61 protein-coding genes are annotated in these 56,842 nt (G+C 49.5%); 52 read left to right on the top strand and 9 right to left on the bottom strand.

Going from position 1 to position 56,842, the window contains the following annotated elements:
- Positions 1 to 346 precede the first annotated feature (346 nt).
- The 8 genes from M988_RS21770 (at position 347) to M988_RS21735 (ending at position 6,739) form a co-directional block, all read left to right on the top strand.
- Complete coding sequence (locus tag M988_RS21770; protein WP_064575889.1) at positions 347 to 868, top strand: single-stranded DNA-binding protein; 522 nt, start codon at positions 347 to 349, stop codon at positions 866 to 868.
- Positions 869 to 933: 65 nt separating this feature from the next.
- Positions 934 to 1,152 carry a DUF905 family protein gene (locus M988_RS21765; protein ID WP_064575927.1) on the top strand — a complete coding sequence of 73 codons (219 nt, stop codon included), beginning with the start codon at positions 934 to 936 and terminating at the stop codon, positions 1,150 to 1,152.
- 64 nt (positions 1,153 to 1,216) lie between these two features.
- Entirely contained in the window at positions 1,217 to 3,238 is a 2,022-nt protein-coding gene (locus M988_RS21760) for a ParB/RepB/Spo0J family partition protein (protein ID WP_064575886.1), read from the top strand.
- Between the two features lie 36 nt (positions 3,239 to 3,274).
- Positions 3,275 to 3,676: a conjugation system SOS inhibitor PsiB family protein gene (locus tag M988_RS21755; protein ID WP_064575882.1), complete on the top strand. Its 402-nt coding sequence runs from the start codon at positions 3,275 to 3,277 to the stop codon at positions 3,674 to 3,676.
- Positions 3,673 to 4,398, top strand: coding sequence for a plasmid SOS inhibition protein A (locus M988_RS21750; protein ID WP_064575879.1), 726 nt, complete (start codon positions 3,673 to 3,675; stop codon positions 4,396 to 4,398). Before M988_RS21755 ends, M988_RS21750 begins: the two co-directional genes overlap by 4 nt.
- A gap of 776 nt (positions 4,399 to 5,174) precedes the next feature.
- Positions 5,175 to 5,537 (top strand): hypothetical protein, encoded by a 363-nt coding sequence (locus tag M988_RS21745; RefSeq protein WP_064575876.1) that lies wholly within the window; start codon positions 5,175 to 5,177, stop codon positions 5,535 to 5,537.
- Positions 5,538 to 5,624: 87 nt separating this feature from the next.
- A complete protein-coding gene (locus M988_RS21740; RefSeq protein ID WP_064575873.1) occupies positions 5,625 to 5,861 on the top strand; it encodes a hypothetical protein in 237 nt (78 codons plus the stop codon).
- A 50-nt stretch (positions 5,862 to 5,911) separates the two neighbouring features.
- Positions 5,912 to 6,739 (top strand): DUF932 domain-containing protein, encoded by an 828-nt coding sequence (locus M988_RS21735; RefSeq protein ID WP_064575872.1) that lies wholly within the window; start codon positions 5,912 to 5,914, stop codon positions 6,737 to 6,739.
- A 222-nt stretch (positions 6,740 to 6,961) separates the two neighbouring features.
- On the opposite strand, the gene M988_RS21730 is transcribed toward M988_RS21735, so the two are convergent.
- A complete protein-coding gene (locus M988_RS21730; protein WP_064575869.1) occupies positions 6,962 to 7,438 on the bottom strand; it encodes a transglycosylase SLT domain-containing protein in 477 nt (158 codons plus the stop codon).
- 436 nt (positions 7,439 to 7,874) lie between these two features.
- Between M988_RS21730 and traM the strand changes: the two genes are divergently transcribed.
- The 19 genes from traM (at position 7,875) to M988_RS21640 (ending at position 20,711) form a co-directional block, all read left to right on the top strand.
- Entirely contained in the window at positions 7,875 to 8,258 is a 384-nt protein-coding gene (traM, locus tag M988_RS21725) for a conjugal transfer relaxosome DNA-binding protein TraM (RefSeq protein ID WP_046360191.1), read from the top strand.
- 195 nt (positions 8,259 to 8,453) lie between these two features.
- Positions 8,454 to 9,182 carry a helix-turn-helix transcriptional regulator gene (locus M988_RS21720; protein WP_064575866.1) on the top strand — a complete coding sequence of 243 codons (729 nt, stop codon included), beginning with the start codon at positions 8,454 to 8,456 and terminating at the stop codon, positions 9,180 to 9,182.
- A gap of 371 nt (positions 9,183 to 9,553) precedes the next feature.
- Positions 9,554 to 9,721, top strand: a complete 168-nt coding sequence (locus M988_RS23205; protein ID WP_248846535.1) for a TraY domain-containing protein — start codon at positions 9,554 to 9,556, stop codon at positions 9,719 to 9,721.
- 67 nt (positions 9,722 to 9,788) lie between these two features.
- Positions 9,789 to 10,154: a type IV conjugative transfer system pilin TraA gene (gene traA / locus M988_RS21710; RefSeq protein ID WP_064575863.1), complete on the top strand. Its 366-nt coding sequence runs from the start codon at positions 9,789 to 9,791 to the stop codon at positions 10,152 to 10,154.
- 15 nt (positions 10,155 to 10,169) lie between these two features.
- Positions 10,170 to 10,475 carry a type IV conjugative transfer system protein TraL gene (gene traL / locus M988_RS21705; RefSeq protein ID WP_046360188.1) on the top strand — a complete coding sequence of 102 codons (306 nt, stop codon included), beginning with the start codon at positions 10,170 to 10,172 and terminating at the stop codon, positions 10,473 to 10,475.
- A gap of 15 nt (positions 10,476 to 10,490) precedes the next feature.
- On the top strand, positions 10,491 to 11,057 hold the full coding sequence (gene traE / locus M988_RS21700; protein ID WP_064575860.1) for a type IV conjugative transfer system protein TraE: 567 nt from the start codon (positions 10,491 to 10,493) through the stop codon (positions 11,055 to 11,057).
- Complete coding sequence (traK, locus tag M988_RS21695; RefSeq protein ID WP_046360186.1) at positions 11,044 to 11,778, top strand: type-F conjugative transfer system secretin TraK; 735 nt, start codon at positions 11,044 to 11,046, stop codon at positions 11,776 to 11,778. Before traE ends, traK begins: the two co-directional genes overlap by 14 nt.
- Positions 11,775 to 13,169: an F-type conjugal transfer pilus assembly protein TraB gene (gene traB, locus M988_RS21690; protein WP_064575857.1), complete on the top strand. Its 1,395-nt coding sequence runs from the start codon at positions 11,775 to 11,777 to the stop codon at positions 13,167 to 13,169. Before traK ends, traB begins: the two co-directional genes overlap by 4 nt.
- Positions 13,159 to 13,527 carry a hypothetical protein gene (locus M988_RS21685; protein ID WP_064575854.1) on the top strand — a complete coding sequence of 123 codons (369 nt, stop codon included), beginning with the start codon at positions 13,159 to 13,161 and terminating at the stop codon, positions 13,525 to 13,527. The genes traB and M988_RS21685 overlap by 11 nt, the downstream gene beginning before the upstream one ends.
- A gap of 4 nt (positions 13,528 to 13,531) precedes the next feature.
- Positions 13,532 to 13,798 carry a hypothetical protein gene (locus tag M988_RS21680; protein ID WP_064575851.1) on the top strand — a complete coding sequence of 89 codons (267 nt, stop codon included), beginning with the start codon at positions 13,532 to 13,534 and terminating at the stop codon, positions 13,796 to 13,798.
- 34 nt (positions 13,799 to 13,832) lie between these two features.
- Complete coding sequence (traV, locus tag M988_RS21675) at positions 13,833 to 14,369, top strand: type IV conjugative transfer system lipoprotein TraV (protein ID WP_064575848.1); 537 nt, start codon at positions 13,833 to 13,835, stop codon at positions 14,367 to 14,369.
- Positions 14,370 to 14,498: 129 nt separating this feature from the next.
- Positions 14,499 to 14,720 carry a TraR/DksA family transcriptional regulator gene (locus M988_RS22615; RefSeq protein WP_248846533.1) on the top strand — a complete coding sequence of 74 codons (222 nt, stop codon included), beginning with the start codon at positions 14,499 to 14,501 and terminating at the stop codon, positions 14,718 to 14,720.
- A 2-nt stretch (positions 14,721 to 14,722) separates the two neighbouring features.
- Complete coding sequence (locus tag M988_RS21670; RefSeq protein WP_074388471.1) at positions 14,723 to 15,184, top strand: hypothetical protein; 462 nt, start codon at positions 14,723 to 14,725, stop codon at positions 15,182 to 15,184.
- A 56-nt stretch (positions 15,185 to 15,240) separates the two neighbouring features.
- Positions 15,241 to 17,868, top strand: a complete 2,628-nt coding sequence (gene traC, locus M988_RS21665; RefSeq protein WP_082919497.1) for a type IV secretion system protein TraC — start codon at positions 15,241 to 15,243, stop codon at positions 17,866 to 17,868.
- Complete coding sequence (gene trbI / locus M988_RS21660) at positions 17,868 to 18,254, top strand: type-F conjugative transfer system protein TrbI (protein WP_064575839.1); 387 nt, start codon at positions 17,868 to 17,870, stop codon at positions 18,252 to 18,254. Before traC ends, trbI begins: the two co-directional genes overlap by 1 nt.
- 3 nt (positions 18,255 to 18,257) lie before the next feature.
- Complete coding sequence (gene traW / locus M988_RS21655; protein ID WP_064575836.1) at positions 18,258 to 18,890, top strand: type-F conjugative transfer system protein TraW; 633 nt, start codon at positions 18,258 to 18,260, stop codon at positions 18,888 to 18,890.
- Entirely contained in the window at positions 18,887 to 19,879 is a 993-nt protein-coding gene (gene traU, locus M988_RS21650) for a conjugal transfer pilus assembly protein TraU (protein ID WP_064575833.1), read from the top strand. The genes traW and traU overlap by 4 nt, the downstream gene beginning before the upstream one ends.
- A gap of 53 nt (positions 19,880 to 19,932) precedes the next feature.
- On the top strand, positions 19,933 to 20,124 hold the full coding sequence (locus M988_RS21645; RefSeq protein WP_064575828.1) for a hypothetical protein: 192 nt from the start codon (positions 19,933 to 19,935) through the stop codon (positions 20,122 to 20,124).
- 47 nt (positions 20,125 to 20,171) lie between these two features.
- Positions 20,172 to 20,711 (top strand): hypothetical protein, encoded by a 540-nt coding sequence (locus M988_RS21640; protein ID WP_064575823.1) that lies wholly within the window; start codon positions 20,172 to 20,174, stop codon positions 20,709 to 20,711.
- A gap of 6 nt (positions 20,712 to 20,717) precedes the next feature.
- Here the strand turns inward: M988_RS21640 and M988_RS21635 are convergent, their stop codons facing one another.
- On the bottom strand, positions 20,718 to 21,410 hold the full coding sequence (locus M988_RS21635) for a hypothetical protein (protein ID WP_082919496.1): 693 nt from the start codon (positions 21,408 to 21,410) through the stop codon (positions 20,718 to 20,720).
- 59 nt (positions 21,411 to 21,469) lie between these two features.
- Here M988_RS21635 and M988_RS21630 point away from each other — a divergent pair, with 59 nt between their 5' ends.
- The 22 genes from M988_RS21630 (at position 21,470) to M988_RS21530 (ending at position 46,509) form a co-directional block, all read left to right on the top strand.
- A complete protein-coding gene (locus M988_RS21630; protein ID WP_064575822.1) occupies positions 21,470 to 22,066 on the top strand; it encodes a hypothetical protein in 597 nt (198 codons plus the stop codon).
- Positions 22,067 to 22,104: 38 nt separating this feature from the next.
- Complete coding sequence (trbC, locus tag M988_RS21625) at positions 22,105 to 22,773, top strand: type-F conjugative transfer system pilin assembly protein TrbC (RefSeq protein WP_248846532.1); 669 nt, start codon at positions 22,105 to 22,107, stop codon at positions 22,771 to 22,773.
- On the top strand, positions 22,766 to 24,616 hold the full coding sequence (gene traN, locus M988_RS21620; protein ID WP_082919495.1) for a type-F conjugative transfer system mating-pair stabilization protein TraN: 1,851 nt from the start codon (positions 22,766 to 22,768) through the stop codon (positions 24,614 to 24,616). Before trbC ends, traN begins: the two co-directional genes overlap by 8 nt.
- A 144-nt stretch (positions 24,617 to 24,760) precedes the next feature.
- Complete coding sequence (traF, locus tag M988_RS21615; RefSeq protein ID WP_064575910.1) at positions 24,761 to 25,486, top strand: type-F conjugative transfer system pilin assembly protein TraF; 726 nt, start codon at positions 24,761 to 24,763, stop codon at positions 25,484 to 25,486.
- A 12-nt stretch (positions 25,487 to 25,498) separates the two neighbouring features.
- Positions 25,499 to 25,735, top strand: a complete 237-nt coding sequence (gene traQ, locus M988_RS21610; protein WP_064575821.1) for a type-F conjugative transfer system pilin chaperone TraQ — start codon at positions 25,499 to 25,501, stop codon at positions 25,733 to 25,735.
- Positions 25,713 to 26,282, top strand: coding sequence for a type-F conjugative transfer system pilin assembly thiol-disulfide isomerase TrbB (gene trbB / locus M988_RS21605; RefSeq protein ID WP_082919494.1), 570 nt, complete (start codon positions 25,713 to 25,715; stop codon positions 26,280 to 26,282). The genes traQ and trbB overlap by 23 nt, the downstream gene beginning before the upstream one ends.
- Before the next feature lie 11 nt (positions 26,283 to 26,293).
- Complete coding sequence (locus M988_RS21600; protein ID WP_064575908.1) at positions 26,294 to 26,884, top strand: DUF2726 domain-containing protein; 591 nt, start codon at positions 26,294 to 26,296, stop codon at positions 26,882 to 26,884.
- Positions 26,885 to 26,913: 29 nt separating this feature from the next.
- Entirely contained in the window at positions 26,914 to 28,284 is a 1,371-nt protein-coding gene (gene traH, locus M988_RS21595) for a conjugal transfer pilus assembly protein TraH (protein WP_064575813.1), read from the top strand.
- On the top strand, positions 28,284 to 31,136 hold the full coding sequence (traG, locus tag M988_RS21590) for a conjugal transfer mating-pair stabilization protein TraG (RefSeq protein WP_064575802.1): 2,853 nt from the start codon (positions 28,284 to 28,286) through the stop codon (positions 31,134 to 31,136). Before traH ends, traG begins: the two co-directional genes overlap by 1 nt.
- On the top strand, positions 31,133 to 31,678 hold the full coding sequence (locus M988_RS21585) for a hypothetical protein (protein ID WP_064575793.1): 546 nt from the start codon (positions 31,133 to 31,135) through the stop codon (positions 31,676 to 31,678). The genes traG and M988_RS21585 overlap by 4 nt, the downstream gene beginning before the upstream one ends.
- Positions 31,679 to 31,820: 142 nt before the next feature.
- The gene (traD, locus tag M988_RS21580) at positions 31,821 to 34,049 is read left to right on the top strand and encodes a type IV conjugative transfer system coupling protein TraD (RefSeq protein WP_064575791.1); all 2,229 of its coding nucleotides are present in this window, start codon (positions 31,821 to 31,823) and stop codon (positions 34,047 to 34,049) included.
- A complete protein-coding gene (gene traI, locus M988_RS21575) occupies positions 34,049 to 39,319 on the top strand; it encodes a conjugative transfer relaxase/helicase TraI (protein ID WP_064575788.1) in 5,271 nt (1,756 codons plus the stop codon). Before traD ends, traI begins: the two co-directional genes overlap by 1 nt.
- Before the next feature lie 84 nt (positions 39,320 to 39,403).
- On the top strand, positions 39,404 to 40,150 hold the full coding sequence (gene traX, locus M988_RS21570; RefSeq protein WP_064575787.1) for a type-F conjugative transfer system pilin acetylase TraX: 747 nt from the start codon (positions 39,404 to 39,406) through the stop codon (positions 40,148 to 40,150).
- 90 nt (positions 40,151 to 40,240) lie between these two features.
- Positions 40,241 to 40,846, top strand: coding sequence for a fertility inhibition protein FinO (gene finO, locus M988_RS21565; protein ID WP_064575784.1), 606 nt, complete (start codon positions 40,241 to 40,243; stop codon positions 40,844 to 40,846).
- A 186-nt stretch (positions 40,847 to 41,032) separates the two neighbouring features.
- The gene (locus M988_RS21560; RefSeq protein WP_064575782.1) at positions 41,033 to 41,311 is read left to right on the top strand and encodes a hypothetical protein; all 279 of its coding nucleotides are present in this window, start codon (positions 41,033 to 41,035) and stop codon (positions 41,309 to 41,311) included.
- Positions 41,312 to 41,476: 165 nt separating this feature from the next.
- The gene (locus tag M988_RS21555; protein WP_064575780.1) at positions 41,477 to 41,785 is read left to right on the top strand and encodes a hypothetical protein; all 309 of its coding nucleotides are present in this window, start codon (positions 41,477 to 41,479) and stop codon (positions 41,783 to 41,785) included.
- Between the two features lie 145 nt (positions 41,786 to 41,930).
- Complete coding sequence (locus tag M988_RS21550) at positions 41,931 to 42,191, top strand: replication regulatory protein RepA (protein WP_064575778.1); 261 nt, start codon at positions 41,931 to 41,933, stop codon at positions 42,189 to 42,191.
- Between the two features lie 227 nt (positions 42,192 to 42,418).
- The gene (tap, locus tag M988_RS22605; RefSeq protein ID WP_071988831.1) at positions 42,419 to 42,499 is read left to right on the top strand and encodes a RepA leader peptide Tap; all 81 of its coding nucleotides are present in this window, start codon (positions 42,419 to 42,421) and stop codon (positions 42,497 to 42,499) included.
- The gene (gene repA / locus M988_RS21545) at positions 42,492 to 43,355 is read left to right on the top strand and encodes an incFII family plasmid replication initiator RepA (protein ID WP_064575777.1); all 864 of its coding nucleotides are present in this window, start codon (positions 42,492 to 42,494) and stop codon (positions 43,353 to 43,355) included. The genes tap and repA overlap by 8 nt, the downstream gene beginning before the upstream one ends.
- Positions 43,356 to 44,320: 965 nt before the next feature.
- Positions 44,321 to 45,238: a hypothetical protein gene (locus tag M988_RS21540; protein ID WP_248846531.1), complete on the top strand. Its 918-nt coding sequence runs from the start codon at positions 44,321 to 44,323 to the stop codon at positions 45,236 to 45,238.
- A gap of 82 nt (positions 45,239 to 45,320) precedes the next feature.
- Entirely contained in the window at positions 45,321 to 45,842 is a 522-nt protein-coding gene (locus M988_RS21535; protein WP_064575905.1) for a hypothetical protein, read from the top strand.
- 403 nt (positions 45,843 to 46,245) lie between these two features.
- Positions 46,246 to 46,509 (top strand): hypothetical protein, encoded by a 264-nt coding sequence (locus tag M988_RS21530; RefSeq protein WP_064575773.1) that lies wholly within the window; start codon positions 46,246 to 46,248, stop codon positions 46,507 to 46,509.
- Between the two features lie 254 nt (positions 46,510 to 46,763).
- Here the strand turns inward: M988_RS21530 and M988_RS21525 are convergent, their stop codons facing one another.
- The 3 genes from M988_RS21525 to M988_RS21515 all read right to left on the bottom strand — a co-directional run bounded on the left by M988_RS21525 (position 46,764) and on the right by M988_RS21515 (position 48,862).
- A complete protein-coding gene (locus M988_RS21525) occupies positions 46,764 to 46,964 on the bottom strand; it encodes a hypothetical protein (RefSeq protein ID WP_064575771.1) in 201 nt (66 codons plus the stop codon).
- Positions 46,965 to 47,216: 252 nt separating this feature from the next.
- Entirely contained in the window at positions 47,217 to 48,158 is a 942-nt protein-coding gene (locus tag M988_RS21520; RefSeq protein ID WP_064575769.1) for an Rpn family recombination-promoting nuclease/putative transposase, read from the bottom strand.
- A gap of 83 nt (positions 48,159 to 48,241) precedes the next feature.
- Entirely contained in the window at positions 48,242 to 48,862 is a 621-nt protein-coding gene (locus M988_RS21515; protein ID WP_064575768.1) for a recombinase family protein, read from the bottom strand.
- Between the two features lie 363 nt (positions 48,863 to 49,225).
- On the opposite strand from M988_RS21515, the gene M988_RS21510 reads away from it, so the two are divergent.
- Positions 49,226 to 51,979 carry a TrlF family AAA-like ATPase gene (locus M988_RS21510; RefSeq protein ID WP_064575767.1) on the top strand — a complete coding sequence of 918 codons (2,754 nt, stop codon included), beginning with the start codon at positions 49,226 to 49,228 and terminating at the stop codon, positions 51,977 to 51,979.
- A 306-nt stretch (positions 51,980 to 52,285) separates the two neighbouring features.
- On the opposite strand, the gene M988_RS21505 is transcribed toward M988_RS21510, so the two are convergent.
- A complete protein-coding gene (locus tag M988_RS21505) occupies positions 52,286 to 52,567 on the bottom strand; it encodes a ribbon-helix-helix domain-containing protein (RefSeq protein ID WP_064575766.1) in 282 nt (93 codons plus the stop codon).
- Between the two features lie 2 nt (positions 52,568 to 52,569).
- Entirely contained in the window at positions 52,570 to 53,205 is a 636-nt protein-coding gene (locus tag M988_RS21500) for a division plane positioning ATPase MipZ (protein ID WP_082919500.1), read from the bottom strand.
- Between the two features lie 230 nt (positions 53,206 to 53,435).
- Between M988_RS21500 and parM the strand changes: the two genes are divergently transcribed.
- Positions 53,436 to 54,407, top strand: a complete 972-nt coding sequence (gene parM / locus M988_RS21495; protein ID WP_064575762.1) for a plasmid segregation protein ParM domain-containing protein — start codon at positions 53,436 to 53,438, stop codon at positions 54,405 to 54,407.
- 1 nt (position 54,408) lies between these two features.
- Complete coding sequence (locus M988_RS21490; RefSeq protein ID WP_064575760.1) at positions 54,409 to 54,792, top strand: plasmid partitioning/stability family protein; 384 nt, start codon at positions 54,409 to 54,411, stop codon at positions 54,790 to 54,792.
- Positions 54,793 to 54,796: 4 nt separating this feature from the next.
- On the opposite strand, the gene umuC is transcribed toward M988_RS21490, so the two are convergent.
- Positions 54,797 to 56,053: a translesion error-prone DNA polymerase V subunit UmuC gene (gene umuC, locus M988_RS21485; RefSeq protein ID WP_064575758.1), complete on the bottom strand. Its 1,257-nt coding sequence runs from the start codon at positions 56,051 to 56,053 to the stop codon at positions 54,797 to 54,799.
- 1 nt (position 56,054) lies between these two features.
- Entirely contained in the window at positions 56,055 to 56,480 is a 426-nt protein-coding gene (gene umuD, locus M988_RS21480; protein ID WP_064575756.1) for a translesion error-prone DNA polymerase V autoproteolytic subunit, read from the bottom strand.
- Positions 56,481 to 56,842: the final 362 nt, after the last annotated feature.

Here is a 56,842-nt window from a genome sequence, read left to right as displayed (position 1 = left end):
TGCTCATCAACGCTGGCTGATTTCCCCCCTTTGAGTCCGAACGCCGGGGCTGAGATAACCACAACGTGTTGGAGCGGTCCAGGGACGGCAAAGCCTTGCGCAATAAATTTATTTCGGCCATTTCGCAAGCTCCATTAGACCGAAATAAATTTCCCGCTCACCCCGGACAGCTCCCCCACGCAGTGCTGATTGACGCCCCTGCGGCGTACGGCTCTCAAACGGGTGAAGGTAACAACCAGCGGGAGCGTGCAGCAGGACCCCGCAAAACGTCAAAACCGCGGCCCCGGCAACTCAACGGGTGATGGTTTTAAAAGGCAAAAAATCAACGGATATCAGGAGAGACACTATGGCGAGCAAAGGCGTTAACAAAGTGATTTTAGTGGGAAATTTGGGTCAAGAACCCGAGGTGCGTTACATGCCGAACGGGGGCGCAGTCGCTAATTTATCACTGGCCACCTCAGAAACATGGCGCGATAAGCAAACGGGCGAACCAAAAGAAAAAACCGAATGGCATCGCGTTGTCGTGTTTGGCAAGTTGGCTGAAATCGCAGGGGAATACCTGCAAAAAGGTTCACAGGTTTATATCGAGGGGGCTTTGCAAACCCGTAAGTGGACTGATACGCAAGGGGTAGAGCGTTACACCACCGAAATTATCGTCAACGTGGGTGGCACAATGCAAATGTTGGGCAATCGACGCGAGGCCAGCCCATCCCCCGCACCGCAGATCAGCGGTCAACAACAGGCAGCGGCTCCCGCAGCGAAGAAAGACAGCAAAGGCAAAAAATCCAAGGCCGCCGCACAGCCGGAACCTCAGCCGCAGAGCGGGGAATTCCCGCCGATGGATTTTGACGACGATATCCCATTCTGAAGATGACCTGCCCTGCGAGAGCGGGGCTATAGACACTCAACTGGAGCCGCACAGTGAACAACGATATGCCTGTTTTACCCGATGGTGAGTGTACCCGTCAGCAAGCGGAGGCCATCGTCGCGTATTACCGCAATGTCACCATCGAGGACGACCAAGGGACGCATTTTCGTCTGGTTATCAGGAACAAGGAGGGGCGCTTGCTTTGGCGTGTTTGGAGTTTTGAACCCGAAGCAGGTTTTGACGATATGAATCGTTATTTAGCCAGCGATGGCATTAAGCAGTAGTAAAAGAGGTGCCGGATGCTAGGACATCCGGCAGACATTAATCAACACTATCGAGGTATCAATCATGTCAGAGATGAAGTCTAAAGCACCCCGCAGTGCGAGTAAAGCGAGCAAGAAAACTACCCCAGCGGCACAGGCCGATGCTGCCAACACCGCGCTGCGTGATATTCCCGTTTCTATGGTTAGCGTGAGTTCACTCGTCCATTCGACGCTGAATGTGCGCAAACAAGCCCCTGATGCGGCAAAACTGGCAGAGCTTGCCGAGAGTATTAAAGCGGTTGGCGTCTTGCAAAATCTGGTGGCATTTACGCAGACCGATGGCGTGTTAGCCGTCGCCGCAGGGGGACGCCGTTTAGCCGCGCTGCAACAGCTTTTGGCGGAAGAGGATATTGATAACGACTATCTTGTCCCTGTCAAAGTGGTGTCTGAAGATATGGCAGTGACGCTGTCACTCACTGAAAACAGCCATCGTGAGGATATGCACCCCGCCGACCAAATCCACGCGTTTATGGCTCTCAGTGAGTCCGGCAAAACCGCCGCGCAAATCGGCAGCGTTCTTGGCTATACCACGCGCCATGTACAGAAATGCCTACGGTTAGCGGGGATGGCTCCGGCATTACTTGAGGCACTGGCCACCGATACTATCAACCTCGATCAGCTGCAAGCCCTGTCCGCTAGCGAAGACCACCAACGCCAGTTGAATGTATGGCAGAACGCGCTTGCGGGATATTCCTATGAGCAACGACCGGATGCGCTACGCCGCGAGGTGCTGTGTGATGAGGTATCGGCTGAAAACAACCATCAATTGACGTTTGTTGGGCGTGAGGCTTACGAACTTGCGGGCGGGGATTTTCGCTATGACCTGTTTACTGATGAAGGCTTCATCACTGACCCCGCATTACTGGAACGATTGACGCGCGAAAAACTCCATGCGACCGCCAAAGAAATTGCCGATGTTGAGGGCTGGAAGTGGTCAGAAGGCCGTTTGTCGATGATCCGTCCCTACGGCGAAGATGCGCAGCAGTATCGTCTTGAACCCCAGCCGAAAGCAGAATTAACCGCAGAAGAACACACCCAAATTGTGGCATGGGAAGCAGAGCGAAACGCGCTTGAAGACACGGAGGAGAATATCGAGCGTGTCCTGCAACTCAATGAAAACATTGAGTTGCTCACGGAACAGGCAGAGAACCGTGCATGGCTTTATGTCGATCGTATTCGGGGCGGCGTGGTGGCCTCGCTGACGGAGGGTGTGCTCTATATCCAGCGCGGGGTCATGTTACGTGTTGAGGTTGAAAAAGTGCAGCAGGTGGCAGACCAAACGGCGCTATCCCCGCTTGAAACCAAACCCAAAAACGATGAAGAACATCAGCGCGACCCCGTCGAGGCTATCAGTCTCCCACTGCTCACCAAGGTGTCGTCAGAGCGTACATTGGCGGTACAAGCGGCGCTGATGCAGCAGCCAGAGAAATCAGTGGCACTGCTTGCTTGGACGCTTTGTCTGAATGTGTTCGGCAGCGGCGCGTATAACAAACCTGCGCAAATTTCGCTGACCTGTAAGCATTATTCTCTGACAAATGATGCTCCGTCCGGTAAAGAGGGGACAGCATTTCAAGCACTGATGCAGGAGGGGCAACGCCTTGAAGCCCTGCTTCCACAGGGTTGGACACAGGATTTCACGACCTTTTTCACACTGAATACCACTGACCTGACAGCGTTGCTCAGTTTCTGTACGGCTTGCAGCCTTGACGGTGTTCAGACCCGAGACATGGGGCATACCTCGCGCAGTCCGCTCGATGCGCTAGAAACCGCGCTTGATTTTCATATGCGCGACTGGTGGCAACCGACGAAAGCCAACTTCTTTGACCATCTTAAAAAGCCGCAAATCATTGATGCCTTGAACGAAGCAGGGCAAACAGGTGCAGCGCGTGACGCCGACAAGATGAAGAAGGGTGACGCCGCCGAGCTGGCTGAAAACAAAATGGAGAGTAACCGTTGGGTGCCCGTCTGGATGTGCGCGCCTGATGCACAAAAGACGGTATCTGATGCACAGAACGATGTTGATACTCATATTGCGAACGCTGCCTAACTTGGAGACGCTGCCCGAAAGGGCAGCGGTTAACACATGAAATTTATTGGAACGCTGTTAAGAACATCCGAGTTAGACGCGATGAGCGCCGACGAACTGGAACAGTTTGCCGAACGCGGGCAAGACTATCGCCATATTCTGTCGTGTTCGGTGCTCAATGCGCTGAAGGCACCAGAAGGGTGCATCGTCGAAGCTGAATATGGCAGTGAGTTTGGTGGACTATACCCTGTCACGCTACGGTTTGCGCCAGAAGGAGAGTCGCCAGCGGTGGAGTGGTATGTGTCGAGTGCGGGAACCGAATGTGATGGCTGGTCAGCTTGTCGAGTTGATAGCGCCGGTCAGGTCACTGACCTGTATTTTGATGTACATTTTCTGCCCGATAATCTTAACGCGCTGTTGTCAAACGAAGCCCAGCATTATCAGGAGGTGGCCGCATGATCCCCAATCATCTCGCATTAATTCCGCATAACGTTCATCAGTTTGCGGCAACGCAGGCCATTATCGATGTCGAGCGCAAGCAGCAGCGCGGCACGCAACTCGGACAACATCCTTATGCGCGAGCATTATTTCGTTACTTACGCGGCGGTGCTATGCGGATCACAGCGAAAGATATTCGCTTTGCGGCGGGAGACTACGCCCCCAAAGAGCGTGGCGGGGCGTCCAAGTCGGACTATATCGCCGCCCTAGACAAACTGATAGAGACACGGGGCATGGATTGCCCGTTGCCGCTGTCGGACAGCACGGTTAAGCAGTATTTTCCCGATGAACACTACCGACTGTCAGAACGCAAAAATCGCCAATGGGAACTGCGCTTCACTCGCGTTGACAAGATTGAGGCCAAACAGCGTCAACAAAAGCGCCGCCGCTATCAAACTCAGGTGGCACAGGCGCAAATCGAGCTGGCGTTTACGACGCCGAGCGAGTTGGCTGCGTGGTATAAACGTCAGGAGCGACATGGGATTTACGATGATGACCTGATTGAAGCTGTCTACACATGGAGCCAGCGTTTTTGCGACATGAACAGCAAAAAATTTCTATCTGGACAGCCTCTATGGGCGATATTGCAGGCTATGCATGACGAACTCTCTGTTCGAAGCGAACCTATGCAATGGATAGATTGGATGTTGCTCAACAATAAGCTTTGCCAGGGTGTCCGGTAGACAAACAACGACAAGCGCTGCTGTGGCTTCGCCACGGCGGCGCTCTTCACTTTACATCACACTGTCTTAAATTCCTTCATCAATAGTCTTCTTAATATCTAGATTTACTCTAGTTCTCCTGCTGTTCCTGCCAGCTTACATATTTCTCGTTTAGACCCAAAAACAAAGCAAACGCCCTTGGGGCACCGAAGGCGTGCGTCGTTCCGACCCACGACGACTGACACAACTAGTCGCGCCCAAAAAAAACGGGCACGCCAAGTTTTACGCAGCCACGCAACGTGTCTGCGCCCATCCGGGGTAGAGCCGCTGCTTGGCAGGTCAACAGCGTCGCTTGCTGTGACCTGAAGGTCACGCCGCTTTCACCGTGCCGACGATAGGACTGTCGGCATTCTGTTGTCGCCACGTCGTTCCGTCGTGTCGAGTGTGTTCATTCTCATGCCCACTCGGTGCGGTATCTCACGGCCAGCCCTCACGCGGAGGGCTGGGTTTAGCACCATCCCCGTTCTAAAAACAAAGGAAAATAAATGCCGCAAGCGGCCCTTTGTTTTTAGCTCAGGTCTGTCGCAACTTCGCCCATTGCCGCGAGAGAACTCACCGAGAGATGACATAACCACCTAAGGAGAAAATCAGCATGAACACACAAAACGTCAACGTCAAAACCACCGCTCCTGAATCTTCCGAAAGATGGGGGGTAAACCCTGAAAAACGTCTTGCTCGAAAATGAAAACCTACGGCGGCAGGTTATGCCGTCCTAACCCTAAGAAGGAGATAACACCATGTATCAATTAGTGAATAGCAATAGCGCCGATCGCTTTTCGTGGGATGCCGAAGCTGAACAGGCGTACTGGTTAGCACAAGAGCAAAAACACATTGTCGCCCCCGTGGAAATCAGCGTAGGGGCATTCCATGAGGCCGCAGGGCGCTACTTGTCGATTAATTGGATGTATTGCGTGGATGCGCAGACGGATAGCGAGTCGTTTATGAGTGCGGAAATGATATGCGGCAATGTGACGGATATTTATGTGCGTGTCGGGGCGCGGTATTTCCAGCTATGTGAACGTGAATCATGCACACACGAATACCTATTACAGCGGATAGCCAAGGAGGTACACGCGAAAAACACCGTCGTTCAGATGTGAAAAAAGCAGGCTTTCGCCTGCTCTCTCGTGCCGGTTTACCCCTGAGAAAGTTGAATCGGCATTCAATCAACACATGGAGATTTAACCATGAAAACTGATGTCTCGATTATTGCGCCTTGTGTGCCATATGTAAAGCAAAACCCACAAAAACGCCTCATGCGTGAATCACTTCCTCCGCAGTCCATTACGCCCGCGCTCAAATCTTTCGGACGGCACATTGCTAAACAGCAGCGCCGCCGCCAGTCCGTCAGAGTGCCCGCGATGCGTGGGAGTGAGTGGGGGCAGCTTTTGCGCGCCCTTGAACTAAAACGGGCTTTTGCCTAATTAATCCTGCCGCTCCGTAAGGAGCGGCCTTTATTTGATAGGAGATACATATGAAACTTGCATCCCGTTTTGGCAATATTAACTCTGTCCGTCGTGATCGCCCGTTAACTAACGATGAACTTGCACAATATGTTCCGAGTGTTTTTTCAGAAGAAAAACACGCCTCCCGCAGCGATCGTTATACCTATATTCCCACCATCACATTACTGGATAAATTGCGCGCTGAAGGATTCCAGCCGTTTTATGCGTGTCAAACCCGTGTGCGTGATCAAGATAAACGTGGGCATACCAAACATCTATTACGTTTACGCCGTGAAGAAGGGATCGCCATTACGGGAAAAGAAGTCCCCGAAATTATTTTGCTCAATAGCCATGATGGTTCAAGTAGTTATCAAATGCTGCCAGGTATGTTCCGCTTTGCCTGTGCGAACGGTTTAATTTGCGGTCATTCCTTTGGTGAAGTTCGCGTTCCACACAAAGGCGATGTCACGGAAAAAGTGATTGAAGGTGCCTATGAAGTATTAGGAATATTCGATGATGTGGCCGACGATATGGAGGCCATGAAATCTATTTCATTAACGCCGAATGAACAAAGTTTATTTGCCCGCGCTGCACTAACTTATAGGTATGAGGAACACGATAAGTTTCCCATTACTGAAAGTCAGTTGTTAACCCCGCGTCGTTGGGAAGATAAAAAAGATGACCTTTGGACGACATTCCAACGTGTACAAGAAAATATGATAAAAGGGGGGCTGAGCGGACGAAATGAGAAAGGAAAACGAACGAGAACCCGAGCGGTAAAAGGTATCGACGGCGATATTAAATTAAATCGTGCATTGTGGTTAATTGCTGAAAACTTCAAAGACCACAAAGCCTAATGAATAAACCCTAGACGGGACGCCCATCCGGTCTAGGGTTATTTTGACAATGATAACTCAAAGTTACCTTATTTATGGTAGTTAAAATTGAGGTCATACGCAAATCATAATCGATGTTGAAATATTTTAAATTTGGCAAGAAGTTTTCTATAGTCGTTGTTATCGTTAACATTCATAATGTTCGAAGTTTATATGGATCATTGATTATAGAAAAAATCATTTTTACTTCATGGCTGTTTTGATGTTTTTCGACTGACTCTCTTTGATCGCAAGATAGGTAGCATGAATTTTTGCTGCATAATGATACCGCTTTATTGCTTGCTTTTCTGTTTTCGCAAAACCCGCATTATAAGCCCCGACCGCATCCCAACTCACGCCCCATTTTTTAAATGCAATCGCTAAATAGTATGCGCCAGTGTAAATGTTCATGCATACATCATTGACGAGATGCTCTGGTTTTATTCCATACCTTTGTAACTCTGCAAAATGTTGGGAGTCTACCTGCATTAATCCTGAACCATACCCTGTTGTTGGATTCCTACCTATTGCCTTTGTATTGAATCTTGACTCGTTCCAAGAGATAGCACGTAAAAGATCGGGATCAATCTTGTAATCTTTACCCGCCATATCAAAACAGTCTGCTGCCTGAGTCATATGGGTAAAAGATAATAAACTCATTAGCAGTATTATCGATTTCATTCGGATTTCTCAAAAGAGCGTTTGTGTTTGGAATACATTAATCCATCCCACTAACCAGTTCAACAAATATGCACTCCTCACCACCAAAAAGACCACACACCACGCAAAACTAAAGTTTTGCTGATTTCTCTTTTAAAACATAACCTTGTTTTTTTTAAATTGTGTTTCGTTATATTTTACAATGTTAATTAGAGTCGCCAACGACTCTATAAAGACTCGTCAACGACTCTAGTTAGAGTCAGTAATGACTATTTTATTAAATTTCATTGAATTAATAACATCACGACTCTAGAGTAGAGTCGTCTTTTTAAGAGTGATGACTCTAGTCGCGACTCGTCATAATTTCCGATGGGAGTCGTGACGCGAGTCGCCATAAGTTTGTATTTATCTCTTGCTTAAATATAGCTAAGAGTGTGAATGAAATATGGAGTGGTATATGGCTAGAATCCAAGTTTATGTCAGTGATGAAGTGTCTGAGAAAATCAATGCAATCACACTCAAACGACGTGCTGAAGGTGCAAAAGAAAAAGATATTAGCAATTCGAGTATTGCTTCTATGCTCTTAGAGTTAGGTTTGAGAGTTTATGAAGCACAAATGGAACGCAAGGAGTCTGGTTTTAACCAAATGGAGTTCAACAAAGTTCTCCTTGAAAATGTTGTTAAAACACAGTTATCAATGGCTAAGGTTTTAGGTATTTCATCACTAAGTCCTCATGTCGCTTCCTTAGAAAAATTTAAATACAGTACGATGGTGGAAAATATAATGGATGATGCTAAAACCATCATCGATAATTTCTTTCAGGTAAACGAAGAGGAATAACGGAATTGTCCTAGAGTAATGATCTAATAATGCAGGAAAATTCAGAGCTATGATCTATTTAATAATGATGACTAATATGACTTTAATATAGTAATATTAATATTGTTTATACATTAAAATTTAAGAAGCACCGACGCAGGGGAGTTACAGCTCTCCTGCGTCGATTATCCACAGAAACCTTCACAGGAGGCTCCTATGTGTGCTCGCGATCCTAATCAAACTGTATCAAGCAGTCAATCCAAATATGATGTTACTATTCCAATCTCACTCATATTTTGCTGGGAGCAGCTTAATGAGCCTTGTGGTGTAAAAAACCTCAGGTCTCAGTTTGTTTATGCTAATCCTGCTTACCTAAAGTTATTGGGCCTTCCTCTTGATTTTGATATCTCAGGCAGGCTTGATAGTGAAATTCCTGCTCCAACGGCTGAATTTGCAAGCCAATTTCAAATTCATGACAGACTCGTAGAGAAAGAAAAACAAAGAAAGAGCTCTCTTGAAATTCATCCTTATGGAAAAGACAGGTTATTAGATGTCTTTTTTTTTGATAAATTTCCATTTTTTAATGACTGCGGGCATGTTATTGGTACTTTTTTTCATGCACGGCATGCCAAGCATTTATCTATTGAGTTTTATACCAATCCAGAAATTACTGGCGTTTCATTAGTTTTGTCTAAGCCTAGTGAACAATTCTCTGACGTAGAGTGGGATGTTATCTTTTTACTACTTCAGAATCACACGCAAAAAGAAATTGGCGGGCTGCTTTTTAAAAGTGTCGGGTATGTTAATAATATAGTAAATAATATATATACGAAATGTGGGGTGCATAATATTCATCAGTTTCGCGATCTATCAAAAGCTCACGGTTGGATTAATTATGTACCAGAGAAGTTCTTAATTAACAGGCATGCGATAATCAACACCTAGTTTTACAGGTATATGCTTTAAGAAATGTTTAAGTACTAGGATGGTAGTTAATAGCATTTATTTTCTACCATTTATCGTGTTAACGATTAAATTTCATTGTTTGTTTGGTTATCAATCCGTTTCATTTCTTATAGATAAATTCACTCTAAATCGCCATTAATAGTATTTTCTTTGTGGTTGGTAAAACCTTTTATTATGCACTGTTTTTAGTGCTTTGACTAGTGGTGACGCACCACTATTTTATAGAGATTTCTATGGTATTGTATTCATGGTTAGCGTTGTTAATCACAATTCTCTTTAATTTTTTGTATGAGATAGGAGGGGATTTGGCACAAAAAAATTCTCGGCCAGCACTAGGGCGTTTCGTCACGATTAAGTTAGATGACGCCACTAATAATCTTCTCATTAGTGCGAAGAATAGAAGTGGCAGAAGTAAAACTAACGAAATGACAATAAGAATGAGAGATCATCTGGAACGTTTTCCGGATTTTTATAGTTCTGAATATGCGGAGGGAGTACCAACCAGAAAGAAAAAATGATCACTATGTAGCAGAATAAATCGCAGTCTTAAGATTGCAACATCATCTATTTTACAAGGAAATTATTATGGATACTTCTCTAAGTGTTCAGGGCACTGCTGTACCTGAATCTCAACCTTCTCGTTTTGCGCAATTCTTTTCAAAGAAAGGATTCGTTAAATCATTAAAAGCTGTTTTACCTATTGCCGCCGTAGCTACCTTCTTCCCTGAAGTCGCAATGGCCGCAGGCGCGGGTAAGGATTTAATGTCCAGCGGTGATGCGTCAGTTAAAGCCACCTTTGGTAGCGGTTCTAGTGTTGTGAAATGGGTCGTACTGGCCGAGGTTCTGGTCGGCGGCATCATGTATATGACGACCAAGAACATTAAGTTTCTTGCGGGCTTTGCCATCCTGTCCGTATTTATCGCGATCGGTATGTCCGTCGCAGGTTATTAATAAGGTCAGATAGGTATGTCGGAAAGCGATTTGAAACGCTACCGCTTTCCGGAAACGTTAACAAATCAGAGCCGCTGGTTCGGGCTTTTTCTAGACGAACTCATTCCTGCCGCCATTTGTATTGGCTGGGGATTATGGACGAGCAAGCAGTTAATCGGTTTGGTCGCAGCGGTTCTGGTTTTTTGGGGCGTTAAAAAATTGAAAAAGGGGCGGGGCAGTACCTGGTTACGCGATTTAATTTACTGGTACATGCCCACCTCAGTTTTGAAAGGTATTTTTCATACCATCCCCGATTCCTGTTTCCGGCAGTGGATTAAATAGGTTTGAGGAGTTTATATGGAACATGGTGCCCGTCTTAGTACAAGCCGTGTACTCGCCATAGGGTTTATTTGTATGGGGGTGTTTATGCTCCTCAGCCTTGTCTCCAACATTATTCAAGGCGTGAATAACTACCGTTTGCAGAATGAACAAAAAGTTGCTGTGACGCCGATGTTATTTAATGCGCCGTTTGCGGTGTCACAAAACCAGTCTGATGCGTCATATATGCAGCAGCTGGCATTATCGTTTATCGCATTGCGCCTCAACGTCACGCCCGAAACGGTCGATGCCTCCCATGCGGTATTACTGGCCTTTATTAAACCCGCTGCGCAAAACGAATTAAAAGTGAAACTGGCTGAAGAAGCCAAACGTATTAAAGCCAATAACGTCAACTCTGCTTTTTATCAAACCAGCGTCAAAGTCTATCCGGCAAGCAACCGTGTAGATATTCGCGGTGAGCTTAAAACGTGGATTGGTGACTCCCAGCCGTATTCGGAAATTAAACATTATGTCTTGGAGCTGCAGCGTGAAGACGGTATTAGCTGGTTGGCACGTTTTGGGGAGGTTAAAGATGAAACTCGATAAACGTGTTTTGTTGATGAGTTCTGTTTTATTCGTCAGTCCGTGCACTGTAATAGCCGCGCCAATGAGTGTCGCGCCCGCCATTGTCCCGTTGAGCAACGGCGGACAGGCCAATATTGCGGTCAGCAATACCGATCCAAATTTATTTAGCGTCGCGGGTGATCGCGTGATCGCGATTAACAGCCTTGATGGCGAACTGACCCGCCAAGAGCAAACCGCCAATGGGGGCGTGGTGATTGCCACGCTCAATAAAAAACCGTTTACCTTTATTGTGGAAACGGAGCGTGGCCTTAACTTCTCTATACGTGCGGTCCCTCGTGCTGGTGTCGGACGTACTATCCAACTGGTCAGCGAGCTGACAGGAACGGGCGACGCCGCCAAATCATGGGAAGAATCTACGCCGTATCAATCTCTCCTCGTTGAACTTAACCGAGGGGTTCGCACTGGTACGCTGCCGGAGTCTTACCAATCACTTCCGGTGACGGACGAAAGACTGTCGGTGCCTTCAGGGCTGCAAGCGAACGCTGAACAAGTGTGGGTAGGGCATCATCTCAAAGTGGTGCGCTACAGCGTGGTGAATCTGTTGGCCAGCGCGCGCGGTATCAAAGAAACCGATTTTTGGCAGTCAGGGACGCGCGCCATTATGTTCGCTGAACCGACCAGCCAGCTGCTACCCGGCGGTCGCCTGCAGGTTTATGTCACCACCGCTGAGGAGTCTCGCTGATGAATATCAACAGTATCGTCAAGCGCAAACAGTTTCTGTGGATGGGGATTGTGGGCTTCGCCGTGGCGGCTTTCGTGGGGGCGGGCTGGTATCTGTCCGAGGTGGATTTAACGTCCAAAGCGGCGACTCAAACGGATGCCGAACCCGCGCCGGATATGACTGGCGTGGTGGAATCCACCTTTGATGACAAGGTGCAACAGCATGCGACCACCGAGATGCAGGTGGCACAGTCGGAAATGACAAAAGAGTTCAAACGTATCCAGCAGGAAATTGACCTATTGAGTAAGGGGCGTCTGGAAGACCAAAAACGGCTTGAACAGCTGACGCAAGAAAATGCCAACCTCAAAACACAGGTGAGTGGTTTGGGGCAAGCGCCTGCAGGAGAGCCTAAGCCGACACCACCAATGCCCGCACCCGGACCGGAAGGAGAACCTCAACCCACAAGCTTCCCACCTCAAGGTGGGAACGCCAGCGTACCGCCGCCAACGGCCTTTTATCCGGGGGCGGGGGCAACGATGCCGCCACAGGTGAGCTATCAGCCTATTCCTGTTCCGAATCAGATAACGCGTAAGACCTTCAACTATGGTGACGGTAAAGCTGTCAAAAAACTGCCTTATATCCCCTCGGGGAGCTTTGCGAAATCAATCCTCATTGAAGGGGCAGATGCCGATGCGTCGGTCACCGGTAATGAATCTACGGTGCCAATGCAAATTCGCCTTATCGGTAAAGTCGAGATGCCCAACAGCAAAACGTACGATTTAACAGGGTGTTTTGTGGGATTGGAGGCGTGGGGGGATGTCTCGAGTGAGCGTGCCATTGTGCGCACTCGCAATATCAGCTGCCTGAAAAATGGCAACACCATCGATCAGCCGATTAAAGGTCACGTCAGCTTTATGGGGAAAAACGGCGTGAAAGGCGAAGTGGTGATGCGTAACGGCAAAATTCTTGGTTGGGCCGGTGCGGCAGGCTTCCTTGATGGCATTGGGGAAGGGATGAAAAGTGTGGCCACGCCCTCCGTGGGTATCGGTGCCACCGCCAGCGTTGGTGCAGGCGATGTCTTTAAATCCGGTTTAGGCGGCGGCGGGAGTAAGGCGGCACAGACGCTGAGTGACTACTACATCAAACGCGCTGAGCAGTATCACCCTGTGATACCGATTGGTGCTGGTAATGAGGTCACGGTCGTGTTCCAAGATGGTTTTCAGCTCAAGACCATCGAAGAGTTAGAGGATGAGAAAAACCGCCGTCAACGTAATGACTCTGACGATGCACAGCCGACGATGCAGGCTAATCCAACGGGAAACATGAACGGGTTTAACACGGATCAAATGTTGCAGAAACTGGGCAAGTTAGATCCTCACCAGTTTATACCGGGAGGCGCCGATGGCCGTTAACCTTTCGCAGAAGCAGCAAGATATTGTGATAGCGCTAAAGCAGGAACTGTTTTTCTCACCCAAGTGCTTTCTGATGCATGTTGCGCGTCGTTTTATGGCGGGGTGGATGACCACGCAATTGATTTGTTGGTTTTGGCTGGGTCTATCGCTGCTCGCCCAACTGGTTTTTAACCCCGAACAGTTTGCGAGAGATTTTGCCTCGCTCGAAAAAATCCATCATGCCGCGTATTTAGCGGCGGAAACGATAAATAGCAGTTGTGGTATTTATGGCGTATTGGGCGGATTCATCTTCGTCGCGGTATTGACGTGGGCGCAAGCCGCCGAGCGGGCGGGTTATATTCAACGCAGAGGGAATTAATATCATGGGAAACACAACGCCTCCTTTTTATTTTAATGACGTTTTGAAAGATACAGGTCATACCTTTTTCTACGGTTCTCCGCGAGTAGGAATGTCCGTGGATATGGGCAACACCATGATTATTGGCCAGCCGGGGACTGGAAAAGCAATTCGTGTATTCACATGCAAGGCGGACACCGCCGATATAACGCGATTACCTTCACAATCTATTTCAGTATTAGCGAATGCTATTAAGGAAAATTGTCAGACCAAAATCAAATTTAAATCGTGATGTGATTTTTCATTGACTGATTGATAGAGGAAAAATAATGAAACTGTTTGTTTTCACCGCCATTGGCGGCGCATTACTGCTGTCTGGATGTGCCGGAACCAGCAGCGAATTTGAATGTAATGCGACGACGTCAGATACCTGTATGACGATGCATCAGGCGAATGATAACGCCAAATTAAAAGAGGAGGGCGATACGGTAAAGGCGGATGCGGGCGCATTGCCACGTCTGGCTGACGGGAACTTCTCTTCGGCGCAGAGCAGCGCACCCGCGACATCAATGCCTTTACCAACGCCGTCAGTACAACGTGTCGCGAACGTACCTTTTACCGCCAAGCCTGTCGCGCCAGCACCGCTTACCCCTGTTTCAGTAAAACCGGTATCACAACCGTATATCACGCCCGTGAGTACGCCTGTCGTCTCGACCGAGTACCCACGGCCACTGCGCGTGGGTGAACGGACGGCGCAGCTGTGGATTGCCCCGTATATCGATACGGCAGATGTGTATCACCAACCGAGCAACGTGGTGTTTGTGGTCACCTCATCACATTGGGGCAAACCCCGTATTCGTTAATCACTGAGGGCCGATGCCAGTACCACGGCGCCGGATGTTTTTTTTCAACAGTTTGATGTTTTTCACGAGTGCCCTGAGCGTGTAAAGGGATGGGCGGTAGCGTGTCTTGTTGAATAGGAGTCATTGATAGTGGATGAAATAGATGAAGCGCAGGCCGTTGTTGAATATTGCCTGAATATACAAATAGCAAATATTCGGCAAACACATCATGTCGCCGCGCCATCTTTATTTGAGTGTGAGCAATGCGGCAATGAAATTCCACCCAAACGGCGACAGGCCATCCCCGGTGTTTCTTTATGTGTGGAATGCCAGCGGGCAATGGAAATCATGACGCGACGATATCAAGGCTAATAATGAAAATAGACACGATGGATTACGAACAGGCTATTCGCGACAAAATCGCGGCACACGATACATTCAATCAATTGCTGGAAAAGAAACTCACGCGGGTGAAGGTCGGCGCGGTAATTATGGTGTTTTTACTTTTCGGTCTTTTACAGTTCGTTATTCATCCTCGCGGCATGGTGTTTATGACCGCCTTTATTCCGCTGCTGGGCATTGTGATTGCCGCGCGCTATTGGCGTCAGCGAGTTGTCATGTCAAGCGCTGAAATATGGCAATACCTCGATAATTGCAAAGACGATAAAGACTTTGCCCGCGTATTCATCCCGCTGCTGCTCAACTGTGATTATTTGACGCGGTCTGAAGAAGACCTCCTGACGCAATTTATCGTCAACCGTAGCCAGCAAGGGCGTGACGCTATGCAGCGAAATATTCTACACCACGCCATCGTGGACTCTCAGTCAGAAGATTAATCACCTGTCCGTGAACACCTTATTGCTTTGCCTGCCATACCAAGGAACCTATTACTATGAGCGCGTTGGACAAAATCACCGATACCGTGAACTCCATGCTGTCGGCATTAAAAATGCCGGATGAATCAACGGCGGCTAATCAGATTTTAGCCAATATGAAGTTCCCCCAATTTAGCCGCCTGTTGCCTTATCGGGATTATGATGAGGAAACGGGGCTATTTATGAATGCCACGACGATGGGCTTTGTATTGGAAGCCCAGCCGTTGGTCGGTGCCAATGTTCAGGTGGTTGAATCACTGGAGAACCTGCTACGCACCAAAATGCCGCGCGGTATCCCTCTGTCTATTCATCTGATGTCCAGTAAGCAGGTGGGCGAGGGGATTGAGTACGGCCTGCGGGAGTTTTCCTGGTCAGGCGAGCAGGCATCCAAGTTTAACGCCATCACCCGCGCCTATTATATGCGGGCGGCAGAGACGCGCTTTTCGTTGCCCGATGGGATGGATTTGCCGCTGACGCTGCGCAATTACCGCCTCATCATCTCCTGCTGCGTGCCGTCAAAGAAAAAGAGCCGCGCGGATATTTTGGAGTTGGAAAACCGTCTTAAAATTATTCGCGCCTCATTGCACGGCGCGAGTATCAATACCCAACCAGTCGATGCGCAGGGCTTTATTAATATCGTCGGTGAGATGGTTAACCATGACCCCGACCAGCTCTATCCTCAACGTCGTGAACTCGATACCTTCATGGATTTGAACTACCAATGTATCGATGACAGCTTTGACCTGAAGGTCAAAGCCGAATGCCTCACCATCGGATTACGGTCGGGAACCAAGCAAGAAACCAGTCGCGCTCGCGTATTGAACTTCCAACTGTCGCGCAACCCTGAAATTGCCTTCCTGTGGAACAGCGCTGACAACTACAGCAACCTGCTCACGCCTGAACTCTCTATTGCGTGCCCTTTTATTATCACGCTCACCTTAATGGTGGAAGATCAGGTGAAGTCGCACAGCGAAGCCAACCTGAAATACCTCGATTTGGAGAAGAAGTCCAAGACGTCTTACGGCAAGTTCTTCCCCGGCGTCGAGCAAGAGGCCAAAGAGTGGGGCGAACTGCGCCAACGTCTGGCCGGCAATCAGTCGTCAATCGTCTCCTATTTCATGAACATTACCGCGTTCTGTGAGGACGACAACGAGAAGGCGCTGGCCTATGAGCAGTACATCCTCAACAGCTACCGTAAAAACGGATTTGAACTGACGTCGCCGCGCTTTAATCATATGCGCAACTTCCTCTCCTCCTTACCGTTTATGGCCGGAGAAGGTCTGTTCAAAGAGCTGCAGGCAGCTGGGGTGATACGCCGTGCCGAAACCTTCAACGTGGCCAACCTGATGCCGGTGGTAGCGGACAGTCCGCTGGCGCCATCAGGACTGTTAGCGCCGACGTACCGCAACCAGCTGGCGTTTATTGACCTGTTCTATGAAGGGATGAATAACACCAACTTCAATATGGCGGTGTGCGGGACGTCCGGCGCGGGTAAAACCGGCCTTATCCAGCCGCTTATTCGCAGCGTGCTTGATACCGGGGGTTTTGCGTGGGTGTTTGATATGGGGGATGGGTATAAATCGCTGTGCGAAAACATGGGCGGTGTCTATCTCGATGGCGACACGCTGAAGTTCAACCCGTTTGCCAACATTCTCGATATCGACCTTTCTGCCGAACGTGTGCGTGACCAGTTGTCCGTCATGGCCAGCCCTAATGGCAATCTGGATGAGGTACATGAGGCGCTGTTAATGCGGGCGGTGAAAGCCGCGTGGCTCAGTAAGCAGAATAAGGCGCGCATTGATGACGTGGTGGATTATCTGGAGTTTTCTAAGAATAGCGACGAGTACAAAGACTCGCCGACCATCCGCAGCCGCCTCGACGAGATGATCGTGTTGTTAGACCAGTACACGGTCAAGGGGACCTACGGTGAGTACTTCAACTCTGATGAACCGTCATTAAGTGAAGATGCAAGGATGGTGGTGCTAGAACTGGGCGGCTTAGAGTCTCGCCCGTCACTGCTGGTCGCGGTGATGTTCTCACTCATTATTTACATTGAAAATCGAATGTATGGCACCGATCGCTCGGTGAAGAAACTTAACGTCATTGATGAAGGCTGGAAGCTGCTCGACTTCAAAAATCAGAAAGTTGGCACCTTCATTGAGAAGGGCTATCGAACGGCGCGTCGCCATAACGGCTCGTATATCACCATTACACAAAATATCGTCGATTTTGACTCACCAGAGGCCTCCAGTGCAGCCCGCGCCGCGTGGGGGAACTCGTCTTACAAGGCCATCCTCAAGCAGAGTGCCAAAGAGTTCGCCAAATATAACCAACTTTATCCCGACCAGTTTAAGCCCTTTGAACGCGACATGATCGCCAAATTCGGCTCCGCCAAAGACCAGTGGTTTAGCTCATTTATGCTGTCGGTGGAGGCGCATTCATCGTGGCATCGCCTGTTCGTCGACCCGCTCAGTCGTGCCATGTATTCCTCTAAAGGGGCGGATTTCGAGTTTATTCAGACACAACGGCAGGCAGGTATTGGTATCCACGATGCGGTCTACGCATTGGCATGCCGTAACTTCCCCCAAGAAATGGCCACGCTTGAGGCATGGGTGGATGAACATGACAACGGGAGTATCAAATAATGACTACGACGCCGACGATTATCACCCCTAAAAACCCCCGCTCGCGCAGACGCGCATTGCTTATTGCGGCTGGCGTGTTGGGCCTTTTGCTGGCCAATGGGCTAATAAGTTATGGCATAACACGCGTTACAGCCCCGCGCGCGGTGGCCTTTGATATGAAGCGTACGGTGGATGCGTTCTTTGACAGCGCCAGCCAGAAAAAGCTCAGCGAAGAACAGACCAAAGCCTTATCCAACCGCTTTAATACGGCGTTGGAGGGCAGTTTACTCACCTACCAACAGCGTCACCATGTGTTGATCCTGGTCTCGCCTGCGGTAGTACTTGGGGCACCGGATGTCACGCGCGATATTCAGCAAGATATTGCCCGTCGCATGCGGGAGGAATAAGTCATGAAAATACGCTGGGGAGGATTGGGACTGTGCTTTTTGACACAGGTGGCTATGGCGGCGGATTTAGGCACATGGGGCGACCTGTATCCTGTGGCGGAGAAAGATATGCTGAGTTTAATTACGTCGCGTCTTGAACAGCTGCAGCGCTCCGGTGAGTGGGATAAGCAGATGGCCGGATTTAAATCCCGCGTTATTGCGAACAGCCAACGCCCCGCACCAGTGGCCGGTATCACCCGTGTACAGCAATATACCTCGCGGTATTTTGACCCCAGCGTACAGGTGGCCCAAGACCTGAAAGACGACAAAGGGCGGGTGTTTGCGCGCAAGGGCGAGGTGATGAATCCCCTGAAGTTTGTTCCTTTTATGCAGACCTTGTATTTCATCAACGGCGATGATCCCGAGCAGATTGCGTGGATGAAACGTCAAAAGCCCGACACGCTGCAGGTCAAAATTATCCTGGTGAAGGGGGATATCCCCAAAACGTCTGCCGCGCTCGATAGCCGGATTTATTTCGACCAAAACGGCGTGCTGTGCGAACGCTTCGGGATTAGACAGGTACCGACGCGTATCACGCCGGCGCCCAGCGGTGAACGGCTGCATATCGAAACCCTGCCGGTGGAGAGGACGCCATGAAACGCCCTTTGCTGATAACGCTGCTGATGTTTTGTTTGATCCCGAGTGCGCCGGTCTTGGCTGACCCGTCGTGTCAGGGCCGCTTTGTTAATCCGATCACCGATATCTGCTGGAAGTGCATTTTCCCGTTGTCGATTGGCAGCATGCAGGTGAGCGGGGGCGACCAGCCGGATACGAGTAACCCCGGCATGCCTATCCAATTGTGTCCTGCGCCGCCGCCGATTTTTAAGCGTATTGGCATGGCTATCGGGTATTGGGAGCCGATGGCGCTCACCGATGTGACCCGCTCGCCGGGCTGTATGGTCAATTTGGGTGGCTTTAGTATAAACCTCGGTAAGACCGGTACTGGCACGGCAGGGCAGAGTGATAAAGAGGCGGCGGGCGCGTTCTATCATGTCCACTGGTACAAATACCCGCTGACATACTGGCTGAACATCATTACTTCATTGGGATGCTTAGAGGGCGGGGACATGGATATTGCCTATCTGTCCGAGATTGATCCCACCTGGGTCGACAGCAGTCTGACCACGATTTTAAACCCGGAAGCGGTGGTGTTTGCCAATCCGATAGCGCAGGCCGCCTGCGCCGCTGATGCGGTCGCCAGTGGCTTTCATCTGCCTATCGATGCGCTCTTCTGGTGTGCCGGTTCACAGGGATCGATGTATCCCTTTAATGGGTGGGTGAGTAACGAGTTTAGTCCCCTGCAGTCCTCGGTATTACTTAGCGAACGCATGGCCTATAAGCTCCATCGTCAAGGCCAAATCATGGAGACCATCGGCAAGGATAATGCCGTCTGCTACGAGTATCCGTCACCCATTATCCCCAAAGAGCGCTGGCGCTATCAGATGGTCAATATGTATCCCGACAGTTCGCGTTGCCACCCGATGGGGCGCAGCGTTATGCGATGGGAAGCGGGACATAACGCGCCCAATAGTCGTAAGAACTTTGGCTATCTGATGTGGCGTAAACGTAACTGCGTGTTCTTGTAACCCGAAGATATTAATGAGATGAAATAGCTGACTAAATAAAGGAGATATTGAAGATGAATGATATTAAGAGAAAGGTCGATATTAACGTTGATTTAGATACGGGAGAAATACCTCAATTGAATAGCAAGAATAAAGGTAAAACCGTACGAGATATTCACTGCTCAAAGAAAATAATATCAAACACTCATGAAATGAGTGACTGGCAGGATTTGGCTGCCAGTCTTGAACGTCGAGGTGGCGAATAGCACTGAGAAAATCTCTATGGGTGTTTCATTAAGGGGGAGTTAAAACGATGGGTAAGTCTTTATCATCTCTTGTGGTAATCATTGATCAGATCCGTTTAGCACTGAAAACGGCACCTTTAAGCCAACAAGCGGCAGTCAAAAGCCTATCCGAAAAGTTTGATGAGGTTTCAGTGAGACTGGCTAAGGGGAGATACAGCCCCACGCCTGCTGATATTCGACATCTCAGCGCGCTTCTGTGGTCGGTTCGGATGCGTGAAGCCAAGAACTACGGGCGACAATCCGCTGCCATGAGCGCCCTTGAGCAAGGCGTTGAGCGACTCGACCGTATTTACAACACGCTTAACGAACGTTGGATATATCGACAGTGGGCCGCTTCACGGTCACCCGTTATGCTGTCCGTATTATTCGTGCCTTATTTGTTATTTTCGTTGGCGTTGTGGCTAGGATGTCCATTGCTGGTTTGTTCCATTCTTATGGGCGGCTATTTGTTAGGGATGAGTGGATTGGCGCTATGGGCTAAAGATCCGGTCTGGCTTTTCTGGTCTGTATACAGTTATTTTCCTTTGTATATATTCTGGAATACGTGAAAAGAATCAAGATGATAGATAATCTGGTCGTCTGTTAATGAGAATAGTAAGCGTGCTTCCATTTTTGTGCACTTTAAAACCATTTGGATGTTTCTTGCATGAGAATAGTCTATAGCATGTTTTTCCTCCATATCTCAGGTTAAGAACCATAATATCGCATAGCGGCGTTTCTCTCTCTTCCATAATAAAAGGTATTTTTTTATTTAATAGACTTTTTTTAATTTCCTCTCGTAGCTTGGTCGTTAATAGGTGAGATTGCAACGTAATAGTCATGTAGGGCGGGTAATCTGAAAGAAGTTTAATATCTTCAGTTAGTTTTTCTGCAATATAATTGATATTTACTTTTGATGGGAATGAATGAATATACCTCGGGCTTATATCTACTTTTAGGTCTGAAATCCACGGTGTTATGAATAGGCCATTGATGGGGGTTTTTAGCTTGGAGGACGAGATAATAAGTGATGCAAACCAGATAACTGGAATTGGCATGACTAAATTTATAAAAACAAAACCGATATCTCTACAAAATAGTTCAGGGATATTCTGTGCTGTAAACCATGAGATTGATGAAAGTAAAAATAAAATAAATCCGGCGAAGAATGGACTCCGAAGTAAAATTAATGATTTTCGGTTGTCTCTAAAGCGAAATCTAAGCAGTCTTATTACAAGAAATAATAATAAAAACATAATGATAGCCATTTCGCACGCTCCCTGAACGAGCCTCAGCCATTGATGAATACCTTGGAAGGAGATGTTACATGCAGGACGATACGACAGTAAATGATTTCTTCTATGTGAAGGATACACTCAATAGTATTTTCAATACCCTCAGTTCTAAACCGTTGGCTCATCTTTGCGAGAGCGAAGTGGTGCAGTGTGAACTGGCTGATGTGCGATGGATGTTAAGCCATCAACACTACCCCACACCCGGGCAGATAGACGCTTTTATTGGCCTGCTGCGGAACGAGAAATTTAGAATCGTACGTGAAGAGGGGGCCGATTCCGTACTGGCAGAAGAAATACAGCCCTTAATAGAGAGTCTTAAAGATATCCATCGATTTTTAAAACTTGTCACGCAATACAAATATGAGGGCTGTATCATTACTCTGAATGATAATATTTGGCCTGACTGGAAAGAAAGTGCGCTTTTTCTTTGTGCGGGGATAGCGATAATTCTATGTATTGCCCAAGTATTTATATTCTTTCATTACTCTCCAATTATTGTGTATGGCGTAGGCTATTTTGTGTTTTTTTCAACTTCTTTATTTATGGAAGGAAAGGGGTTGTTTTTTTCCTTCTCAGGATTAGTCATTTTCACCTTGTTGAGTTTACGTGCTGGGCTGGTCCATTTATAGAGGCCAGTGCATCATTATTTATCGGTCGTGAGGTTACAATGAAATTAATCGCAATAATTATGATGGGGCTATGTTTGCCGGTATTCGCATCACCCAATGCTGACAGCCAGTTAAATACGCGCCAAATAAATACTCGCCTGCAGCAGCAAATAACAACGGACAGAGAATGGCTTAAGCAGCAGGAAAACATCAGCGAACAGCTGAGAAAGAAACCACAGCCGGAGATGGAAAACTGGCTGAAGCAACAGATGCAAAATAACTCGCTGAATGCCCAAGACCGCAGCTTTATTCATAAACTGGCCCAGCAACAACAGCAGGCTGGCCAGAATAAGCCTAATACGGGTGCCATTTACTTTGTCTCGTTCTCCATTCCCGAAGAGGGGCTACAGCGTATGTTGGCTGAAACCCGACGCTACGCAATACCGGCGACGCTGCGCGGATTGGTCAATAACGACATGAAGCAAACCGTAGACGCTGTGTCACAGCTGGTACAAAACGGTGCAACGGAGGGCGTTCAAATAGACCCCACGCTCTACAGCCAATACGGCATCAACAGTGTACCGGCGCTGGTTGTGCGTTGTGACAAAGGTTTTGATGTCATCAGAGGCAATCTGAAGCTGGAGCAGGCCCTACAGAAGATGGTCAGCCAAGGTGATTGCAGCGATGTGGCGCAGCAGCTGTTAGACCGAGGAGGCCAGCATGGCTAAAAGAATCCTCTTTCACTGGGCTATCTTTCATCTCGTTTTGCTGGCTGTCTTTTTAGCCTTTGCAAAATACGCCTTCGCCGATGCCAACAGTGACTACAAAGCCGGTTCGGACTTCGCTAAGCAAATCAAAGGCCAAGGCGAAAGTACCCTGAAAAACTTTAAGCCTGAGAGTGAATTGCCCAACTACAGTGCCAATCCTAACGAGTCGAAATATTACGGCGGTGTTTCGGCTGGCGGCGATAAGGGGCTGACCAGTGATGGTGTCAATAATTGGGCAAATAGCGAGGTCGGTAACGCGGTCAATGACTCGGTATTAAATAACCCGAAAGAGCCGATTTCGCCAGACGCCCCGTTTATTACCGCCGGTAAAGACACCGAGGCGAATGCCGACAAAATCGTTGGGAACACCGATGGCCAATGTCAGGCACAGGAAGTTAATCGTACTGAATATACCAATTATACCTGTGAACGAGATTTAAAAGTTGAGCAGTATTGCACGCGAACAGCAACGATAGTGGGGGATTGGACGGAGGATTGGGAGAATAAATACTATGAGATATCCCCCACCTATTCGCGCAACGGCAAGCAGATTGTATTTCGTTTTTCACTGCCTGATACCGGCAGTATTGTGCAGGCTAAATTAGGCGTATGGATACAGTCGGGTTTGTCCTTTATGAACTCTAAAGTCAATGTTCTGAATACCAGCTTTAATATTAACCGAAACGGTGATTATCCCTTGAATGCCGTAGGGGTAAAAGTTAGCAAAGGACAGGTTGTTCAGGGAACAAGTTGCTCGGGGAATGGTGGGTGTGTGGGTACCGTCGATAACTATATCTATGGGTATTTAACAGGGGGAAAGGCGAAGCTCGTCTTAAAAGTCACGCTTCGAGTCCAAACACGTAAATGGAACCCAAGCATAAAATGGGTAGAAAATTGCCCCTTCAGTAAAGCAGAAGGCGCAATCCAAAAAACAGAATGTATCGAAGCCGGTGGAAATAAAACCATCTATGTAGAAGGTAAGCCTTACACGATATACCAGCAGTGTTGGGCCTATAAAGATACCTATATGACGCAGTCTGCCGATGCAGGAACCTGTAAGGCTTATATGGAAAATCCCGCCTGTACGCTCGCTACGCGACAGTGTGCTTTTAAGTCTGAAGAAGGGACGTGCCTGCATGAAAATGCGACCTATTCCTGTGAAACCAAAACCTCGGGGAAAGTGATGATCTGCGGCGGGGATGTCTTTTGCCTCGACGGGGAATGTGACAAAGCCCAAAACGGGAAAAATAATGACTTTGCCCATGCCGTGTCGCAATTAGCTGCCGTCGCTGCTGCGGGTAAAGATGTCGCAGCACTCAATGGAATCGATGTCAGAGCATTCACCGGCAAGGCCAAGTACTGCAAGAAGTTCGCGGTCGGGTTTAGCAACTGCTGCAAAGACTCAGGTTGGGGTAACGATATTGGGTTGGCCAGCTGCAGCAGCGAGGAAAAAGCTTTAGGCAAAGCCAAAGAGAAGAAGCTCACGGTCAGTATTGGTGAGTTCTGTTCGAAAAAAGTGCTGGGTATTTGTTTGGAGAAGAAGCGCAGCTATTGTCAGTTTGATTCCAAACTGGCGCAAATTGTCCAGCAACAAGGCCGAGCGTGGCAATTAGGGATTGGATTTGGCAAAGCCAAAAGCCCTGACTGTCGGGGTATTACCGTGGAAGAATTGCAGCGCATTAATTTTGATAAGTTGGACTTCAGTAATTTCTTCGATGATTTAATGAATAACCAAAAAGTCCCCACCAATGATGCGTTGCTCAATAAAGTGAAAGAGCAAATAAACAACCAGCTCAAACCGTAATCAAACCGTCATTATTTCAAACTCGAATTGGCGTGGGATGAATCATTCATTATTCATCCTACGGCAATTGGACAAACGCAGTGCGTCAGTCTTTCTAATTTTATTGAGTGGAATATCGCCATGCCTATTCGTGCACCCTTATTCATGATGGTTATGCTGCTTTCTTCCTGCGTGGTATTTGCCAATGACGCAGGATGGCAGTGGTATAACGACCCGATTAAAGAATTACCCCCAGAAGAAAAAACGATATCCCCCGCGCCCTCACCGCCGATGGATATTATGGAGAAATTGGCCACGCTGCAGGAGCAAACAAAACGCGCAAGGGCCGAAGCCATTATGTATCCGAGCGTGCCGAATTTTGTGAAGTATTTTCAAATGCAAAATTATTGGACGCAGCAGGCAGGTTTATTTTCGATGAGTGCGAAAAAAGCCATGCTTGAACATCCAGAACTCGATTACAACCTGCAATACAGCCATTACAACGGCACCGTTAAAAATCAACTGTCTGCCGATTACGCCGAGCAACGTAAAGCGATTGAAACGCTCAGTCAGCATTACGGCGTGATGTTCTTTTATCGGGGGAAAGAGCCTATCGATGGCCAACTGGCACAGGTGATTAAAAACTTCCGCGATACCTACAAACTGAGCGTTATTCCCGTCACCGTCGACGGCGTGATTAGCCCGCTATTGGCCGACAGTCGTTATAACCAAGGGCAGGCGGAGCAGATGGGCATCAAATATTTCCCCGCCATGATGCTGGTTGACCCTAAACGCGGCAGCGTGAAGCCCTTGTCCTACGGGTTTATCAGTCAGGACGATTTGGCGAAGCAATTCTTGAATGTTTCCACCGATTTTAAACCGAATTTTTGACAGGAGCGCAGCATGCGTAAATTTCGCTTACCGGAATTTGATGTCACCGGCATGTGGGTTGTGGCGGTGGGTGTCTGGTTTCATATCTTTGCCCGACTTGTGCGTAAGCAGCCTGACATGGCGATACAGCTGGGTGAAGTGGTGGGTGTGGTGATGGTGATAGTCGGCGGATACAAAATCCTAAATAGGCTGCTGGTTGAAATAGACAAAGAGGAGTGTTCAAAAGATGAAACCCAATCGCATGATTAAGCTCGCGTATGTACTGATGATGGGGCTGGGCACGGCGCACGCCTCGGTACGAGATGAAGTGGCTGCGCTGTATAACCCACAGGGTATTGCGGCATTAGCGGCACCCGGTCCTGTGTTAAGCACACCGCCAAAGACCGTGCCTGCTGCCCGGTGGTTCACATTAAGTACAGGCCAGCGGGTAGATCTGTCTCAATGGAAAGTGGTGTTGTTTATGCAAGGCCACTGTCCGTATTGCCACCAGTTTGATCCATTGCTCAAGCAGTTGGGGGCGAATATCGGGCTGTCTGTGTTTCCTTACACGATTGACGGGCAGGGGGATCAGGCTTATCCCGATGCGTTGCCCGCGCCGGCTGAGGTGATGCAAACCTTTTTCCCAGCCCCCATGCCCATTGCGACCCCCACCACGTTTTTAGTCAATGTGAACACGTTGGATGCGTGGCCGATTATGCAGGGCGCCAGCGATGAGCGGGGATTTTTGAACCGTCTGGATACGGTACTCCAAGATGCATCGACAAAAGTTGGCAATGTGATTCAGGAGGCAAAGTGAGCGTGAGCCTAATGTTGTTCGTTTTCTCGCTGATTGTCCTCGTGATCCTCTTTTCCTGTGTTTTGAAGGCGAGACGTCCACCGCCCCCGCTCATCCGCAAGCTAACCGCCGCAGGCGTTAAATTGGGAGACGTTGAGCATCTCATGGCTCGCGGGGCGTTTTGGGTTCGCCAAGAACAACTGATGACTGACCGTGAAATTCACTTTATACGGGGGCTATTCCGGATGGTGGATATGAGGCGATGGTACTTGTGCCCACAGGTCAGGGTAGCCGACATCGTTGAAATATCACCCCGTGTGCGAAGTCGTGGCCGAACGTGGTGGAAGCTATTTCATATGGCAGCGCAGTGGCATTGCGATGTGGTGATTGTGGATAGACAGTCATTCAAGGTAGTCGCAGCGGTGGAACTGGATGATGCTTCACACCTAAAGATGCGCCGGCAACGCCGCGATATTTTGCTGGAAGAGGTATTGCGTCAGGCAGGTATCCCGCTGCTGAGAAGTCGTGACAGTCAGGAACTTCAAAGGATGATACGTGCGTTTTTATCCGCGCTGCATAAGGAACATAACCCTCCGCATTCATCAATAAGGGCCGAAGTATGAAGATAAAATACAGAAAACGTGGGGGAGTCATGAAAATCGTTAAACCACTTTCATTGTTACTCGGCGTTCTCATCGGACTGTCGAGTACCGCGTCAGCTGACGTTAACAGCGATATGAATAACTTCTTTAACAAGCTGGGATTTGCCTCCAATACCAGTCAGCCGCAGGTGTGGCAGGGACAGGCGGCGGGCTATGCGTCGGGCGGCTCTATCTATGCGCGCACGCAGGTTAAGCAAATCCAGCTGGTCTCCATGACGTTGCCCGACATCAACGCGGGGTGTGGGGGTATCGATGCCTACTTGGGGGCCTTCAGCTTTATCAACGGCGAACAGCTGCAGCGCTTTGCGAAACAAATCATGTCTAATGCAGCAGGCTATTTCTTTGATTTGGCGCTGCAAACCACGGTACCGGAAATCAAACAGGCCAAAGACTTTCTGCAGAAGCTGGCAACCGACATCAACAGTACCAATCTCAGCTCTTGTCAGGCCGCGCAGGGTATTGTGGGCGGGCTCTTTCCGCGAACTCAGGTCTCGCAGCAGAAGGTCTGTCAGGATATATCAGGTGAGAGCAATATTTTCTCCGACTGGGCCGCGTCGCGTCAGGGTTGTACGGTCGGGGGCAAACTCGACAGTGTGCAGGATAAGGCAGGGGCTAAAGATAAAGAGCGGGTGATGAAAAACATCAATCTGATGTGGAATGCCTTGTCTAAAAACCGCCTATTTGATGGCAACAAAGAGCTCAAAGAATTCATCATGACCCTGACCGGCTCACTGGTATTTGGGGCTAACGGGGAGATTACGCCGCTCCCGGCCAGAACGACCGACCGTGACTTGGTGAAGGCGATGATGGACGGCGGCACCGCACAAATCTATCACTGTAATGATGCGGATAAGTGTCTGAAGGTGGTCTCAAACACCAACGTGACCATTAGCAAAGATAAGGCGCTAAAGGCTCAAATCTCTACTCTGCTCACCAGTATCCAGAACAAGGCAATAACGGATACGGCCATGACCGAGCAGGAAAAAGGATTTATCTCCAGTACCTCCATTCCGGTCTTCAAATATCTGGTAGACCCCCAGATGTTGGGTATCTCCAACAGTCTGGTTTATCAGCTGACGGACTATATCGGCTACGACATCCTGCTCCAATACATTCAGGAGCTGATTCAGCAGGCGCGCGCCACGCTCTCTGTTGGTAACTATCCCGAAGCCTCGATGAACGTGGTGATGGAAAACCTTAATCAAGCCACCCAGCAAATCGCGGCGTTTCAGGCGCGTGTTCAGGTGCAGCAGGATGCATTGCTGGTTGTCGACCGCCAGATGAGCTACATGCGCCAGCAGGTGTCGGCACGCATGATGACACGCTATCAAAACAACTATCATTTTAGCGGGGTGCAGTGATGCTTGAGATATATACCATCGCCGGCGGCGAGTGGCTACGCGGCACCTTCAATGCTATCGCCGCATTTATGGGCACCGATACATGGAAAACCATTGAGCGTATGGCCATCCTATTTTCAGTCCTGATTGTGTCATTCAACTGGATACGAAAGCACAATGTCATGGATTTGTTGGGATGGAGCTTCGTGCTGGTCTTTGTCTCCATGCTGGTTGTTATCCGTTCCCCCGTGCAAATCATTGATAACAGCGATGTGACCAAAGTCTATCAGGTCGATAATGTCCCTGTGGGGCTGGCGCTACCGGCGTCGCTGACCACACGTATCGGGAATGCGTTGGTACAAAGCTATGAGATGGTGTTTTCACAGCCGGATAGCGTCACCTACAGTAAGACGGGGATGTTATTTGGTGCAAATCTGGTCGCGCAAAGCACCGATTTCCTCTCGCAAAATCCGGAAATTACGACGCTCTTTTCTGACTATGTACAGAACTGCGTGATGGGGGATATTTTCCTCAATCGGAAATACAGCTTTGAAGACCTGATGAATTCAGCTGACCCCTACACGTTGATTTTCTCAAAGCCCAGTCCGCTTCGCGGCGTATTCGACCAACTGAATAACTTCAAAACCTGCGCCGAAGCGTCGGTGGAGCTCAAAAACAAGCTGGCGCTCGATACCACGACCGGGGGAAAAACATGGCATTACTACGCACGCCAACTGTTTGGAGGGAAACCCAATTCTGACGTATTGCTCAGCCAACTGGTGGGCGATAGCTACGGATATTTCTATAACTCAGGGCAAAGTGCTAGCCAAATTATCCGCCAGAATGTGACCTTGAATGCGCTGCGTGGGGGCGTGATGAGCTACGCCTCACGTAATGGGGATACCTCAAGCCTGCTCAATATCGCCACGACCTCCTCGCTTGAAAAACAGCGTCTTGCCCACGCCTCGGTGGGGCAAGTGGCCTTGAGGTCACTGCCGATTATGCAGACGGTGTTGATGGGTATTTTGATTGGGTTGTTCCCGATAATGGTGTTGGCTGGGATGTTCAACGCGGTGACGATGCCGGTGGTGAAAGGGTATGTGTTCACTTTTATGTGGCTGCAAACCTGGCCACTGCTGTATGCGGTGCTCAATAACGCCATGACCTATTACGCCAAGCAAAACGGCGTTCCGGTGGTGTTATCCGAACTCTCACGGGTGCAGGTGAAGTATTCCGATATTGCGACCACAGCGGGCTATATCTCGATGATGATCCCCTTCTTGTCATGGAAGATGGTGATGGGGTTAGGCCAGGTGTTCTCCAGCATCAGTTCCTCGCTCGGTTCAGCGTCGCTCAGTTCAACATCGGCGGCGTCCTCTAGTGCGGTGGACGGCAATTATTCCTATGCCAATATGCAAACCCATAACGTGAACGGCTACAGCTGGAATACCAACAGTTCAACGTCGTTTGGCCAGATGACGCAGCAGTTGGCTAACGGAGCCAGTTCCACACAGACGCGCGATGGTGGCCATGTGGTGGATTCGAGCGGCAGCACGTCGAAAACGCCGGTGGACATCATGATCACCCGTTCGGTGGCCAGCGCCCAACAGCAAATGGCCCGAGAATCGGAGTCGCAGGCACAAACGGCGATGCACGGCTACAACAGCAGCGTCACCAGTGCTTGGAACTCACTGAGCCAGTTTGCCAGTAATCGGGGTAACAGCGCCTCGATGGTGAGCGGGGCTGACAATGCGCAGAACTCGCAAGAGTCGATGATGCGCAGCAAAATGTGGAATGCGGTGACCAGCAACGCCAAAGCCAACAATATCAGCAATGAAGAGTCGTTCCAGAATCTGATGGATAAGACGTCTCGTGGGACTGTCTCTGGTGAGCTTTATGGCGGAGTAAAATACGACTCTGGGGATATGCTCGCGACCAAATTGGGTTCATGGGCCACTGGCATTAGCGCTCACGGGGGAGGAAAGGTTAGCATTGGTGGTTCAAAAGGTAACGGTTCATCAGATAGCGTGACTGAGGGGCATCGTCAAACCAATGACAGCCGCCACGATACCAGCGCGCAGGCCGCAAAAGACTTTAAAGAAAGCAGTGATTATCTGACCAGTCATCGTACCAGCCAGTCGGGAAGCCTAACCGACAATAATGCGTCTTCACGCACCGATCAGCTTGCCGCCTCACTCAGTACGGCGAAAAACAGCTACGACCAGTATACCAATGCCAACACCCGCAGCCATGAGTATGCCGAAATGGCCTCACGCACCGAGTCAATGAGTGGGCAGATGAGCCAAAATCTGACCCAGCAGTTTGCCAACTTTGTGCGTGAACGTGCGCCGCAGGAGGCCGATAACCTGCTGACCGATGCGGGTTCACCGGATGTGGCCGCGAAACGTGAGGGACTGGCGCGTGAATTTGTGCGTGCGCAGGTCACGCCGAAGGTGGACGCGGATTACACTACCGGCAAAGGAAGTATTGGCGGTGATATGGCCGCTATTCCACAAGGCGGTTCAAACGAGAGCGTGCAAGCCGACTATGCACGTAACAACGGACATATTGAGGCGCGTACGCAGCAGGCGGGTATTAAAGACGATGTGGGGAATTCGGTGCAGGGGATGATTAATGAAAATCAAGCCAAACAAACCACTACCCAACATAATATTGAACAACAGTCCCATGAGGTGAAAGGGCAGTATACCGATCTGGATAATCATCATAAAACAGAACAAAGCACACAAAATAGACAGTATAATAATGCAATAGATAATCAAAACTCACTATTCGGTGCCAAAATAAAAGATGACATCATGGAGAAAGCGAGTGTTCTAGAAGAAAAGTATAATAAGGGGAAGGATAAATGATAACGAATAAAGTTATACGGCAAGAAACGGAAGAGCTTAAACAAATCCTCAAACAGGGTGATCTTGAAGTTCCCTCCATGTGGACCTGTTTATGGCCCGGACTGGTTGTCGCGCTGTGGCTGCTGTTATGCTTATTATTAAGTTTTAACTCCAGCCTCTTTGTGAGGGATTTTAAGGGGTTTGATATTTTAGTACCTTTAGCTTTTTGTTGTTTTATAGGGCTGATGATTACTCTGGGTACGGCCAGTGCTCGGGGAACCTACCTTTCTGTTCCGTCTTACTTTCGACAGCAATCGCAACTGTATGCCTTTTCCAGTAAGAAAATAAAAAAGTATGCCTTAGTTTATATCGTTGTAATGGGAGCGATGCCTTATTTACTTTTATTTCTGGGAGTTGGGTTATTCTTTTATGCAATCATAGGCATGTTTTTTACGGTGGTATTAGTCTTTGTGTTTTCTATAGATATCGGTCGATATCAATTGTCAATGTTGAGTTCGGTTATTAATGCCTGTAAAAGCGATAGCGTGTTGCCGACGAAATAACTCTCTCTCGTTTTACTCCTTACCTTTTATCTTCACGCTCTCAGTTAGCCTCCTTGCTAGCTGAGAGTGTTATCTCTGTCTTATAAAGAAAAAATACCTGATTGTTATGGGTGTTTAATTTCCTGTGCTCAGGAGAATTCAGATGAGCTTTAATGCAAAAGATATGACGCAGGGCGGTCAAATCGCCGCGATGCGTTTTCGTATGTTTGGGCAAATTGCCAATATTATATTCTATTGTTTATTTCTTCTATTTTTGGCCATAACGACGCTGACCTTAATGTTCCGTCTGTCATGGCAAACCTTTATTAACGGCATTATTTATTGGTGGTGCCGGACGCTGGGGCCGATGCGTGAACTGATGCGCTCGCAGCCGGTGTATCAGATTGAGTATTACGGTAAAAAATTCCCCTATAACGCCCAGCAAATACTCAATGACAAATATACGCTGTGGTGCGGTGAACAACTCTGGACCAGCTTTGTGATTGCCGCCGTGGTCGGGGGTATTGTGTGTACGGTGACGTTCTTTGTTGCCTCATGGATATTAGGTCACCAAGGGAAGAAACAAAGCGAAGATGAAATTACCGGCGGTCGCAAACTTACCGATAATCCAAATGAAGTGGCGGCGATGCTCAAAAGAGACGGTAATGCCTCTGATATTAAAATTGAAAAATTACCTCTCATTAAAAACAGTGAAATCCAAAATTTCTGTCTTCATGGCACGGTCGGCTCTGGTAAATCTGAGTTTATTCGCCGCCTAATGAATCATGCGCGTAAGCGTGGCGATATGGTGATTGTCTATGACCGCTCCTGTGAATTTGTGAAAAGCTACTACGACCCTGCCAAAGATAAAATACTTAACCCGCTCGATGCGCGCTGCGCTAACTGGGATTTGTGGCGTGAATGCGTGACCCAGCCTGATTTTGATAACGTCGCTAACACGCTTATCCCAATGGGCTCGAGCGAAGACCCCTTTTGGCAAGGTTCTGGCCGCACCATCTTTGCTGAGGCAGGCTTCCGGATGCGTAAGGATGATGACCGCAGCTATGCCAAGCTGGTTGATACGCTCTTATCCATCAAAATCGATAAGCTGCGCGCCTATTTAAAGTCCACGCCTGCCGCGAACTTGGTGGACGAAAAAATTGAGAAAACGGCGATTTCTATCCGTGCGGTGCTCACCAACTATGTCAAAGCCATCCGCTATCTGCAGGGCATTGAGCGCAACGGCGAACCCTTCACCATCCGTGACTGGATGCGCGGTGTACGGGAGGATGGCAACAACGGTTGGTTGTTTATCTCATCGAACGCCGATACTCACGCGTCCCTTAAACCGGTGATATCGATGTGGTTGTCGTTAGCCATTCGTGGCCTGCTGGCGATGGGAGAAAACCGTCAGCGCCGTGTATGGATTTTTGCCGATGAGCTACCGACCCTGCACAAGCTGCCGGACTTAGTGGAGATTCTGCCCGAAGCGCGAAAGTTTGGTGGTTGCTACGTGTTGGGCTTCCAGTCCTACGCTCAGCTTGAGGATATCTATGGCGCCAAAGGCGCTGCCACGCTGTTCGATGTGCTCAATACCCGCGCCTTCTTCCGCTCACCCAGTAAGCAGATTGCGGATTTTGCCGCCGGTGAAATTGGTGAAAAAGAACAGCTCAAGGCTTCTGAGCAGTATTCTTACGGTGTAGACCCTGTACGTGATGGCACCTCGGTCGGCAAAGACATGGAGCGTGTGACGCTGGTGAGCTACAGCGACATTCAAACCCTGCCCGATTTAACCTGCTATATCACGCTGCCGGGACCGTATCCTGCCGTGAAACTGCCGCTGAAGTACCAGACGCGTCCCAAAGTCGCGCCAGAATTTATCGCCCGCACTATCGATACCGACGCCGAGACGCACCTGAGTGCCGTACTGGCCGCCCGAGAGGAAGAAGGGCGCGGGATTGCCGAACTCTTTACCCCTGATACAGCGACAGCCGAGCCTGCAGCGACGGAAAATAAGCCCGTCGCTGAGACGCCGACTCAAACGACACCGCCTGTTGCGCCTCGTAGCGTAGAAAATGCAGCGAAGCCAGCACCCAAGGTGTCACCCAAAGCCGCAGCCCCAGCCGCTGCCGCATCGACAACGGCGACCAGCGCCACCGCAGCGGCGGTGGTTGCACCTGTCGGCGGCGTAGAGCAAGAGCTCGAGGAGCGTGAAGAGGCGCTGCCACCGGGTATTGATAGCCAAGGCGAACTGGTTGATCCGGATGCTTACGAGCGTTGGCAGGCTGAGCATGAGGCTAACGGCCAGCGCACGATGCAACGCCGTGAAGAGGTCAATATCAATCACGGTCAGTCGTCTCACGATGACGTTGAAGTGGGAGACACCTTCTAATGATGAGCTTTAGCCAGGTGAAGTCGGCAGGGGGAGCAGCAGGCTACTACACCGACAAAGACAACTATTACGTATTGGGCAGTATGGATGACCGTTGGCATGGTGAGGGTGCAAAGCTGTTAGGTTTGGAGGGTGCCATTGATAAAGACACTTTTACCCGTGCGCTCAAAGGATTATTGCCTGATGGTGCGGATTTGTCACGGCTTCAAGACGGCAGTAACAAGCACCGCCCAGGCTATGATCTAACCTTCTCAGCGCCCAAAAGTGTCTCGGTGATGGCGATGCTGGGTGGTGATAAGCGCCTGATTGAAGCCCATAACCGCGCCGTTGATGTCGCGCTCAAGCAGGTAGAAGCATTGGCCTCGACCCGTACGATGCGTGACGGAGTCTCTGAAACCGTGCTCACCGGTAATCTGGTGATGGCTCGTTTTAATCACGACACTTCGCGTGACCAAGATCCGCAGCTACACACCCACAGCGTGGTGCTTAATGCCACGCGTAATGAGGATAAGTGGCAGGCCCTGAGCAGCGATACGGTGGGTAAAACCGGTTTCTCAGAGAACGTGTTGGCCAATCAAATCGCCCTTGGGAAAATTTACAATCAGTCGCTGCGACGAGAAGTTGAAGCGATGGGCTATGAAGTGGATGTCGTCGGTAAGCATGGTTTATGGGAGATGCGGGATGTGCCCGTGGCTCCTTTCTCTTCGCGGCGAAACACCATTGTAGAAACCGTGGGCGCAGATGCTTCACGACGTTCGCGCGATGTCGCTGCCCTCGATACCCGCAAGTCGAAAGAGGTTCTTGAGCCGGCACAGAAGATGGCCGAGTGGCTCACCACGCTGAAAACGACCGGCTTTGATATGGAGGCGTACCGCCAGCTTGCGGATACGCGTGTTCAAGACGGTTTGACGCCAGCGCCACTGGCGCAGGAGCCTGCCGATGTCGGGCTGGCGGTGACGCAGGCCATTTCACTCCTTAGCGAGCGCAAAACCCAGTTTACCTATGCCGATGTACTGGCCAAGACGGTCGGCCAGTTGCCTGCGCTCGATGGGGTGATTCAGCAAGCCCGTGGCGGAATTGATGACGCGATTGCTCGCCAACAGCTTATCCCGCTGGACAAAGAAAAGGGGATCTTTACCTCTGATGTCCATGTGCTCGATGAGCTATCAATCAATGCTTTGAGCAAGGAAGTGATGCGCCAAGGTCATGTCCAAGTGAGTCCGAATGGCAAAATAGACAGACCTGCACCCTACAGCGATGCGGTCAGCGTACTGGCGCAGGACAACCCGCCGATGGCCATTTTGTCAGGCGCTGGCGGTGCGTTGGTGCAACGCAACCGCGTGGCGGAGCTGGTGAATCTGGCGCATGAACAGGGGCGTGAGGTGCAAATCTTAGCGGGTGATACCAAAGCGCGGACCTATTTGCAGCAGGATGAACAGTTGGCCAAAGAGGCCGTGTTACCTAAGCGCAGTATGCTGGATGGCACGGCGTTTGTGCCGAACAGTACCCTGATTGTCGAGCAGGGCGAAAAGCTGACGCTCAAAGAAGCGGTGTCGTTGCTTGATGGCGCCGTGCGTAACAATGTGCAGCTGCTCGTGATGGACTCCCAGCAGCGCAGCGGGACCGGAAGTGCGCTCAACGTTCTGCGTGATGCTGGCGTGAACGACTACCGCTATCAGGGCGGAAAACAGATAGACGCGGTGGTTGTGGGAGAAGCGGATAAAAACCAGCGTTATGCCCAGCTGGCCCACGACTACGTGGCGCACCTTCAGGTGGGCGGAAAGGGCGTGGTGCAAACGTCGGGCGTGCGCGAGCAAGATATGTTGACGGATACCGTGCGGGCCGAGCTGAAGACTCAGGGTGTGTTGTCACAGCAGGACATCACCGTGCCGACTTTGGTGCCGGTATGGGTCGACAGCAAGAGCCGTACCGTACGCGACCATTACCGCGAGGGCATGGTGATGGAGAAGTGGGACGGTGAAACCAAAACCCATGAGCGCTTTGTGATTGAGCGCGTTACAGGAAAAACACACTCGCTGACGCTGCGTAATGAGGCTGGGGAAAGCCAACAGTTAAAACTGTCGGCGTTAAATAGCCAGTGGTCGTTGTATCGCTCAGAGCAGCTGCCGGTTGCCGTGGGGGAAAAGCTGAACGTGCTGGGGAAAATGCCGGAGCATAAACTGCGCGCCGGTGATGAACTCAACGTGGTGAGTCATGCTAAGGGCAAGATGGCCGTGGTGCGCAACGGAAAAGGTGCTAGTCAGCCTTTGCCGGTGGGCGATTCGCCGTTCTCTGCGATAAAGGTGGGGCATGCGTGGGTTGAAGGTCTAGGGCGCTCGGTCAGTGATGATGCGACGGTCTTTGTGGCCGCGAGCAACCGCGACCTCGATAAGATGACCTTAAATCAGCTGTCGCGCAGCGGCGCACAGATACAGATGTACTCGGCGCAAAGCCCGGAAAAAACAGCCGAAAAACTCGCACGTCATCCGGCGTTTAAGGTCGTGACGCAGCAGATAAAAACCGTGGCGGGTGAGTCGGTTCTCGATGAGGCGCTACAGCACCAGAAAACGGCGCTCAATACGCCGGTACAGCAGGCGATCCATTTGGCGGTACCCACGCTTGAAAACCAAAAGCTGGCGTTTTCGCGCGTTTCCCTGCTGGCAGCAGCGCAGGAGTTTGGTGACGGTAAGCTCACACCGCGAGACATTGAGCAAGAAGTTCGAGAGCAGGTCAAATCAGGGGCGTTGATTGCCGTCGATGTTGCTCAGGGGCATGGCAATGATTTGCTGGTCTCGCGGGCGTCCTTTGAGGCAGAAAAAAGTATTATTCGCCATATTGCCGAAGGGAAAGAGGCGGTCACGCCGCTGATGAGTGACGTCCCCGAGAGCATCTTAGCTGGGCTGACAACGGGCCAGCAGGCGGCGACGCGCATGATACTCGAAACGCCCGACCGTTTTGTGGCGGTACAGGGCTATGCCGGCGTGGGGAAAACCACCCAGTTCCGGGCGGTGATGCAGGCCATCAATACCTTGCCTGAAGAACGTCGCCCTCGGGTCATTGGTCTAGGGCCTACCCATCGCGCAGTAGGCGAGATGCGTAGCGCGGGGCTTGATGCCCAAACGCTGGCCTCTTTTCTCTATGACACCGCACAGCAACAACGCCAAGGGGAAACACCCGATTATCGCAATACGGTGTTTGTGGTGGATGAAAGCTCGATGCTGGGCAATACCGACATGGCCAAAACCTACGCGTTGATAGCGGCAGGCGGTGGACGGGCGGTCTTTAGCGGCGACAGTGACCAGCTGCAGCCGATTGCACCGGGTCAACCCTTTAAGCTGCAGCAAAGGCGCAGCGCCGCCGACGTGGCCATTATGCAAGAAATCGTGCGCCAAACCCCTGCGCTCCGGCCTGCGGTGTATCGCATGATTGAGCGTGATATCAGCGGCGCATTGGCCACGGTGGAGAGTGTGGCACCGGTTCAGGTGCCGCGCCAACCCGGCGCGTGGGTTCCTGACAGTTCGGTCATGGAGTTTACGCGTAAGCAGGAGGATGCGATTCGAGAAGCTACCCAAGAGGCCGGTGACGCCGTGCGTGTTGATGAGGGTAAGCCTGCGACTCTTTACGAGAGCATCGTCGCAGATTACATGGGGCGCACGCCTGACGCACGCGCACAAACGCTGATTGTGACGCACTTGAACGACGACCGCCGCGCGGTGAACGCGATGATACATAACGCCCGTGAAAACGCCGGCGAACTCGGTGATAAGGTTTTTATTCCGATTTTGGTGACGGCGAACGTACGCGACGGTGAACTCCGACGACTGAGTACGTGGGAAGAACACCGTGGTGACCGTGTGCTCATGGACAATACCTACCATCAGATAGCCGATATTGATAAGCAGGCTGAGTTGATTACATTGCGCGACAATGCGGGCAATACGCGTCTACTCTCGCCCCGCGAAGCCGCCAGTGAAGGGGTAACGCTGTACAAGCAAGACATGATAACGGTCGGGGTGGGCGACAAAATGCGCTTTTCGAAAAGTGACAATGAGCGGGGCTACATTGCCAACAGCGTGTGGACGGTCTCGGATATAGCGGGTGACAGTGTCACGCTAACAGACGGTCAACAGCAGCGCACGGTGAAACCCTATCGTGATGAAGCGCAGAGCCATATTGATTTAGCCTATGCAGTCACCGCACACGGTGCGCAGGGGGCCAGTGAGTCCTTTGCCATTGCCCTCGAGGGGACCGACGGTGGCCGCAAGCAGATGGTGAGCTTTGAGTCGGTGTACGTTGCTCTGTCACGCTCTAAACAACATGTACAGGTGTACACCGATAACCGTGAGGGATGGGTGAGTGCGATGGGCAAAACCCAATCTCGCAGTACCGCGCACGATGTGCTGGCACCGCGCGATGAGCGCACAGTCAACAACGCCGAACGGTTGATGCGTCAGGCTACCCCGTTGCCCGAGGTGGCAGTGGGGCGAGCACTCCTCAAGCAATCGGGGTTGCAGGAGGGGCAATCACTGGCGCGCTTTATCGCACCAGGCCGTAAATATCCGCAGCCTCATGTGGCCCTGCCCGCCTTTGATCAAAACGGCAAGTCTGCCGGCGTCTGGCTTGCGCCAATGACACAGGGAGAGTCTCTGGACGTCAATGCCCTGAGCACCGAAGGGCGTGTCTTTGGCAGCGAGGAGGCGCAGTTTGTCGCCCTCCAAGCCAGTCGCAACGGCGAGAATCAGCTGGCCACCACGATGCGCGAGGGGGTGACGTTGGCCGCCCGTCACCCTGAAAGCGGCGTGGTCGTGAGACTGTCCGGCGACGGTCGTCCGTGGAACCCTGCTGCGATGACCGGTGGCAAGCTGTGGGTCGATAAGGTGGCTGAGGTGACAGCGGGGACAGCAACGGATACGGCAGTGGATATCACACCGGCTGATGTGGGCGACAGTCGCCGTGCGGAAGAAATCGCGCGTGAGGCGTTGGAGAAACAGGCAGAAAAAATCGCCCAAGAGATGTTGGGGGCAGACAAGCCTGAGAAGGAAGTGACCTTGCCTGATGAGAAGGTCAAAGCGTTGGTTGGCGATGTCATCAAAGGATTAGCGGGAACACGCGACGATAAGTCACCGCTGCCAGAGCTGCCTGACGCGCACGTGCAAACGGAGGCGGTGAATAAAGTGGTGGCGGAAAACCAACAGCGTGAACGCCTGCAGCAGTTAGACAATGAGGTGGTGCGCGACCTGCAGCGAGAGAAAACGTTGGGTGGCGACTGACGCGCCTGCGGCTTGTCGGCCCCGGCGTCTTCCACGATGAAACATCGTAAAATCCTCCGGGGCTACGATAAACGGAATAAAAATATGAAAGCAGAACATGCATATAGCAATGATAGTTTGATTCAGATGGGACAATGGTTGCAGCCTCGTCTGTCATGGACATCGGGGCAACTCGACGTCATTAAGACCGTGGCCATGCTGTTGATGGTTATCGACCATGTGAACCGTATTTTTGCGCTGGATCATCTGTGGATGATGTGGCTGGGGCGCGGCGCTTTCCCGTTGTTTGGCGTGGTATGGGCGTATAACCTGATGCGGCACCCTACCCTTCGACAGGCATCCCTCAACCATCTATGGGTGTGGGCGCTGTTTGCACAGTTGGGGTATGCGCTTGCTGGGTTCCCGTGGTGGCAGGGCAATATCTTGTTTGCTTTCGCAGTCGCCGGTCAGGCTATCCGCTGGTGTGAAATGAAATCCCGTCTATCGGTATCGCTCGGGTTATTGCTGGTTGCTCTCTGGCTTCCCTTTGCCCAAACCAGCTACGGGGTGGCGGGAATAATGATGTTGGCCAGCGCGCGGTATCTATTTGCGGCGACATCCTCCGCTGAGCGGGCGGCGTGCTTTATCTTATGGTGCAGCATGGTGCTAATGCTCAATATCGAGGTTTCACCTGTGGCAGCAATGGCAGGTCTTGTGCTTTCAGCCGTGGTGCTTGCCCTAGCACGCCTTATCAGTGCAGGCGTACCGCGATTCTGGCCTCGCGATTTTTTTGTGCTGTTTTACGTGGGGCATCTGGTGCTCTTAAGTGTGCTTGCTGGCGTCATTGTATGAAAATGCGCACAATGTTGGCAGGTTAGCCTACTGCTTACGGTGTGGTGCATGGCAGCCCCGCTATTAATTCAATGAGGGAATATCCAAACAATGAGTGATGAAAAACGGAAAACCTTAACGCTAAAACGTAAGTCACCTGAGACAACGAAGGGCGGAGCCGATAGCGTAAATGACACTAACACCGCATCGACACTACAGGTACCGCGCGTGGTGGGCCGTAAGAAGGTGGTCACTGTCACAACACCGCCGGCGTGGAAAGTGAAAAAGCAGGCATTGGCTGCAAAAGTGCCCCCTAAGATTGAAACGCCGCCTGCGTCTCCTCCCAAAAGCGTCGAAAAGGCCAAAAAGGAAGCGGTGCCACGTCAAGTGAAAGTGCCCAAGGGCGTGAAACTTATCCCCTTGTATGAGGCTATCACAGAGATGAAAACGTATTGGCCGGGGCTATTTGATGGCGATGTCCCAAGGTTGATGGCGGTAGGGACTTTTGAGAAGTTGGTGGCGGATAAGCAGCTTAATGCTTACCCGATATCGAATAAACAGATCAAACGTTGTTTGAAAAGCATTACGCGTTCGAAAGTGTACCTCAGTCAAACCGTTGTCGGTGCGCCACGCTATGACATTCAGGGGCATGCGGTGGCTACGGTCGAAGAGAATGAACAGCAGTATGCTGTAGAGCGCCTAAAACGGTTTCAGTAAATAGGCTGGGTAGGGAGGCTGGATATATGACTCCCACCCAGTAGTCAATCAATAAACGCATTGAATATAAATATCCACTAGATATCTTTTAATAAAATTAAAAGAAACTAAAATTTAATAAAATCTCCCCTATGGGAACTGCTTTTTTTATTCCTTTATGAAAATATAAATCACGAGGATTATGATATGGAAGATGCCGTATTAATGAATTCCCATGAAATAGAGGCGGCTAAAACAGCCATTGTTAATGGTGTGCGCAACTTAGTGGAGTGTGGGCATATCAATAATAGAGACGATGTTATTCGGTGTCTAATCGGCGCAGGCTTTGACCTCACTGAGGTTGCTGTGACAAGCATCACGTTGTGTCACCCGGATGAACCCGAGGTCACGATAACTCTGGAGGGATATGTTTTTTCACAACGGTTTCAATTAAGTCACTCCGAAGATACGAGTGACTTAAAATAAACTGTATTCATGCCACTATTTATCTCTGCTAATTAATTCACTATTCAAGGCAGGGTGATTTAATTAATTACCCATGATGATAATTCATGCTAAAAGGAAAATGATGATGTATCGTTATTTAAAACTGTATTTTTTCAAAAACGTATTTTCGCTAGGATCTGAGAAATGATTATTTCGGTAGCGGTTGAACGTGATGCGTTGGGTTATTGGACACACCCTTCGTTAGTGCGAAGTGGATGTGAAACGACCGCCCACCTGACGTCTTGGCTCAGAACGCATCAGTTAGCGTGTTTTGTCATGCTGATGTGTGATGAAGATCCCGAGGCCTATTTAGCCGAACTCGCGCGGGGACAAGAGAACCCATGCGCGCGAGATTGGCATGTGATGCCGCCTGATGACGATGGCTGGTTTATTGGCTCTATTCACGCCAGTCAGAATGGCCCTGTGTGCTACTGGCTGCGTCAAATAGCCTAAAACGCATCCCCCTCGCTTTTTCTCAACGCAGTCCTCCGTGCGCCAACACAAAGACTGTCTGAAGAGAAAAAGTTAAGTCGCTGATTTTAGACATCTGTAGTATGCTTTGCCCAACGATCCTTTTTTTATCCTTGAGGAGGCAGAGATGTCACAATCCACAAACGCAGTGACTTCCTCATCGAAAACGAAGCGCCCTTATCGAAAAGGTAATCCGATGTCAGCGACTGAAAGGCAGTTGGCTTCGATTGCACGTAAACGTGAAACTCATAAAGAAGTGAATGTATTTATCCGAAACCCGATGAAAGACCAGCTTTTGCACTTATGCGAGCAAGAGGGGTTAACTCAGGGAGAAATGATAGAGAAACTCATTCAGATTGAGACTGAACGTCGCTGCGAAAAAATGTGAACCTTTGACATTCTTGCTTGTTAAGCGGGTGAGTGTTAGATTACTGATCGTTTGAGAGAATTTTTGGCGAGCCACGCCGTAAGGTGGCAGGGAACTGGTTCTGATGAGGTGTTTACCCGGAGCCAGAAAAAACGAAACCCCGATAATCTCCTTAACTTTGGCGAGTGGAGAGATTAATCGGGGCCGACTAAAACTGCATAGAAGCTGTTGCTCTATGCAGGGAGTATATGTGCATGCTCAGAAAACTGCAATACCTTCTGTGCTACCTGCTCCTTCCGTGCAACATAAGCGCAGGAAGGTGTGGTTGACGCTCAGGCCCTGTTCACGCATTACCGTCAGGTCAAAAATCCGAATCCGGAGTTCACTCCGCGTGAGGGTAAAAAGACCCTGCCGTTCTGCCGTAAGCTAATGGCAAAAGCCGAAGGCTTTACGTCCCGTTTTGATTTTTCTATGCATGTCGCCTTTGCTCGTTCTATGGGGACGCGTCACCGCATGCCTCCCTTGCTGCGCCGGCGCGCCATCGATACGTTACTTCAGGGGCTGTGCTTCCACTATGATCCACTGGCTAACCGTGTACAGCGTTCGATTACCAATTTGGCCATCGAATGCGGTCTGGCTACAGAGTCAAAGAGTGGCAATCTCTCTATTACCCGCGCCACGCGAGCGCTGAAATTCATGGCAGAATTGGGCCTGATTACTTATCAGACCGAGTATGACCCCACGATTGGCTGTAACATTCCGACTGATATCACCTTCACGCCTGCCCTATTCTCCACGCTTGACGTCTCTGACGTGGCTGTAGTGGCCGCGCGGCGCAGTCGTGTTGAATGGGAAAACCAGCAGCGTCAGAAGCAGAAGCTGAAGCCTCTGGAGATGGATGAGCTCATCGCGAAGGCTTGGCGGTTTGTGCGCGAGCGCTTCCGCAGCTATCAGTCTGAGCGCAAACGACACGGACTGAAACGCGCCCGTGCTCGACGTGACGCGGACAGAACCCGAAAGGATATCGAGACTCTGGTGAAACAACAGCTGACGCGTGAATACGCCAGCGGGCGCTTTGTCGGCGGCCTTGATGCCTTGAAACGAGAGTTGGCGCGTCGAGTGAAAGAGCGCATGCTGATGTCGCGCGGTAACAACTACACGCGGTTGGTCACTCTCCCCACCTAACCCCTGATTTTCCAAAAATCCGGTCGACGCCGGAGGATTTCGCACGTCTACAGCCTGCCACTGATGATTATTCGACCAAAATAGCGCTTTTCCACCCAGATATTTCCCCTGAATCACCTCCAGAATAGCCAAAAAATACCTCATATTTGTCACCTCTGGCTGTCGAATTAGGTTATCCACCATTAAGTGCAAGGGACTTTTCCATAAGGTTACAACCGATATGTTTACAGAGCGCTAGCCGGAGGCTTTTCAAAGTGCGTGGTTTCCTTTAAACAACTACTCAGTACTTCTTTTAAATACCTTTTTTATTCTTCTTATAAAGAAATTACCTATTCGTCACCTGACCTGTGGAAAGGTTCCTGATAATGTTCGCCCTTGCAGCGGACTAAAGTCCGCGCCGGTTCGACACAACCTAAAGTTCCTCCCATCGCTATGCGACGGGCCCCATACAAATCACTTTAGTGACAACACTCTAGACATCCACACAGCAATCCGTGCATATCGGCAACAACAGCGCGAAACCTCACCCACTGCAAAGCGGCTCGCCCCCGGCCCATAGGGCCGGAAATGAGTCGCTTTATAAGTGGATGTTGTAACTAGAGGATTTGTGTTGCTGTAAATGATGTAGCGGGTTGTTTCAGATACATGCTCGTAAGCGGCTCTACGACCCGCTAACGCGGAGATACACCCCGACTGCGGCAAAGCCTTGTCGTGGTCACTCCGTTCGCATAATGAAACTTCTACGTCGCTTTTAGTGGGTTTGGCTTTGCAGGGCGGGAGAGGGATTGGTGAAATCTATCAAAGCAGGGCGGCTTCGCCGCGTTACCGGCGCCATTTAACGTTAATGTCATATTCAACAACAGCTGGCGCCTCCATGCCGCAAAGCGGCATTCAAAGACTGGCTACGCACTGCTCGCCTGTCCGGACTGTACATGATATAAACGATTGTGTTTATAAACACTTCTGTGGATATCACAATGCAACTGAGTGATTACATTGACAGCGCGTATGGCCCAGAACGAGGAAACCGCGCACGTTTTCTGAAAGACAACCCTGATATCCTGCCTCAAGAACTGAGCCGCTGGCTGAAAGCGGGACTAAAAATCAGACCAGAAACAGGTGAAATCTATAAGCCCGTATCACGCCGCGTCAGGGTGCCTGCCGCCGTTGCCGTCGACGCAGGTGTCTTTCTCTCTGATGACCTACGTGAACGCGTTGCGTCGCTGGCCATCGTGAATAATGTGACGCCTGATGCCATGCTCAAGGCACTCGTTGAGCGGGAGGAATTGTGTCGTAAGCTATCTCCGCCGGCGGTCACCAGCAAGGTCGTGCCGGAACAGCAGATTGCCGGTATTGTCAGCCGCTATTTTTCTGCGTTATCTGAGTGCAGTGAAACGGATGCTTGGCACCGGGTGCTCGAGACGCTGGTCCGCGAGCTGACTGAGTCTGACCTACTGTCATTTCACACAGGTAATATTGCCGAGAGCCGCCGGCTGAACATACCTCGCACCGCGTATTACTGGTATGGCGGTTTTGTGGCAAAGCGCGTGGCCATGATGCTGGGCTGCATTGATGTCTATCTGTGGAACGAAATGATGCGGCCGGACAGCGACGTGATTTTTGTGGGTGATGCGCAAAATGTGGTCGCCTGCTACTTCATCTGCCAGCAGATGTGCCGTCTGCTGAAAGCGGTGCAGCTGAACTGGCGTAAACAACAGGGCTCGTGGGGAAGTCGGGCAGAGCTGGATGAGGCCGCGTACAGGTACACTCAGCGACTGGCGGAGGGGATAATGGATAACGGTATTTTTATCGGTGGCGATGAGCAGAATTTTTACCGACTGCACCGCTATGCGGAAAAACATTACTCTTGGGCCGTGCGCTGAGAGGGTTAATATCCGAGCATTTCGAACTTGGGTAACGGCCGTGGTTACTCAACCTACCCCCTTACTGATGGAGTAAATTTTGTTGAATAGAAGGATAGAGGATTTGTTTCCGGAGTCTTTTAAGAGAATTAAAGCAGAAGAAGAAGCTAACAGGCCTGATCCCAGCTGGTTTGCACATTTACCGTCTGAAAAAATTAATGAGTATATGTCTAAGTATCCGTTCAAATCCTTTGATGAAATTCCGAAGGATAATAGTGGATTGCAGTATCCTTCACTACAGGATTTAGAATTTTATCTGCCGTCAGTGGCTCAGGTTGCTGACCATCATCAACTTCCTGAAAGAATGAGAAAAGAGCCCGTGGTTACGACAATTAATGGGTTTATTCTGTTAAGGTCACTTGGCGTTCAAGCTTTCAATATTGATCCGCGCCGATGGCACAAAATTAAAACCTATTTAAGTAAAGGAAAGATTGAATACCCTCAAATGTCTGATGACGGGCAACGAATTATCGATGGCAGACATAGAACATTGCTTATTATGCAGATTTATAACGTGAGAAATGTGCCTGTTTTTTACTTTAAAAGAAAGGAAAAGGGTCTGTAAAGGGTGTCTGACGCTCAGTGGAACGAAAACTCACGTTAAAGGGTTCTACGCTGGAACAGCTGAAATTTCCGGCGTAGAACCTCATGTGATAGGTGTCTATTTGGGGTCAGTTTGGATATAGAGAATTTTTGTACGTTAAGCGCATTATTTAATCAATCGTGGTTCGTAAGGGGTTGATTTTGCGTCAGCGGCTATCGCTTTTAAGTTGTCGCTCTTGCAGTCTCGCATTTAGGTTATCCGATTAAGGTCAAACCCCTGAAAATGCCGTATAGCGCGGGAGTACACCCTATTGTACGCGTACAATAATTCTCTATATCCAAACTGACCCCTATTTGGGGGCCAAGGAGATGTGAAGTCGGCACTTGTTGCCATTAGGACATCGAATTAGCGAGGGGATGTATTGATGACACGACGTGGTTTACGTCTATCGCAGCTACCACAGATATGCACGGTGAAGCCTAAAGCAGCTAAAACGTCAGCACATCAGATGGCGGAAGATACGCTGCGAGAGTTAATCGCAGCCCGCTTTGCTGTCGGTAAACCAGTGATCCACATTGATGCAAACTGGAATGATGCGCTGCTACTGCGCGTGATGAAAGAAGCAATACGTCAAGCAAAAGGCCAACCGTTTGTCGTCATACCACCGAAAGGGCAAGAGAACGACTAGCACACGATAGTCGTTGCTGGCTGCGTGGTGGATTTGGTGCAGGTATGCAGCGTTTGTCCACGGGGCGCAGTCATGGATGCGGGTTAAGCATCGGCTTCATGGTTCGCTGCTGCGACTTCATCACTGATCACTTGTGCAAGCGGTCGGAAGGTTTTTGACCACGACTCATCATCGCGCCAAGGCGTGCTGGCTTTGGGAAATATCGGATCGGGCTCACGTGGTTTTTTTCTGCTCGTGCGGCTTTGCGCGCTTCTTTATGAGGTTTCTTCATTAATCTTCACGCTGGATAGAATCAAGCGGTGTTTAGACAGTGGAGCGCCGCAACGACGACCGGTGAACTTGTCATAAGTTTCGCGCTGACCTGCACACCAGGTTGTCGCCGTCTCGTGTAGTGGCACGGTCCGCTCCCCGTCTTTTGTCATAATGATACCGGTATGGGTTTTGATTTTTGCCATTAAGATCCTCTTTCATCAAATCAACAGTAATATCAAAGTCATTATTGTAAATGACTCATGTAATACGCAAGGGGGCGATTTTGTATCACGCGCTTAGCAACCTCAATGTGGGATGTGACGATGGTCGGTAAGTTAATCTGAAGTTGAAGGGCGGCCAAATCGCTGTGGTTGGCCGGCGGGATCTGTGTGTGACGTATCCCTGCCCCATCAGTCTATGTTGAGGGTCTGGCAGGGAGTGTAGAGCAGAGACGATTAGTGGCGGATTTGCGCCAAATCGTCCTCAGAAAGGCCGGTTGCTTCCTGCACTGATTCACGCGACATGCCCATTTTTAACAGACTGCGTGCCACTTCGAGTTTGCCTTTCTCGATACCACGTTGTTCACCGAGTTGGATCCCTTTCTCAATGCCCTTCTCGATCCCCTTCTCGATGCCCTTCTGTTCGAGCTGTTGTGCGATGGTCATAAGTGCGTCTCCATGCTGCGGCACACGCTGTGCCAGTTCGCGAACAAAGGCTTCAGAGTCAGCAGACTCACCGGCCTGTAATAAATAGTGTATCAGCGCCATCACCTGCGGTGAAGAGAGATAGTCTGCCATCAGCAACGTGGCCAGTCTGTCCGTCAAGGTGGCGATATCACGTTGATGAATGTGCTTTTGCAGCAGAGTCAGTGCGGCCATGCTGCGGTGTTCCATAATATCATCGTCTGGAATAACCGTCACATCAACCAGTGGGAATGCACCACTATAGAGTTTATGTGCCAGTTCGGGGTCGTCAAACTCATCTAACCACCGCGTGGAGTACGGATAAGGACTGCGTTTACCCACGTAAAACAGCACCGGTATGACGAGCGGCAACTTAGTATGGCCCGCTTCAAGGTGGCGTTGCATAGCCGCGACCGCGTAACGAATTAAGCGAAAAGCCATATGCTTATCGGGTGAGCTTTGATGTTCGATCAACACATGAACATAGCCCTCGCCCTCCACGGTATCGAGGCTATAAAGCACATCACTGAAGTACTGACGTAAATCATCTTCAACAAAGGAGCCTGACTCCAGCTTTAACGTGCTGAGGTCGCAGATTGCCCGAAGCTCCGCAGGAAGGTGTAATTCCATGAAGTCACGTGCAATTTCTGGCTGGGTGAGAAACTGCCTAAATGTGGCATCATGCGGCGTGGGGGTACTGTTTTTCTTCTTCATCAGTCCAGACTCTGAAAGATAATGAGTGAATGCTATCACAATCAGAGCAATACAAGATGTTAAGTACTCGGTATGACATATCTTTACTCCTCGCCTTGTTGGCAAACGCGGATCACCGTCATTTTCGATACTCCCGCGAGGCGAGCTGTTTCACGCAGGGACTTTCCATGAGTTAGCCGGAGTGTGCGTATCAGCTCGTGTTTTTGTGCATCAGCCACCCTGCCCCGATATTTACCTTCCGATTTCGCTTTGCTTATGCCTTCCGCCTGACGGCGACGTCGATCCTCATAATCTTTTCTGGATATAGCTGCGAGCATATCCAGCATCATGCCATTAACGGCTTTAAGCATACTGCGAGTGAATTCATCGCTAACGGCGTTATTGAGCGCCAAATGGCTGGTTGGTAAATCAAGACTCACGATAGACAGCTGCTTATCCGTTATCTGCTTTCTTAGCGCTTCCCATCCCACGTCGTCCAATCGAGAAAGCCTATCCACTTGCTCAATGAGAATAATATCCCCTGGCTCAGCCTCTTCAAGCAGTTGCACGAGTTTTGGGCGCGTCATCGTTGCACCGGAGATATTGTCGACATACCAGCCAGCAATTCGGTGGCCATGTTGGCGAGCAAAATTCTTTAACGCATTTTTAGCGCGAGTGGCATCTTGTTCAGAGGTTGATGCTCGCAGATAACCAAAAATGAGCATTTTTTAGCCTTTAGGTAACGTTTAAGTGGTCATTTTATTAATGGTATCACTTATATGGTCACATTGATATGAAATGGCATATTTTGAGGTGGTGACTCAGAAGTATACCCAAATATGGCTAGCTGACGCGCCCTGCGGGCTTGTCCAACCCCGCGTCTATCCAAAAGCAAGTTTTGAACAGATGCGGGGTTTTTGGGATGGAACGTATTTACCCGAGATAAGAAAAGGGAATTGAAAGTCCGCTATGAGCGAATTGCGGACATTGGACTTTCCAACCTTACAAGGTAATCTAGTTTGCAAGGTTAGCGACCTTGCACGGTCGCACTAATAAGTTGTTATGCGAAAAGAACAGGAACAGTATAAATGAACTGGATTGGTTCACGGTGGTGGAAATTCGACTTCCACAATCATACTCCGGCATCGGACGATTATGGGAAAGGTCCTGACCAGGCCCAGTATAAGCAGATCACTCATAAGAATTGGCTGCTCAACTACATGCGGCAAGGCATCGATTGTGTCGCGGTAACGGATCACAACTCAGGCGCCTGGATTGATCCACTCAAGCAAGCACTCCAAGAGCTGGAATCTGAAGGTCATGCGGATTATCGACCGCTCTACCTCTTCCCAGGCGTTGAGCTTACCGTTCAGGGGAATATCCATATTCTGGCCATTTTCGGCCAAGACAAGACAACCTCTGATATCGACTCACTGCTCGGTGCGGTCAGATATCGCGCCACCAAGGGAAAGAGCGACGGCTGTTCTGAATGCTCTGCAGTTGAGGTGATTGACGAAATTGTCAGGTCAGGTGGGCTTGCAATACCTGCTCATGTCGATCAGGCCAGCGGACTTTTTACGGTCTGTACCGGCAACACACTGGAGCAAGTGCTCGACAACAAATGTGTATTTGCCATGGAGGTAACGGACCTGGCTCAGGCAAAACCGCAGCTTTACATCGGCAAGAATTTGAATTGGGCAGAGATTCTTGGAACCGATTCCCATCATCCGTCCGGTACCGGAGGTCAACGCTACCCTGGTAGCCATTTCACCTGGGTAAAAATGTCGGAGCCCTCATATGACGGATTACGGCTGGCGCTCATTGATGGGGCTCTTTCACTGAAGCGGTCGGACAACTTCGTTGGTGACCCCAACACCCATGGACAACTCGTCATCGAAAGTATCGTGGTCGACGATGCGAAGTACCTGGGTCGAGGGCAATCCTTATCCTGCCAATTGAACCCCTGGCTCAACACCATCATTGGTGGACGAGGCACTGGGAAATCGACTTCGTTGGAGTTCCTGCGGATTGCTCTTAAACGGAAGGGAGAAATCCCCAAGAGCCTTGAAAAGGAATTTACCAAATACAGTCAAACGTCGAAAGACCGCCAGGATGAAGGGCTGTTAAGAGATGTCACGAAAATTACCGTCTGCATTCGAAAAGACGGTGGCCGCTTTCGAATCACTTGGTCTAACACCGACAACAGATACGCCATAGAGGAAGAGACCGCTCTCGGAATCTGGAGCGCTTCCGAGGGAGACATAGCACAACGATTTCCTGTCAGGATTTACAGCCAGAAACAGATATTCGAACTGGCTAAGCATCCCCAGGCGCTCTTGCAGGTTGTCGATGATGCCCCGGCGGTCAATCATCGTGATTGGCAACTTAAGTGGGAGGAATTGGTTTCCAAATATCTCTCGATTCGCGCCCAGGAACGTGAAGTTCAGGCCGGACTTCAGGAGGAATCGGTAACCAAAGGTCAGCTTGAGGACGTCAAACGCAAGCTCGATGTTTTTGAAAAGGCGGGCCACGCGGATGTCCTTAAGGCTTACCAGCTCAGACAGAACCAGAGCAAGGCTATGGACTCCTGGGGAAAGACTTGGGAAGGTTCCGCCGAACAGGTCCGGGACATTTCAGGAAGTCTGTTGCCACCAGAATTGGATTTACAACATTTCGACGTTGGGAATGAGGATGACAAAGAACTCATCGATACTGCCGAGGACATCCGTGCGACGTTTAAGAAGCTCCAGACAGAGATGAATTTAATCGCACAGCGGATTGATGATGCGAAGAGCGCATGGAATCAAACGCGGCCAGGCCTGGGAATATCGAAAAAAATCACAACGGCGATTCAGGAATACAACGACCTCCTCGGTCAACTCAGCGCAGCAGATGCGGGCGATCCATCTGCATATGGTGTTCTGGTTAAGCAGCGGCAAGATTTCGAAGATAAGCTCAAGGGATTTAACAAAAAGAGAGAAACTCTTGCTCAGCATCAGAAGAGCGCGGAAGAGTACTTGGCCAAGCTCCATGAGCATCGGGCCAAGATAACCAAGCTTCGCGAGGACTTTCTCAAGGAGACCCTCGTCGGCAATTCATATGTACAAATCAATGTCATTCCGTATGGAAACAAGCTCACGGTAGAGGAAGAATTCCGTAACCTGATCGGCCGCGGCAGTGGCGGCTTTGATCGCGATATTGGGGTAGTTGACGGGGATGAGGGCTTGCTGGCTAATCTAACGCAAGACCAATCCAGAACTATGGATGATAAAATTGAGACATTGAAATCATCGCTACTTGCAATACATGCGAACGATACTACAGCGGTGGCTTCCTCCAAAGATCGACGCTTTGTATCCCACATTCAGGGGCTAACTCCGGAACAGATAGATCGAATTCAATGCTGGTTTCCAGGTGATTCTCTGGAAATCAGATATAGCCTTAAGAACGGTGAGAGCTTCAAACCCGTAGAGCAAGGATCTCCGGGTCAAAAAACTGCTGCTCTCCTTGCATTTATCCTTTCATATGGCAATGAGCCTCTCGTACTTGATCAGCCTGAGGACGATCTTGACAACCACTTGATCTATGACCTGATCGTGACGCAATTGCGGGAGATCAAACAGAGACGGCAGGTTTTAGTAGTCACGCACAACGCTAACATCGTCGTGAATGGTGACGCGGAAAACGTCATTGCCCTTGATATTAGGTCTGGCCAAACCAGAATTGTGACGCAAGGGGGGCTTCAAGAGCCTTCCATACGCGATGAGATATGCCGAGTGATGGAAGGTGGCAGAGAGGCCTTTAACCAAAGATATAAACGAATCAATGCAGTAATCACATAAAAGGCGCTGCACTCGGACGGCAATTCCGCTGCGCTCAATTGCCGCCGGTGCTTGGTCGTTAACGTCCGCTCTTGGCACGAAGTGGACCGCCTACACGTGAACGGCTTTAATGCAGATATGTATCTTATTCATGATGAAAGAATACATATGAGGTATTAACTGAAAACTGATGGGCAAAGTAACGCTTCAGACATGAAAAAGCTGACTTTCGCCAGCTTTTTCATATACCATACTTATTACTTATTACTTATTACTTATTACTTATTACTTATTACTTATTACTTATTACTTATTACTTATTACTTATTACTTATTACTTACTTGATTCAGGTACAACTCAAGTGCTTCTCTGACTATGGCGCTGACATTCTTAGGATCTTTACCACTACGCTTGTTCTTAAGGGCTATGTCTTCAATTGTAACTAACATTTTTTCCCCTAGTGATATTGTGGTCCTGCATTGCTTTTCTTGCTCAGTTCTTTCCGGTGAACCATATGGCTTATCAGCTAGTTTATTAGCGAGGGCTTCTGCTTGTTCGGTAGTAACATCGGGACGATTTGTCGCCTGTAAGCTAGGTTTTTTAACCATTATTAAAATACCTCACTGATGAGCTGTTCTATTTCCAATTTAGCTGCTTTGTTGTCAGTTTCTAAAACCCCCATTCCATTACTCATGCTGTCCCGGTAAACCTTTCGAAAACAAACCACCGATTCTAGAGCTTTAATTGTTGGGAATTCTTCAAGGTACTCGAGAAATTCTTTTCGCTCATTTCCCCGAAGCACTGGGTTCGTTGTTGCCATACTTTGTAGGCAAAACACTTTAAGGTCAGGGTTTAAGTCACGCATCGCTTCAACTTGTTGTTGAAGTTCTACTAAAGTGTCCAAATCAGGCTGAGAGCATTGTAGAGGTGCAATGATCTGGTGAGCGACAACTCCACTTGTAATGAATTCACGAGAGTTACGACCTGCAACATCAACTATTACGTGAGAATATTTTTCATCAAGAGCGCGTAATGTTTGCGTGAGATTATCAAATTTTTCAATTAGCGTTAGCGCTGGCAACAACGCAGCTGCTTCGCGTTCAGCATGCCATTTTGCAGCTGTTCTTTGAATATCTCCATTCAACAAGCAAACGTCTTCACCTTTGACTGCCAATGCGACAGCGAGATTTACTGCAGTGGTTGTTTTTCCTGAACCACCTTTATTACCGCCGATGACTGTAATCACTTTCAACCTCATAAATATGATATATGAAGTATGAAATATTATCTTGCAAGCGATCATGCGTCAAATATTTATGAAGTATTAAGTATGAAATATTATTTAATTAGTATGAATTCATATTTATTACTTGCGTTTTAATATTTCACACTTATGATGCGTTACTCAAAGTGAGTATTTAGACACTGATTCGATAGTTTTTTCTCAAATTGAGTAATAGGAAGGGTGCGGTTTATATGAATATCTTCTGTGATGATGGTTCTACTAACGTAAAACTGGCCTGGTATGAAGGGAAGGAGCTTTGCACGTCTCTATCTGCTAACTCTTTCCGTTCTGGATGGAAAGTAGAGGGGCTGGGAAATCGCCAAACCTTCAACTATTCATTAGACGGTAAAAAGTATACATATGATGAAGTGAGCAATCTCGCTATCAATACTACTCATATTGAGTATCAATATTCCGACGCCAATGTATTGGCTGTTCACCACGCATTGCTGAACAGTGGTCTGGATCCTCAATCCGTCTCATTAACGGTTACTCTGCCAATTAGTGAGTACTACACGCCGGAATGCCAGAAGAATGAGCTCAATATCCAGCGCAAAATTGATAACTTGATGCGACCTGTGACACTCAATAAAGGGCAAACCTTTACGATAGAGCACATTGACGTGATGCCCGAATCGCTTCCTGCGGTGTTCGCTCAGTTAGTTAAAGATAAAGTAGGGTCGTTTGAGAAGTCACTGGTTATCGATTTAGGCGGGACAACGCTGGATGTGGGCGTCATCGTTGGCCAGTTTGAAGATGTAAGCGCCATTCATGGTAATGCCAATATTGGGGTTTCGATGGTGACTCAGGCTGCATTAAGCGCACTTAAAATGGCATCAAGCGATACCAGTCCAATGGTCGCAGATGAACTAATCAAGCATCGTGATAATGCCGAGTTCGTTAGCCAAGTGGTTAACGATGAGAGCAAAATACCTCTCGTGATTGATACCATTGAGTCCGCGATTGCCAAACTGGGTGAGCGTGTTGTTGATGAATTAGCTGAATTCCGTCATGTTAATCGGGTATATATCGTTGGCGGTGGGGCATCACTTGTTGCGCCAGCCGTCAAATCTGCGTGGCACCATTTGGGACAAAAAGTCGTTATGATGGATAATCCGCAGATGGCCTTAGTACAAGCGATAGCCGCATTTAAAGGAGAATGATGTGAGTGACGAGCGGAAGAAATTCACGCTGTATTTACATCCGGATCAACCTTCTGATGCCCAAGCATTGGCGGTGATAGAAACGGTTCCTCGCGCTGGGCGTGGGGAGCTCTATCGAAATGCATTGGTCGCAGGACTTGCATTACAGCACCTTGATAGTCGACTGCCAGCCTTACTGGCAACCTTGTTCACCGATAAACTGACCTCTGACAACGTCGTGAACATGATTAGCGAGACAACAGGGTGGAAGCCTTCACAAGGGGATATACGCGCTATTTTGTCCGAGTTAGGTGCGGGACAGATATCCCCCGAGCCTAATGAGAAAAAGACCGCCGAAGAATTAGATCTGAATGCCGCACGCAGTAAACTTAAGGGGTTTCTCTAAATACTCAAATTGAGGCTTTAGGAAGTTCTGACCATTTAGTTGTATATGAGGGTGAAAGCAGTTCCCGCTTCATCCTCCAGCCTTTCTCAATTCCCTGTCCGCCAAACCATACTTTTCCGATACCTGTGCTATTGATGCGATCGACAACTTTCATCAGATTTTCACTGTTCGCGCGCGGCGGCGTCTCATCAAACATGTCTATCTGGCCCGGACGACTGCAAAAATCATTGAGCATGATGCCCGCCTTTTGATAGCGATATCCATCCCGCCAGATTTGAGACAGCGCTTTCATCGCTGCGGCGACAATATCGCGCGTATCCTGTGTGGCCAACATCATGACCTGATTCGCACTGTTGCCGTACTGCGGCTCATTTGCATACGGACTGGTACGTAGGAAAACGCTAACGTGGCGGCAATACTGCTTTTCCTCGCGCAGCTTCTCAGCAGCACGTTCGGCATACTGGCATACCGCTTGTTTCATATCCTGCAGCTGCGTGATGCGTTCTCCAAAACTGCGGCTGCAGATGATTTGTTGTTTGGCTGGTAGCGCTTCAATCGATATACACGGTATACCGTTTAACTCTCTGATGGTTCTCTCAACAACGACGCCGAATGTTTTCTTCATCAACTGCAAGTTAGCGTCAGCCAGCTGCAGAACCGTTTCAATGCCCATCAGCCGAAGCTTTGTCGATAGTTTGCGGCCAATTCCCCATACCTCGTCGACCGGCAGCAGCGCCATCAGTTTGCGCTGACGTATGCGATCGCTTAAATCCACCACGCCGCCCGTGGCGGGCCAGGTCTTTGCTGCGTGGTTGGCTAACTTGGCCAACGTCCGCGTTTGTGCAATCCCTATCCCGCAAACTAAACCTGTTCTTTGAGCTACGGTCGCACGGACTCGTCGTCCAAACTCCAGATAAGGTTCGCTAGCATCGATACCGGCTATCTGTAGAAATGCCTCATCGATGCTATAAATTTCGAGCGAGGGGGCCAGCGACTCCAATATCGTCATGACACGGTGGCTGATGTCTCCATATAACGCGTAATTCGAGCTGAAACAGGCTATCTGATGCTGTTGAATCAATGCCTTAGTTTGAAAAAATGGGGCGCCTCGTTTGATGCCGAGTGCCTTTGCCTCTCTGTTCGCTGCGACAATCGCTCCGTCGTTATTGCTAAGCACGATCACCGGTTTTCCCTTCAAGTCGGGCCTAAACAGTTGCTCACAGCTGGCGTACATGGCGTTCACATCACAAAGCAGGAACATATTAACCTTTGTCCAGCGTATGAATTGCGTGCGTGACGACGCCAAAAATGTCTAAATCATCGGGGTCGACAAGTATCGGACTGTAGGCACTGTTCATCGGCTGCAAGCAGAGCTGCGGATGTGTGCAAAGCCGCTTAACCGTGAATTCCCCATCGATGGCCGCGATGACGGTGTCCCCATGTGCAGGGGTCAGGGCGCGGTCAACCACCAATAAATCGCCTGACAAAATTCCCGCTTCAACCATTGATTCACCTTGCGCACGAACGAAGTAAGTCGCTGAAGGGTGACGGATACAGAAATCATTTAAATCGAGCTGCGCTTCAATGTAGTCCTGAGCCGGGGAAGGAAAACCGGCAGCACAGGTATCGCTAAAAAGTGGCAGTTGAAGGCGTGAGGTTGTAATGGCCGTGATGATTTCTGCTTTCATTGTTAAAACTCATAATACTGTATGGATTACCAGTATTATGGGCGGGAATGTTCCTATATGGCAAGTTAGGAAAATTCCTTTTTCCTAATGACGTGTTTTAACTGAAAAAGAATTCGCCATTTTATCTTCCGGTAGCTCAAAAAATAAACAATTGCAGGTTTCTCTTGTCACATCCCTCTCTCGATCGGTTACGGGCAGGTTATCCACAATGTTCTGCAGTCATTATGTGGATAGTCCGTCCTGTGCGCGGGCTGAAGTTCCTTGATGCATGGCCTGTGACGAATACGGTAATGACTGGCGGGAAATAACGCGCTAATTCAAACAGGGCAGAGTGACTGCCCTGTTCTTCGGCGTCTGTATAC

The sequence above is a fragment of the Hafnia paralvei ATCC 29927 genome (assembly GCF_001655005.1).
GTDB classification, from domain to species: Bacteria; Pseudomonadota; Gammaproteobacteria; order Enterobacterales; family Enterobacteriaceae; genus Hafnia; species Hafnia paralvei.
Note: the sequence above shows the minus strand (reverse complement) of the source record. Positions and strands in the feature narration are given on the sequence as shown.

What these genes read in the sequence shown, in the direction of transcription:
- M988_RS21765 (WP_064575927.1), top strand. Translation starts at nt 934, where the DNA reads ATGCCTGTTTTACCCGATGGTGAGTGTACCCGTCAGCAAGCGGAGGCC.
- trbC (WP_248846532.1), top strand. Translation starts at nt 22,105, where the DNA reads ATGAAATTAATCGCAATAATTATGATGGGGCTATGTTTGCCGGTATTC.
- parM (WP_064575762.1), top strand. Translation starts at nt 53,436, where the DNA reads ATGAATATCTTCTGTGATGATGGTTCTACTAACGTAAAACTGGCCTGG.
- M988_RS21680 (WP_064575851.1), top strand. Translation starts at nt 13,532, where the DNA reads ATGGGAAACACAACGCCTCCTTTTTATTTTAATGACGTTTTGAAAGAT.
- M988_RS21530 (WP_064575773.1), top strand. Translation starts at nt 46,246, where the DNA reads ATGACACGACGTGGTTTACGTCTATCGCAGCTACCACAGATATGCACG.
- M988_RS21630 (WP_064575822.1), top strand. Translation starts at nt 21,470, where the DNA reads ATGCAGGACGATACGACAGTAAATGATTTCTTCTATGTGAAGGATACA.
- traU (WP_064575833.1), top strand. Translation starts at nt 18,887, where the DNA reads ATGAAACGCCCTTTGCTGATAACGCTGCTGATGTTTTGTTTGATCCCG.
- M988_RS21670 (WP_074388471.1), top strand. Translation starts at nt 14,723, where the DNA reads ATGAAAATAGACACGATGGATTACGAACAGGCTATTCGCGACAAAATC.
- M988_RS21760 (WP_064575886.1), top strand. Translation starts at nt 1,217, where the DNA reads ATGTCAGAGATGAAGTCTAAAGCACCCCGCAGTGCGAGTAAAGCGAGC.
- M988_RS21640 (WP_064575823.1), top strand. Translation starts at nt 20,172, where the DNA reads ATGGGTAAGTCTTTATCATCTCTTGTGGTAATCATTGATCAGATCCGT.
- traG (WP_064575802.1), top strand. Translation starts at nt 28,284, where the DNA reads ATGCTTGAGATATATACCATCGCCGGCGGCGAGTGGCTACGCGGCACC.
- trbB (WP_082919494.1), top strand. Translation starts at nt 25,713, where the DNA reads ATGAAACCCAATCGCATGATTAAGCTCGCGTATGTACTGATGATGGGG.
- traK (WP_046360186.1), top strand. Translation starts at nt 11,044, where the DNA reads ATGAAACTCGATAAACGTGTTTTGTTGATGAGTTCTGTTTTATTCGTC.
- traD (WP_064575791.1), top strand. Translation starts at nt 31,821, where the DNA reads ATGAGCTTTAATGCAAAAGATATGACGCAGGGCGGTCAAATCGCCGCG.
- umuD (WP_064575756.1), bottom strand. Translation starts at nt 56,480, where the DNA reads ATGAAAGCAGAAATCATCACGGCCATTACAACCTCACGCCTTCAACTG.
- M988_RS21555 (WP_064575780.1), top strand. Translation starts at nt 41,477, where the DNA reads ATGATTATTTCGGTAGCGGTTGAACGTGATGCGTTGGGTTATTGGACA.
- M988_RS21740 (WP_064575873.1), top strand. Translation starts at nt 5,625, where the DNA reads ATGAAAACTGATGTCTCGATTATTGCGCCTTGTGTGCCATATGTAAAG.
- traN (WP_082919495.1), top strand. Translation starts at nt 22,766, where the DNA reads ATGGCTAAAAGAATCCTCTTTCACTGGGCTATCTTTCATCTCGTTTTG.
- traH (WP_064575813.1), top strand. Translation starts at nt 26,914, where the DNA reads ATGAAAATCGTTAAACCACTTTCATTGTTACTCGGCGTTCTCATCGGA.
- M988_RS21745 (WP_064575876.1), top strand. Translation starts at nt 5,175, where the DNA reads ATGTATCAATTAGTGAATAGCAATAGCGCCGATCGCTTTTCGTGGGAT.
- M988_RS21770 (WP_064575889.1), top strand. Translation starts at nt 347, where the DNA reads ATGGCGAGCAAAGGCGTTAACAAAGTGATTTTAGTGGGAAATTTGGGT.
- traF (WP_064575910.1), top strand. Translation starts at nt 24,761, where the DNA reads ATGATGGTTATGCTGCTTTCTTCCTGCGTGGTATTTGCCAATGACGCA.
- M988_RS21520 (WP_064575769.1), bottom strand. Translation starts at nt 48,158, where the DNA reads ATGAAGAAGAAAAACAGTACCCCCACGCCGCATGATGCCACATTTAGG.
- finO (WP_064575784.1), top strand. Translation starts at nt 40,241, where the DNA reads ATGAGTGATGAAAAACGGAAAACCTTAACGCTAAAACGTAAGTCACCT.
- M988_RS21515 (WP_064575768.1), bottom strand. Translation starts at nt 48,862, where the DNA reads ATGCTCATTTTTGGTTATCTGCGAGCATCAACCTCTGAACAAGATGCC.
- M988_RS21635 (WP_082919496.1), bottom strand. Translation starts at nt 21,410, where the DNA reads ATGGCTATCATTATGTTTTTATTATTATTTCTTGTAATAAGACTGCTT.
- M988_RS21525 (WP_064575771.1), bottom strand. Translation starts at nt 46,964, where the DNA reads ATGGCAAAAATCAAAACCCATACCGGTATCATTATGACAAAAGACGGG.
- M988_RS21755 (WP_064575882.1), top strand. Translation starts at nt 3,275, where the DNA reads ATGAAATTTATTGGAACGCTGTTAAGAACATCCGAGTTAGACGCGATG.
- traW (WP_064575836.1), top strand. Translation starts at nt 18,258, where the DNA reads ATGAAAATACGCTGGGGAGGATTGGGACTGTGCTTTTTGACACAGGTG.
- traI (WP_064575788.1), top strand. Translation starts at nt 34,049, where the DNA reads ATGATGAGCTTTAGCCAGGTGAAGTCGGCAGGGGGAGCAGCAGGCTAC.
- M988_RS21730 (WP_064575869.1), bottom strand. Translation starts at nt 7,438, where the DNA reads ATGAAATCGATAATACTGCTAATGAGTTTATTATCTTTTACCCATATG.
- M988_RS21505 (WP_064575766.1), bottom strand. Translation starts at nt 52,567, where the DNA reads ATGGTTAAAAAACCTAGCTTACAGGCGACAAATCGTCCCGATGTTACT.
- M988_RS21600 (WP_064575908.1), top strand. Translation starts at nt 26,294, where the DNA reads ATGTTGTTCGTTTTCTCGCTGATTGTCCTCGTGATCCTCTTTTCCTGT.
- traE (WP_064575860.1), top strand. Translation starts at nt 10,491, where the DNA reads ATGGAACATGGTGCCCGTCTTAGTACAAGCCGTGTACTCGCCATAGGG.
- M988_RS21720 (WP_064575866.1), top strand. Translation starts at nt 8,454, where the DNA reads ATGTGTGCTCGCGATCCTAATCAAACTGTATCAAGCAGTCAATCCAAA.
- traQ (WP_064575821.1), top strand. Translation starts at nt 25,499, where the DNA reads ATGCGTAAATTTCGCTTACCGGAATTTGATGTCACCGGCATGTGGGTT.
- traX (WP_064575787.1), top strand. Translation starts at nt 39,404, where the DNA reads ATGAAAGCAGAACATGCATATAGCAATGATAGTTTGATTCAGATGGGA.
- umuC (WP_064575758.1), bottom strand. Translation starts at nt 56,053, where the DNA reads ATGTTCCTGCTTTGTGATGTGAACGCCATGTACGCCAGCTGTGAGCAA.
- traA (WP_064575863.1), top strand. Translation starts at nt 9,789, where the DNA reads ATGGATACTTCTCTAAGTGTTCAGGGCACTGCTGTACCTGAATCTCAA.
- trbI (WP_064575839.1), top strand. Translation starts at nt 17,868, where the DNA reads ATGACTACGACGCCGACGATTATCACCCCTAAAAACCCCCGCTCGCGC.
- M988_RS21510 (WP_064575767.1), top strand. Translation starts at nt 49,226, where the DNA reads ATGAACTGGATTGGTTCACGGTGGTGGAAATTCGACTTCCACAATCAT.
- traC (WP_082919497.1), top strand. Translation starts at nt 15,241, where the DNA reads ATGAGCGCGTTGGACAAAATCACCGATACCGTGAACTCCATGCTGTCG.
- M988_RS21645 (WP_064575828.1), top strand. Translation starts at nt 19,933, where the DNA reads ATGAATGATATTAAGAGAAAGGTCGATATTAACGTTGATTTAGATACG.
- M988_RS21550 (WP_064575778.1), top strand. Translation starts at nt 41,931, where the DNA reads ATGTCACAATCCACAAACGCAGTGACTTCCTCATCGAAAACGAAGCGC.
- M988_RS21750 (WP_064575879.1), top strand. Translation starts at nt 3,673, where the DNA reads ATGATCCCCAATCATCTCGCATTAATTCCGCATAACGTTCATCAGTTT.
- traM (WP_046360191.1), top strand. Translation starts at nt 7,875, where the DNA reads ATGGCTAGAATCCAAGTTTATGTCAGTGATGAAGTGTCTGAGAAAATC.
- M988_RS21685 (WP_064575854.1), top strand. Translation starts at nt 13,159, where the DNA reads ATGGCCGTTAACCTTTCGCAGAAGCAGCAAGATATTGTGATAGCGCTA.
- M988_RS21585 (WP_064575793.1), top strand. Translation starts at nt 31,133, where the DNA reads ATGATAACGAATAAAGTTATACGGCAAGAAACGGAAGAGCTTAAACAA.
- tap (WP_071988831.1), top strand. Translation starts at nt 42,419, where the DNA reads ATGTGCATGCTCAGAAAACTGCAATACCTTCTGTGCTACCTGCTCCTT.
- M988_RS21735 (WP_064575872.1), top strand. Translation starts at nt 5,912, where the DNA reads ATGAAACTTGCATCCCGTTTTGGCAATATTAACTCTGTCCGTCGTGAT.
- M988_RS21560 (WP_064575782.1), top strand. Translation starts at nt 41,033, where the DNA reads ATGGAAGATGCCGTATTAATGAATTCCCATGAAATAGAGGCGGCTAAA.
- traL (WP_046360188.1), top strand. Translation starts at nt 10,170, where the DNA reads ATGTCGGAAAGCGATTTGAAACGCTACCGCTTTCCGGAAACGTTAACA.